Annotated in this window: 43 protein-coding genes, 2 tRNA genes and 1 riboswitch (1 of these 46 running past the window's edge); of the genes, 20 read left to right on the top strand and 25 right to left on the bottom strand. The window is 61.6% G+C overall.

What is annotated here, in order from left to right; translation table 11 throughout:
* The 8 genes from K0U62_00580 to K0U62_00615 form a co-directional block, all read right to left on the bottom strand.
* Nucleotides 1-947 (bottom strand): FtsW/RodA/SpoVE family cell cycle protein (locus tag K0U62_00580; GenBank protein ID MCH9800011.1); only part of this gene is annotated, 947 nt, incomplete at its 3' end.
* The gene (mrdA, locus tag K0U62_00585) at nt 944-2,995 is read right to left on the bottom strand and encodes a penicillin-binding protein 2 (protein ID MCH9800012.1); all 2,052 of its coding nucleotides are present in this window, start codon (nt 2,993-2,995) and stop codon (nt 944-946) included. The genes K0U62_00580 and mrdA, both read right to left, overlap by 4 nt.
* A gap of 3 nt (nt 2,996-2,998) precedes the next feature.
* Nucleotides 2,999-3,529: a hypothetical protein gene (locus K0U62_00590; protein ID MCH9800013.1), complete on the bottom strand. Its 531-nt coding sequence runs from the start codon at nt 3,527-3,529 to the stop codon at nt 2,999-3,001.
* Nucleotides 3,526-4,410, bottom strand: coding sequence for a rod shape-determining protein MreC (locus K0U62_00595; GenBank protein MCH9800014.1), 885 nt, complete (start codon nt 4,408-4,410; stop codon nt 3,526-3,528). The genes K0U62_00590 and K0U62_00595 overlap by 4 nt, the downstream gene beginning before the upstream one ends.
* Nucleotides 4,411-4,413: 3 nt before the next feature.
* The gene (locus K0U62_00600) at nt 4,414-5,445 is read right to left on the bottom strand and encodes a rod shape-determining protein (protein MCH9800015.1); all 1,032 of its coding nucleotides are present in this window, start codon (nt 5,443-5,445) and stop codon (nt 4,414-4,416) included.
* Nucleotides 5,446-5,591: 146 nt separating this feature from the next.
* A complete protein-coding gene (gene ndk, locus K0U62_00605) occupies nt 5,592-5,999 on the bottom strand; it encodes a nucleoside-diphosphate kinase (protein ID MCH9800016.1) in 408 nt (135 codons plus the stop codon).
* Nucleotides 5,992-6,405: a DUF4233 domain-containing protein gene (locus K0U62_00610; GenBank protein MCH9800017.1), complete on the bottom strand. Its 414-nt coding sequence runs from the start codon at nt 6,403-6,405 to the stop codon at nt 5,992-5,994. Before K0U62_00610 ends, ndk begins: the two co-directional genes overlap by 8 nt.
* A complete protein-coding gene (locus tag K0U62_00615; protein MCH9800018.1) occupies nt 6,402-7,739 on the bottom strand; it encodes a dihydrofolate synthase in 1,338 nt (445 codons plus the stop codon). The genes K0U62_00610 and K0U62_00615 overlap by 4 nt, the downstream gene beginning before the upstream one ends.
* Before the next feature lie 119 nt (nt 7,740-7,858).
* Between K0U62_00615 and K0U62_00620 the strand changes: the two genes are divergently transcribed.
* From K0U62_00620 to K0U62_00630, 3 genes are all read left to right on the top strand, one after another.
* Entirely contained in the window at nt 7,859-9,922 is a 2,064-nt protein-coding gene (locus K0U62_00620) for an FUSC family protein (protein ID MCH9800019.1), read from the top strand.
* Between the two features lie 151 nt (nt 9,923-10,073).
* Complete coding sequence (valS, locus tag K0U62_00625) at nt 10,074-12,614, top strand: valine--tRNA ligase (GenBank protein ID MCH9800020.1); 2,541 nt, start codon at nt 10,074-10,076, stop codon at nt 12,612-12,614.
* 198 nt (nt 12,615-12,812) lie between these two features.
* Nucleotides 12,813-13,919 carry a hypothetical protein gene (locus tag K0U62_00630; GenBank protein ID MCH9800021.1) on the top strand — a complete coding sequence of 369 codons (1,107 nt, stop codon included), beginning with the start codon at nt 12,813-12,815 and terminating at the stop codon, nt 13,917-13,919.
* A 169-nt stretch (nt 13,920-14,088) separates the two neighbouring features.
* Here K0U62_00630 and clpX read toward each other — a convergent pair whose 3' ends face one another.
* From clpX to K0U62_00655, 5 genes are all read right to left on the bottom strand, one after another.
* On the bottom strand, nt 14,089-15,390 hold the full coding sequence (clpX, locus tag K0U62_00635) for an ATP-dependent Clp protease ATP-binding subunit ClpX (GenBank protein ID MCH9800022.1): 1,302 nt from the start codon (nt 15,388-15,390) through the stop codon (nt 14,089-14,091).
* Between the two features lie 156 nt (nt 15,391-15,546).
* Nucleotides 15,547-16,176 carry an ATP-dependent Clp protease proteolytic subunit gene (locus tag K0U62_00640; protein MCH9800023.1) on the bottom strand — a complete coding sequence of 210 codons (630 nt, stop codon included), beginning with the start codon at nt 16,174-16,176 and terminating at the stop codon, nt 15,547-15,549.
* Complete coding sequence (locus tag K0U62_00645; protein ID MCH9800024.1) at nt 16,173-16,778, bottom strand: ATP-dependent Clp protease proteolytic subunit; 606 nt, start codon at nt 16,776-16,778, stop codon at nt 16,173-16,175. Before K0U62_00645 ends, K0U62_00640 begins: the two co-directional genes overlap by 4 nt.
* A gap of 352 nt (nt 16,779-17,130) precedes the next feature.
* Nucleotides 17,131-18,489, bottom strand: coding sequence for a trigger factor (gene tig / locus K0U62_00650; GenBank protein MCH9800025.1), 1,359 nt, complete (start codon nt 18,487-18,489; stop codon nt 17,131-17,133).
* 28 nt (nt 18,490-18,517) lie between these two features.
* Nucleotides 18,518-18,590, bottom strand: a tRNA-Pro gene (locus K0U62_00655).
* A 69-nt stretch (nt 18,591-18,659) separates the two neighbouring features.
* On the opposite strand from K0U62_00655, the gene K0U62_00660 reads away from it, so the two are divergent.
* The 4 genes from K0U62_00660 to pepN all read left to right on the top strand — a co-directional run bounded on the left by K0U62_00660 (nt 18,660) and on the right by pepN (nt 24,222).
* A tRNA-Gly gene (locus K0U62_00660) sits at nt 18,660-18,733 on the top strand.
* Nucleotides 18,734-18,982: 249 nt separating this feature from the next.
* On the top strand, nt 18,983-20,236 hold the full coding sequence (locus K0U62_00665; protein MCH9800026.1) for an MFS transporter: 1,254 nt from the start codon (nt 18,983-18,985) through the stop codon (nt 20,234-20,236).
* A gap of 78 nt (nt 20,237-20,314) precedes the next feature.
* A complete protein-coding gene (locus K0U62_00670; GenBank protein ID MCH9800027.1) occupies nt 20,315-21,604 on the top strand; it encodes an FAD-binding oxidoreductase in 1,290 nt (429 codons plus the stop codon).
* Between the two features lie 71 nt (nt 21,605-21,675).
* Nucleotides 21,676-24,222, top strand: a complete 2,547-nt coding sequence (pepN, locus tag K0U62_00675) for an aminopeptidase N (GenBank protein ID MCH9800028.1) — start codon at nt 21,676-21,678, stop codon at nt 24,220-24,222.
* Nucleotides 24,223-24,247: 25 nt separating this feature from the next.
* Here pepN and malQ read toward each other — a convergent pair whose 3' ends face one another.
* Genes malQ through K0U62_00690 form a run of 3 tightly spaced genes read right to left on the bottom strand, consistent with a single transcriptional unit; the run spans nt 24,248 to nt 28,101 of the window.
* Nucleotides 24,248-26,353 carry a 4-alpha-glucanotransferase gene (gene malQ / locus K0U62_00680; protein ID MCH9800029.1) on the bottom strand — a complete coding sequence of 702 codons (2,106 nt, stop codon included), beginning with the start codon at nt 26,351-26,353 and terminating at the stop codon, nt 24,248-24,250.
* Between the two features lies 1 nt (nt 26,354).
* Nucleotides 26,355-27,746, bottom strand: a complete 1,392-nt coding sequence (locus tag K0U62_00685; GenBank protein ID MCH9800030.1) for an amidase — start codon at nt 27,744-27,746, stop codon at nt 26,355-26,357.
* A gap of 34 nt (nt 27,747-27,780) precedes the next feature.
* Nucleotides 27,781-28,101 carry a LapA family protein gene (locus tag K0U62_00690; GenBank protein ID MCH9800031.1) on the bottom strand — a complete coding sequence of 107 codons (321 nt, stop codon included), beginning with the start codon at nt 28,099-28,101 and terminating at the stop codon, nt 27,781-27,783.
* Between the two features lie 93 nt (nt 28,102-28,194).
* Between K0U62_00690 and K0U62_00695 the strand changes: the two genes are divergently transcribed.
* Nucleotides 28,195-30,309 (top strand): prolyl oligopeptidase family serine peptidase, encoded by a 2,115-nt coding sequence (locus tag K0U62_00695; GenBank protein MCH9800032.1) that lies wholly within the window; start codon nt 28,195-28,197, stop codon nt 30,307-30,309.
* A gap of 26 nt (nt 30,310-30,335) precedes the next feature.
* Here K0U62_00695 and K0U62_00700 read toward each other — a convergent pair whose 3' ends face one another.
* Entirely contained in the window at nt 30,336-31,628 is a 1,293-nt protein-coding gene (locus tag K0U62_00700; GenBank protein MCH9800033.1) for a hypothetical protein, read from the bottom strand.
* Nucleotides 31,629-31,843: 215 nt separating this feature from the next.
* Between K0U62_00700 and K0U62_00705 the strand changes: the two genes are divergently transcribed.
* Together K0U62_00705 and K0U62_00710 are read left to right on the top strand one after the other, a co-directional pair.
* A complete protein-coding gene (locus K0U62_00705) occupies nt 31,844-33,337 on the top strand; it encodes an SDR family oxidoreductase (protein ID MCH9800034.1) in 1,494 nt (497 codons plus the stop codon).
* Between the two features lie 74 nt (nt 33,338-33,411).
* Nucleotides 33,412-33,798, top strand: a complete 387-nt coding sequence (locus tag K0U62_00710; protein ID MCH9800035.1) for a globin — start codon at nt 33,412-33,414, stop codon at nt 33,796-33,798.
* A 19-nt stretch (nt 33,799-33,817) separates the two neighbouring features.
* On the opposite strand, the gene ettA is transcribed toward K0U62_00710, so the two are convergent.
* Nucleotides 33,818-35,524 (bottom strand): energy-dependent translational throttle protein EttA, encoded by a 1,707-nt coding sequence (ettA, locus tag K0U62_00715; GenBank protein MCH9800036.1) that lies wholly within the window; start codon nt 35,522-35,524, stop codon nt 33,818-33,820.
* A 131-nt stretch (nt 35,525-35,655) separates the two neighbouring features.
* Nucleotides 35,656-35,723: riboswitch (cobalamin riboswitch) on the top strand.
* Here ettA and K0U62_00720 point away from each other — a divergent pair.
* The 3 genes from K0U62_00720 to K0U62_00730 all read left to right on the top strand — a co-directional run bounded on the left by K0U62_00720 (nt 35,693) and on the right by K0U62_00730 (nt 39,437).
* Nucleotides 35,693-36,952: an energy-coupling factor transporter transmembrane protein EcfT gene (locus K0U62_00720; GenBank protein ID MCH9800037.1), complete on the top strand. Its 1,260-nt coding sequence runs from the start codon at nt 35,693-35,695 to the stop codon at nt 36,950-36,952. (Overlaps the previous riboswitch by 31 nt.)
* Entirely contained in the window at nt 36,949-38,577 is a 1,629-nt protein-coding gene (locus K0U62_00725; protein MCH9800038.1) for an ATP-binding cassette domain-containing protein, read from the top strand. The genes K0U62_00720 and K0U62_00725 overlap by 4 nt, the downstream gene beginning before the upstream one ends.
* Nucleotides 38,578-38,585: 8 nt before the next feature.
* The gene (locus tag K0U62_00730) at nt 38,586-39,437 is read left to right on the top strand and encodes an ECF transporter S component (protein ID MCH9800039.1); all 852 of its coding nucleotides are present in this window, start codon (nt 38,586-38,588) and stop codon (nt 39,435-39,437) included.
* On the opposite strand, the gene K0U62_00735 is transcribed toward K0U62_00730, so the two are convergent.
* The 5 genes from K0U62_00735 to K0U62_00755 all read right to left on the bottom strand — a co-directional run bounded on the left by K0U62_00735 (nt 39,434) and on the right by K0U62_00755 (nt 44,674).
* On the bottom strand, nt 39,434-41,713 hold the full coding sequence (locus K0U62_00735) for an EAL domain-containing protein (protein ID MCH9800040.1): 2,280 nt from the start codon (nt 41,711-41,713) through the stop codon (nt 39,434-39,436). The genes K0U62_00730 and K0U62_00735 overlap by 4 nt on opposite strands.
* A 259-nt stretch (nt 41,714-41,972) precedes the next feature.
* Nucleotides 41,973-43,160 carry an alpha/beta fold hydrolase gene (locus K0U62_00740; GenBank protein MCH9800041.1) on the bottom strand — a complete coding sequence of 396 codons (1,188 nt, stop codon included), beginning with the start codon at nt 43,158-43,160 and terminating at the stop codon, nt 41,973-41,975.
* Nucleotides 43,161-43,306: 146 nt separating this feature from the next.
* Nucleotides 43,307-43,831 (bottom strand): hypothetical protein, encoded by a 525-nt coding sequence (locus tag K0U62_00745; GenBank protein MCH9800042.1) that lies wholly within the window; start codon nt 43,829-43,831, stop codon nt 43,307-43,309.
* A 131-nt stretch (nt 43,832-43,962) separates the two neighbouring features.
* Nucleotides 43,963-44,412: a nitroreductase family deazaflavin-dependent oxidoreductase gene (locus K0U62_00750; protein ID MCH9800043.1), complete on the bottom strand. Its 450-nt coding sequence runs from the start codon at nt 44,410-44,412 to the stop codon at nt 43,963-43,965.
* A gap of 52 nt (nt 44,413-44,464) precedes the next feature.
* Nucleotides 44,465-44,674, bottom strand: coding sequence for a hypothetical protein (locus tag K0U62_00755; GenBank protein MCH9800044.1), 210 nt, complete (start codon nt 44,672-44,674; stop codon nt 44,465-44,467).
* A gap of 841 nt (nt 44,675-45,515) precedes the next feature.
* On the opposite strand from K0U62_00755, the gene K0U62_00760 reads away from it, so the two are divergent.
* Nucleotides 45,516-46,880, top strand: coding sequence for a lipase family protein (locus K0U62_00760; GenBank protein ID MCH9800045.1), 1,365 nt, complete (start codon nt 45,516-45,518; stop codon nt 46,878-46,880).
* Nucleotides 46,881-46,997: 117 nt separating this feature from the next.
* Here K0U62_00760 and K0U62_00765 read toward each other — a convergent pair whose 3' ends face one another.
* Entirely contained in the window at nt 46,998-49,196 is a 2,199-nt protein-coding gene (locus K0U62_00765) for a fibronectin type III domain-containing protein (GenBank protein ID MCH9800046.1), read from the bottom strand.
* 9 nt (nt 49,197-49,205) lie between these two features.
* On the opposite strand from K0U62_00765, the gene K0U62_00770 reads away from it, so the two are divergent.
* The 3 genes from K0U62_00770 (at nt 49,206) to K0U62_00780 (ending at nt 52,863) form a co-directional block, all read left to right on the top strand.
* On the top strand, nt 49,206-50,621 hold the full coding sequence (locus tag K0U62_00770; protein ID MCH9800047.1) for a hypothetical protein: 1,416 nt from the start codon (nt 49,206-49,208) through the stop codon (nt 50,619-50,621).
* A 196-nt stretch (nt 50,622-50,817) separates the two neighbouring features.
* The gene (locus tag K0U62_00775) at nt 50,818-51,654 is read left to right on the top strand and encodes a MoxR family ATPase (protein ID MCH9800048.1); all 837 of its coding nucleotides are present in this window, start codon (nt 50,818-50,820) and stop codon (nt 51,652-51,654) included.
* Nucleotides 51,655-51,684: 30 nt separating this feature from the next.
* Nucleotides 51,685-52,863, top strand: a complete 1,179-nt coding sequence (locus tag K0U62_00780; GenBank protein ID MCH9800049.1) for a VWA domain-containing protein — start codon at nt 51,685-51,687, stop codon at nt 52,861-52,863.
* A gap of 42 nt (nt 52,864-52,905) precedes the next feature.
* On the opposite strand, the gene K0U62_00785 is transcribed toward K0U62_00780, so the two are convergent.
* Entirely contained in the window at nt 52,906-53,745 is an 840-nt protein-coding gene (locus K0U62_00785; GenBank protein ID MCH9800050.1) for a Pr6Pr family membrane protein, read from the bottom strand.
* 275 nt (nt 53,746-54,020) lie between these two features.
* Between K0U62_00785 and K0U62_00790 the strand changes: the two genes are divergently transcribed.
* The 3 genes from K0U62_00790 to K0U62_00800 form a co-directional block, all read left to right on the top strand.
* Nucleotides 54,021-55,286 carry a CapA family protein gene (locus K0U62_00790; protein MCH9800051.1) on the top strand — a complete coding sequence of 422 codons (1,266 nt, stop codon included), beginning with the start codon at nt 54,021-54,023 and terminating at the stop codon, nt 55,284-55,286.
* Between the two features lie 99 nt (nt 55,287-55,385).
* Entirely contained in the window at nt 55,386-56,324 is a 939-nt protein-coding gene (locus K0U62_00795; GenBank protein MCH9800052.1) for an NAD(P)H-binding protein, read from the top strand.
* Nucleotides 56,325-56,451: 127 nt separating this feature from the next.
* Nucleotides 56,452-57,671: the 5' portion of an MFS transporter gene (locus tag K0U62_00800; protein MCH9800053.1), read on the top strand. 184 nt of this gene lie beyond the right edge of the window; 1,220 of the gene's 1,404 nt are visible here — the first part of the coding sequence; it begins with the start codon at nt 56,452-56,454; the stop codon falls past the right edge of the window.

Genomic DNA, 57,671 nt, shown 5'->3' on the forward strand with positions numbered 1-57,671 from the left:
CGGGCCGTCAACGCGATCACCCAGCCCCGCCACAACACCACCGCGAGCAGTCCGATGACCAGCAGGATGCCTAGCAGCCCGGCTTCCTCCCCCACTACGCTCAGGATGAAGTCAGAGTCACTGACCGGGACAAAGTCGCCTTGGGTTTGTGGGCCGGCGAACAGGCCTTGGCCGGTCAGCCCACCAGAGCCAATCGCCACCCGCGATTGCAGCGCGTTCAACCCGAACCCGGTCGGATCCGCTTCCGGGTCCAGGAACGCCAACAGCCGTTGCATCTGGTAGTCGGCCAACAGGCCAGCAGACACCGCCACCACTGCGACCGCTGCGCCAGCGGCAGCCAGTCCGGTCAACCAGCGCCACGACACGCCAGCCACCAGCAACACCGCGGCCACAATGGCGGTGATGACTAACGCTGAACCGGTGTCGTTGCCAATCAACACCAGCGCGATCGGTGCCGCCGCGAGCGCAAGCGCTTGCACCACTGACCGGTTGTCCGGAGCCGCACTGTCCCGCCCACCAGCCAAAGTAACCGCCAACGCCAGCACCAAACCCAACTTGGCGAACTCGGACGGCTGCAACGTGAATCCCAGCGGCAGCGCCACCCAGGCGCGCGCCCCGGCGATCTCGACCCCTAACGGGGAGAACGCCAACAACACGAAACCCAGCGACGCCAGATACAGCGCCGGCGCCCAGGCCCGCAGCGAGCGGGGCTCCACCCGCGACACCAGGTAACACACCACCAATGCCGCCAGCAGCGACAGCACTTGTCGCCGACCCAACCCGGCACCGCCGGCCGAGGCCACGAACAACGAACCGATCAGTGACAACACCAACGAAGCTCCGGTGAGCACTGGGTCCCACCCGGTCAACCTGCCGCGGGAACGCGACCGCCGCCGGCGAGGATCTGCTGCCGAACTAGGGGAGTTGGGGCCATCGAGCAACGTCATTGCCGCACCCCGGAAATCTTGGGAATGTCTTGCTCAGGTCCCCGACGCGGGAACACTGGTTTGCTGCCAACGCCAAACAACGATTCGTAAATGCCACGCGCTGCCGGTGCGGCGTTCTCTCCGCCAGTGCCACCTTCGGTGATCATCACCACCACGACGTACTGGGGGTCTTGGGCGGGAGCGAACGAGGCGAACCAGGAGGTGGACTGTTTCCCTTCGATCTGCGCCGAGCCAGTTTTGCCGGCAACCGGGAACCGTTGCAATGGGAACCCACTGAACGCTTCGGCAGCGGTTCCGGACTGGGGCACGCCAGTCATCGCGGAACGCAGGAACTTCAATGTGCGCTGCGGCACCTTCACCTGACCGTGATCCCGCGGTGAGATGTCGCGCACTACCTCGCCTTGCTGATCCACCACCGCGCGGGCCGCTGCCGGCACCACCAGGGTGCCACCGTTGCCGATGGCGGCGTAGGCAGCCGCCATCTGAATGGGAGTGACGGTAGTCAAGCCCTGACCGATGGCGGCGTTGATCGCATCCCCTTGCCGCCAGCGTTGACCGGACTTACAGTTCTCCCGATCCAACGCGGTGTAGTAGCGGGCCAACGCCGGATCGGTGCGCCGCAGTTTCGGGTACCCCCGCTTAGCGGCTGCACACCAGGCGTCTTTGCGTTCCTGCCACAGGTCGTATTTGGCGGCTGGACTGGCGACGCTGCCGGTCGCTTCCCCGGGCAGGTCAATGCCGGTGAGTTTCCCCAAACCGAAGGTCTTGGCGGCGCGGGCAATCGGATCCACTTCATCGCTGCCGGCTCGTTCGCCGCCGCCCTTACGCCACAACCGATCACCAGCCCGGTAAAACACGGTGTTGCAGGAGACCTCAATGGCACGACGCAACGAGATGTAGCCGTAGGCCTCACTGTTGAAGTTGGTGAACTTGCGACCACCGGCCTGATACGAGGCAGGACAGTCGTAGCTGTCGGTCAGCGAGTAGCCGCTGCGTTGCATCGCGGCAACAGTGATCGGTTTGAAGATCGAGCCCGGCGGCAGTTGCCCCTGCACCGAATAGTCGACCAGCGCTCCGGCTCGTGACAGTTCTCGGTAGTCCTCGGTGGCGATTCCGCCCACCCAGTCACGCGGGTCGTAGTCCGGTTGTGACGAGATCGCCAGGATCCGGCCGGTATCCGCAGCCAACACCACCGCAGCACCGGTGGCTTTGCGGCTGCCGGTGCGAGCCAGCGCGTTAGCGAGTTCGCGTTCCACTCGTTGTTGCAGGTCCACATTGATGCTGGTGACCAAGTTATTGCCGGGGACGGCTAGTTCCACCTGCTCCTCGCCCACCGCCTGACCGCTGGTGTCTACGACCACGCGCCGCTCACCGGGGACGCCGCGCAAGTCAGCGTCGTACTGTTGCTCCAAACCGCTGCGGCCGATCCGGTCTGCTGAGGTCAACGTGTAACCCGCAGCCTCGGCGGCAGTCATATCTTCCGGGCTGGCCTCCCCCAAATGACCGAGCAGGTGACCGGCGGTGACGCCCGTGAACGGGTAGCTGCGGCGAACGGTAGCCACCACCCGCAGCCCGGGGTAGCGCTGCGGGTTCTCAGCGATACCGAGCAGGTGCTGCTCATCACCGCTGCCGCTGGCGATGACCACTGCCGCCGCAGGGCTTCCATCGTCGCAGATGGGTCGCGGCGGAGCATCCGGTTCGACGCAGGAAATCAGCCGCCGCTTCACCTGCGAGCGGGTCATCCCCAACGCGGTTGCTGCCTCCGCCAGCATCGCCGCACCCTCGTCCGGCTGCTCAGCGAGAGCCTGCCGATCCACGGCCAACGCAGCCTGCGGACTGTTCCCCACCAGCGGTTTACCGGACATGTCCACGATCAGGCCGCGGGGGGCGGGGTCCGGCAACTGCCGGGTGCGGGCGGTTTCGGCAGCACCGGCGAGGTCAGGCCCGCGCACCAGGGTCAGTTGCACCGCCCGCAGCGCCAGCGCAGCCAACAGGGCAGCCAGCAGCACACCCAGGATCAGCAGTCGAGTATTTGATCGGGCCAGCACAGGTCACCCCGTCGGCACTGCTGGTCGGCGGCGCGACCGGCGCCCGGGGACGAAACGACGCAGCAGCCACGCCACCGCCGGGGCCAGCGCTAACCCGACGACCGTGACCCCGACGACGAACCAGAGCAACCAACTCGCCGGTGCTACTGGATCACCGAGTAACCAGAACAACGCTTGCACCAGCAGCCAGGTGAGTGCGGCGATCCCGGCCAGTAGCCCGGCGACTTGCGCCGGTGCTAACCCGCGCGGATCGGGAACTCGACCCGCGAGCGTTCCCGCCACCAACAGCGCCAAGGCCGAGACGCCCAAGGTCGTCGCGGCGGGCGGGAAAACGTCGAGCAGTAGACCGGCACTGAAACCGGCCACCGCCCCGGACGTGCTGCCACCGGCGAGGCCGATCGCGATCACCATCGCCAGCGCAATGCCGACCGGTGGGCCGGGCAGCGGCAGCCGGGCCGCCAGCAGAGTTTGCGCCAACACGGCCGCGACCACCAACAGACCCATGGTCAGGTACTGGTATTGCCGGGGAGTCACTGCGCCTCCCCAATCTGTTGGGCGCCGTCACCGTCGGCGAGCAGGATGTTGACTTCGTCCAAGCTGGTCAAGTCAACGGCGGGGGTGACGGTAATGCTGCGGTCCAGCGAACCAGGCTCTCCAGTCACGGTGCCGACCGACCCCGCTGCTAGTCCGGGTGGGAACGGGCGCCCTCCGGGTGACCCGACGGTGACGAGACGTTGGTCGGGTTTGATTTGCACCAGCGGGTCGAACAGTTCCAACTGCAGCTCGGCGCCTTGGGTAGCACCGGAGACCAGTGCGAGTTCGCGGGAGTCGCGCACACGCACCGCCACCTGACTGTCGGCATCGTTGATGAGTTGCACCGTGGCAGTGCTGCGGCTGACGTCGGTCACCCGACCGACCAGGGCACCGCCGGACAGGACCGCGGTGTCGGCAACGACGCCGTCGTTTCGGCCAGCACCAACGGTGATCCGGGTGCGGGAATACGCCGGGCCGGCCGCCACCACCGCTGCCGTCACCGTCGCCAACTGCTCCGGGGCCGGGCTATCGCGTCGCGCCAACTGCTCTTCCTGCTGGTCCAACCGCAGCAGCAGTTCCGCTTCCCGCCGCTGCGCGGCCGCCAGTTCCTGCTGTACCTGTTCTGGATTTTGCCGCTGGGCTGCCAGGTCGGGCACCGCACCCAGTGCGGAATCAGCCCAACTTTGCAGCGGTCCGCCGACCGCCATCCCCGCTTGCCGCAAATAGCCGGTGGCGCTGCCTTGTAAGTCCAACAACATCAGCGACACCGCAACTAGCCCCAAGACCAGCACTGTGACTGCGAGCGGACGTCGGCGTCGCCGGTGCACCGGGGCTGACTCCCGCTGAACTGGCGTGGCCTCGATACCGCCCCGTACCGCCACCGGTTACCGCCTCGGCCGGTTCATGAGTAGCGGTTCCAGGGCAGAAAACTCCTCCACACAACGGCCGGCACCTCGCACCACGCAGTACTGCGGATCGGGGGCGACGCGCACCGGCATCCGAGTTTCGTGGTGCAACCGCTCTGCCAAGCCCGCCAGTTGAGCACCGCCGCCGGTGAGCACGATGCCGCGATCCATCACATCACCAGCGAGTTCCGGTGGGGTGCGATCCAGGGTGGTGCGCACCGAATCGATGATGCCGGTCACCGGACCGTCGAGGGCGTCGCGGATGTCGCGAGCGCTGACCACGACGGTGCGGGGTAGGCCGCTGACGAGGTCTCGACCGCGAATCTCGGCGTCTGGTTCCTCCGGGATCGGGTAGGCCGACCCGACGCTGGTTTTAAGTCGCTCGGCGGTCCGCTCCCCCAGCAGCAACGAGTACTCCTTCTTGAAGTACTGGATGATGGCGTCGTCCATGGCGTCGCCACCGACACGGGCGGACAGGCTGACCACCACGCCACCGAGGGAGATGACGGCGACCTCGGTGGTGCCACCCCCGATATCGACGACCATGCTGCCCGCTGCCTCGTACACCGGCAGACCTGCCCCGATCGCGGCTGCCATCGGCTCTTCGATCAGGAACACTCGACGAGCGCCGGCGGAGTAGCCGGCGTCTTCTACCGCCCGACGTTCCACTCCGGTGATGCCGGAGGGCACACACACCACGATCCGTGGTTTCGCCAGCGCCCGGCGCGGCTGTGCGCGCTGAATGAAATGACGCAGCATGTCTTCGGTGGCTTCAAAGTCAGCGATCACGCCTTGGGACAACGGTCGAGTGACCTGCACTTCGCCGGGGGTCCGGCCCAGCATGTCCTTGGCCCGGGCGCCGACCGCAATCACCGCGCCGGAGGCGTCGTCGAGGGCCACCACGCTGGGCTCGTCGAGGGCGATGCCGCGTCCTTTGACGTAGACGAGCGTGTTGGCGGTGCCGAGATCGACCGCGAGATCGCGGCCCATGACGACATTCTCGAAGCCCATGGCTACCCCAAACATGTCCACCGTGGACATTTCCCAACGTGTGACGCGCCCCAACCCGAAGCGTCAGGCCGCCACTCTACTTCGCGATTCGCCGCAGCGGAAGGAGACTTCCGGACTTCCCGCGAACTTGCTGCCGGACCGTCCCGCTACAGGTTCGGGAAGAAGATCCCGATCTCGCGCGCTGCCGACTCCGGGCTGTCGGAACCGTGCGCCACGTTGAACTGCATTTCGGTGGCAAAATCACCTCGGATGGTGCCAGGGGCAGCGTCGGCGGGGTTCGTCGCACCCATCATGGTGCGCCACGACGAGATGGCCGCTGGCCCCTCGATGACTCCGGCCACCAACGGCCCGCTGGTGATGAACTCCACCAACTCACCGAAGAACGGCTTGTCGCGGTGCTCGGCGTAGTGCTCACCGGCGGTTTCGGCGTCGATGGTGCGCAGATCCAGCGCGACCAGGGTGAACCCTTTGCGCTCCAGCCGGGCCAGAACCTCCCCCACGAGGCCGCGGGTCACGCCATCAGGCTTGATCAGGATCAGGGTGCGCTCAGTCATGGTTCTCCTCAGTCACGGTGCCGGCATCGCTGGCATTGTTCGGCTCAGCCATTGTGCCGGTAGCGTCGGCTTGGGCTGCGGCCGCCTCTCGTTCTGCCTTGATCTGATCGACACGGCCACCTAGTCGTATGCCGGTGAAGTACAGCGCCGCGAAGATCAACGCCATGATCCCCAACATCGGCACCCACAGTCCCGAGATCAACGCCACTGCCTGCACCGACCAGCCCAGCCACAGCCCCGCCGGGGTGCGCATCAACGCCAGAGCCGCCAACGTCAGCACGCTGGCAATGGCGAAGATGGTCCAGGCGGTGTCGGCGGAGACATCGGAGACGTTAATGGCGACCGGGATCGCCAACGCCAACACGATCCATTCGAAGGCAAGAACTGCCGAACACAACACCCTCACGGCTGACCCTCCGCCCACACGGCCGCGTCGGCTGCGGTGACCACCGAGCCGCACGCCAGGACGGCACCAGCCCGCTCACGTGCCAACTGCTCCGCCGACGAGAGGGCTTGCTCCAGCTCCGGGATGATCACCACTCGATCCGAGCCGAAGATTTCGGTTGCCATTTCGCCCACCTGCTCCGCCGATGCCGATCGGGGGGAACTGTTGCGGGTGGCGACCAGCAGCGGGGCCACTGGTTCTAGCGCCTGCAACATTCCGCGGAGGTCCTTGTCGGCCATCGCCGCGAACACCACGGTGAGGTCGGTGAAAGTGTAGGAGTCCTGGAGAGCCGCCGCGAGAACGTGTGCCGCGGCCGGGTTGTGAGCGGAGTCCACCAAGATGGTGGGGTTGCGGTGCACGGCCTCCAGCCGACCTGGGCTGGTGACGCCGCCGAGGCTGGCTGCTACCTCCCCGGACAGTGGCAACCCCTCAACCAGTAACGCTTCGACCGCCGCCAACGCCACCGCCGCGTTCTCGGCCTGATGCTGACCAATCACCGGCAGGAAGATCTCCGGGTAGCGACCTTCGACACCAAACAGGTCCAAAACCTGACCACCGAGAGCGACCGCGCGCGAATCGATGCCGAAATCTTCGCCGAAGACCCGCATCTGGGCGCCTACTTCTTCACAGCGTTCCCGCACGACTGCCAACGCTTCCGGCTGCTGCGGGCCGACGACCGCGATCGCGCCAGGTTTGATGATCGCCGCTTTCTCCGCGGCGATAGCGGTGATGGTGTCCCCCAAGATGCCGACGTGGTCGAGGTCGATGGGGGTGATCACCGCGACTCGCCCGTCGGCCACGTTGGTGGCGTCCCAGCGACCGCCCAGTCCCACCTCCAATACCGCCACGTCCACTGGCGCGTCCGCGAAGGCCGCGAAGGCCACACAGGTCAACGCTTCAAAAAAAGTCAAAGGCGGTTGTCCCGCCTCTTCTTCTCGCTGGTCGATGATGTCCAGCAGCGGCCGGATTTCTTCATACGCAGCGACCAAGGCCGCTGCACTGATGTCTTCGTTGTCCAGACAGATCCGCTCGGTGACGGACCGCAAGTGTGGGCTGGTGAACCGGCCGGTGCGAATCCCGGCTGCGGTTAGTAACTGGTCAACCATGCGACTAGTCGAGGTTTTGCCATTAGTGCCGGCCACGTGCAGAACCTGCATCGTGCGTTGCGGGTCACCCATGAGTTCCAGCACGGCCGCGACTCGGTCCAAGGTGGGAACCGGGTCGGTTTCCGGTTGCCGGTCCAATAACTCGTCGAGGATGTCATCGAGTTCGGGTAACTCTGCTTGTTCCAGCACCTCCGAAGTCTATGCCACCGGCAGGTCAACGGCCGATTTGTACCTCCGCACCCGCCGCGGCATAGCCAGAGTTGGCAATCGGGATGCAATCAAGGGCCCGGTTGCAGCAGGATTCCGGTGTGATGCAGTACGTGGGCGCCATCGCCCACAACGTCTTCCACGTCGACCGGGCCCGGTTCCGCCGATGGTCGGCGCTGCGGCGTGCTGTCATGGTGATGGCCATCCTGATCACGGTCAGTGTGATCGCCAACCCGCAGCTGGGAAGTCTGGCCGCCTCGATGGGGCTGTTTGTGGGTTTACAAGACCGCGCTACTGACCCACCGGCTTTCACGGTGAAGATCATGGTGCTGGAAACGGCTGCCATCACCGTGGTGGTCGCGGCGGCTGCGGTGACGACTGGACCGGCCGTTCCGGCGGTACTGATCGTGTTGGCTGCCTATGCCGCAGGTGCGCTGGCTGGCCGGCAGCCGGCGTTGAGCCGGCTGTTCGCCGACATCGTGACCATGACGGCCTTTCTGGCATTAACCGAAAGTCAGGGGTACTTGGACTTGTGGGCAGTTCCAATCCTGCTGGCGGCTGGCCTTTCCCAGGCGTTGTTTACCTGGCTGGCTTCCCCCTGGCAGGCGGATCTGGTGGAACGTCGCCCGCTCGCTACCGCGATGCGGCGAGTAGCCGATCACTTGGCGGACGCCACCGAGCGCAGCAAATCCGGAACCGGACAGGCGGCGGAGAATGCGCTGGCGGAAGCAGACCGGGCGCTGCGGCGGTCGGACTTGGGCCGGGAACGCAGTTTTGAACTCCATGAATTACTGCTGCAAACGGAAGCGCTACGACAGGAAGCTTCCGCGATCCGGGCGCAAACTCTTTTCGCCACCGACTCTCCGCGGGGCAAGGGCCTTACCGAAGCGATCGACACCTCGGTCGCGCTGCTAGATGCGGTAGCGACGCTGCTGGAACGGACTGGGGCCAGCCCCCGGGTGCGGACCCAGGTGCAGCGGCAGTTGCGCGAGATCGCAGCGGAGCGAGAGCGAGCCGCACGCATGGTCGCCGATGACTCCTACTCACTCCTGGCTCGGTCGGTGGCGATGGAAGCCCGCGACATCGCCATCCATGTCGAGCGACTGACGCAAGCCCGACTGCAACGGACGCGAGAGGTGGAACCGGTCTTTACCGGCATGCGCGAACTGTTCCGACCGCATCGGTGGGACATCAAAAGCGGGATGCGACTCGCTTTTGCCGCTGTTGCTGGTCTGGCCATCGCGCAACTACTCGATCTGACCTACGGGTACTGGGTGGCGGCCACGGCGGTCGCCCTACTGCGTCCCGCACAAAGTGCCGTCAGTGCCGAAACCATTGCGCGAGCACTCGGTACTGCGGCTGCGGTTGCAGTGGTCGTTCCGATGGTGTTAATCGCTAACGACCGAACCACGATCGCTTTGGTCTTCGTCGCCCTGCTCACGATTTCGGTGTTCATCGTGGTGTCAGCCAATGCTGGCCTCTACGCAATGGCCATGGCGTCGTGGGTGGTGTTGACCAAGTCGCTGGCCGCTAGCGGTGGGCTCAGTGCCCAACAAGTCGTGCTGGATCGGTTCCTGGACACCTTGATCGGCTGTGCGCTGGTGATCGTGCTGGTGTTGCTCGTGCCGCTGGGATCCCCGAATAGCCTGCGACGGGAACTGCGCGACTACGCCGACGCAGTATCGGTATGGCTTAGTTCGTTGGCGGATCTCGTGGGCGGGCGATCCGCCGGTGCGGCGGCCGCGGCACGCCGGGCCCATCATCGGCTGCGGGACTACCGGGTTCCAGTGCAACATCACCTCCACGTTCTCGAACTCGATCCGCTGGGACCGGGGTTCGCTAAGACCGACGGGCAACGAATGTTCACACGGATTCACAGCGTTGAACGGGCTGCCGGTGCAGCAGCGACGCTGATGCGGGATGGCACTGACCACTCTCGTCGCGGCCAGCACTTGGCCGAGCAGGCCACCGCCGACATGCACACAACTGCGAAACTCCTGGCTGGTGGTACCGCCACGAATCCCAGCCAACTAGAGCCGTGGCATGAGGACCCCGACTCACCCAGCGGACCGCTAGGTGACCTGCTGTTGGTCGTGGCGCGGGAGTCTCGGGGCGCCGCCCTCACCGCAGCAGAACTGTCCAGCAAATATTCGCTGCCGAACTAGGCAGCGATAACTGACACCGGTTTGAGCCCCACCTCACTCGACACCGGGCACCATACGTTTCGCGGCGCTGCGGGCAGCGTGACATCCGGGCTAGGCCGGCAGCATAGAATCAGGCACTATGACCCACACCCTTTCTGACACTCAGGTCGCCATGCCCGATCGCCCCTCACTTGAAGGGCTAGAGGACAAGTGGGAAGCGAACTGGGAGCAGGAGCAGCTCTACCGGTTTGATCGCAGTCGCGACCGATCGCAGATCTACAGCATCGACACCCCGCCGCCGACGGTCAGCGGGTCGCTGCATGTGGGTCACGTGTTCTCCTACACGCACACCGACTGCATCGCGCGCTATCAGCGGATGCAAGGCAAAGCTGTGTTCTACCCGATGGGGTGGGACGACAACGGCCTGCCCACGGAGCGTCGAGTGCAGAACTACTTCGGTGTCCGCTGCGACCCGAGCCTGCCCTACGACCCGGACTTCAGTCCGCCGGAAAAGCCCGACCCGAAACGGCAACTTCCAATCAGTCGCCGCAACTTCGTGCACCTGTGTGAGCAACTCACCGAAGAGGACGAGAAGGAGTTCGAGGCACTGTGGCGTCATCTGGGCATCAGCGTGGACTGGACCCAGACCTACCAAACGATCGACCGCAACGCTCGACTCACCTCGCAGTTGGCCTTCCTGCGCAACCTGGAACGAGGCGAGGCTTACCAGAGTGAAGCACCCACGCTGTGGGATATCACCTTCCGCACCGCTGTCGCCCAGGCAGAGTTAGAGGATCGCGAACGACCCGGCGCCTACCATCGAGTTTCCTTCCACCGCCCCGACGGTGAGCCGGTGTTCATCGAAACCACTCGCCCCGAACTGTTAGCAGCATGCGTTGCGCTGGTCGCGCATCCCGACGATGAGCGTTACCAAGGGTTGTTCGGCAGCACTGTCACCACTCCAGTGTTCGGTGTGGAGGTGCCGGTGGTGGCGCATCCTTTGGCAGACCCGGAAAAGGGCTCCGGCATCGCCATGATCTGTACCTTCGGCGACACCACCGACGTGACCTGGTGGCGGGAACTCGACTTGGACACCCGGCCGATCATTGGCTGGGACGGTCGGGTCTCACGCGAAGTGCCAAGTTGGATCACTGGTGAGGCCGCACAAACCGCCTACGAGAAGTTGGCGGGGGCCACTGTGTTCACCGCCCAAAAGAACATGGTGGAGTTGCTGCAAGAAAGCGGCGACCTACATGGTGAACCGCGACCGATCACCCACCCGGTGAAGTTCTTCGAAAAGGGCGAACGGCCGCTGGAGATCGTGACCACCCGGCAGTGGTACCTGCGCAACGGCGGCCGCGACGACGAGCTGCGCGAGCAGTTGATCCAGCGTGGTCGCGACCTGAACTGGCATCCAAACAACATGCGGGTCCGCTACGAGAACTGGGTGTCCGGACTCAACGGTGACTGGCTGATTTCCCGGCAACGTTTCTTCGGTGTGCCGATCCCGGTGTGGTACCGCCTCGATGACAGTGGCAACCCCGACTACGACCATCCGATCGCCCCCACCCGAGCTGAACTCCCGGTTGATCCGTCATCGGATTGTCCGGCCGGTTTCACCGAAGAACAACGCGGTGAGCCGGGCGGCTTCATCGGCGACCCCGACGTGATGGACACCTGGGCAACCTCCTCGCTCACCCCGCAGATCGCCGGTGGCTGGGCCACCGACGAGGACCTGTGGCAGCGGGTGGCGCCGATGGATTTGCGGCCACAGGCCCACGAGATCATCCGCACTTGGCTGTTCTCCACGGTGGTGCGCTCCCACTTGGAGGACGACCGGCTGCCCTGGTCGGATGCCGCCATCTCCGGATGGATTCTGGATCCAGACCGTAAGAAGATGTCGAAGTCCAAAGGCAATGTAGTCACCCCGATGGGGTTGTTGGAGAAACATGGTTCTGACGCGGTGCGCTACTGGGCGGCCAGCGGCCGACCGGGCACCGACACCGCCTTCGATGAAGGCCAGATGAAGATTGGTCGCCGACTGGCGATCAAGCTTCTGAACGCGTCGCGGTTCGTGCTGTTGTCGGCACCCGAGCTGGTGGCGGCCGCTCCGACGCAGCCGCTGGATTTGGCGATGCTGGCTGGGCTGCGTGACGTCGTGGAACGCGCGACCGCTGAGTTGGACGGCTACAACTACACCAAGGCGCTAGAGGCCACTGAGACCTTCTTTTGGACATTCTGTGACGACTATCTGGAGTTGGTGAAGCAGCGGGCCGGTGACGATCAGGATCCCGCTGCCCGCGACTCCGCTCGCGCAGCGCTACGAGAAGCGCTGGCGGTGCTGCTGCGTCTGTTCGCCCCGTTCCTGCCGTTTGTGACCGAAGAGGTATGGAGTTGGTGGCAAACAGGTTCGATTCACGCCCAGTCGTGGCCGACACCGGCGGAATTGCCGGGTGCTGAGGCTGGCGACGCGCAAACCCTGACCGACGTCGGCGTCGTGCTGAGCGGGATTCGGAAAGCCAAGAGCGAAGCGAAGGTGGGGATGCGCACGCCAGTGCTGCTGGCCAGTGTCACCGGCCGGGAAGCGACCTTGGACCGAGTGCGTTCCGCCAGCGACGATCTAGCCGCTGCTGGCCGGGTGGCGGAACTGAAGTTAACCGCCAGCGAGGCAGAGTTGTCGGTGGAGCAGGTGGATCTAGATCTTGAGCCCTGAGCTGTTCCGGGACACCCCTTGATGAGCCGCTAACCCGGCGCAGAACCACTCGAACTGGGGTTTGTGGGCTGTCACGGGCTTTTCTGGCCTGCTGAATCAGGCGGCGGCGTGCGCCAAAGACCAAATTTGTTCAAGAATGTCGTAGCAGGCGCCGATCACTAGTGACACTATTTCAGTAGGCAGTGGATAGGAGTCGCCATGACTGAGTGGCAGCAAGGGACGCAGCAGCCCATGACCCCCGGAGCACAACCAGTTCCCGGTGCGCCCGTGGCCCAGCCGCAACCGGCCGCCTACCCGCAGCAGCCCGCCGCACAACCAGCCGCCTACCCGCAGCAACCTGCCACACAACCAGCCGCCTACCCGCAGCAACCCGCCGCCTACCCGCAGCAACCCGCCGCCTACCCGCAGCAGCCCGCCGCACAACCAGCCGCTGCCCAGCCCGAGCCTACGGTGGCTTACCCGGAACCCCCGGCCGGCTACTCACTGACTCTGCCCGCCGAGCAGGCGGCACCCGCGGACCTGCCCGAGCCACCCCCCGGCTACACATTGACCCCACCGGATGCACAGCCCAAGCCTGGCGCCGCTTCAGCCATTCCACTGGCACGCGACATCAACAGCGTGAGCGTAGCGATCATGCCGGGAGTTCCGCTGCCGGATTGGATTGATCGCGGCCAACTGGCCGAGATCCTGGCGCCAGCCCTCGACAACGCTCAGCAGTACCCGGTGGTTCATCCCGTTCCTGGCTTCCAGACCGCCGACGGTGGCGTCACTGCCGGCACTGGTCTGCCGCTGCCCAACCCGGCGCAGCGCAACGAGCACCCGATGGGTCCAGTGACCTGGGGCGCCCCTGCACCTGCTACACAGCCACAGCCGATGTCGGCCGCGGCCCCAGCAGCAGCCGTTGCTGCACCAGTTGGCCCACCCGCTGTGGAGCAGTTCGATTGGCTGTTGCAGCCAGAGAGTCCCAGCTACCAGCGGATCCCCGACTACGCGCCACCCCCCGGGATGCCCGCCGTACCGGTGCCTCCTGCGGGCTACTACCTGCCGGCCGCGACACCTGGCGCAGCCGTGGACTCACAGACCCCCATTACTGCACCTCCTGCGGGCTATTACCTGCCAACAGCAGCCGCTGCGGGCATGGGTGATTCCGAGGTCCCGGTACCGCCGCCGCCGGAAGGCTTCTACATCGCGGCTGAGGTGAATCCGAGTGTACCGATGGGTACTCCGATTCCGCCGCCACCGGAGGGCTACTACGTTCCCGACACCTACCCCGCTGGCGAGTTCGTCGGCGCTGGCTCTCGCTGATCCGATCTCGGATTCGTAACCACCCCCAGTAGGGCGATGTAGCCGAAAATACTGCGCCTACCGTGAGCGTTACTGGGTGCGGCCACGTGGCCATGGGGATTGGGTCCTGGGATTTCTACACCCCAGGGCTGGTTGCTTTCGGACTCGCCTGATCAGGCTGACAGCCGACTCACGCGGTAGCGCTCTCCCCCGAATCGGCATCGCGCTTGCGCCGCGGCGTAATCTCCCGCGGCTGAATCACCGGAGTCTCCCGCTCCAACACCGTCTTCTCGGTAATCACGACTTTGGCGATGTCCTTACGGCTGGGAACGTCGTACATGACGTGCAGCAGGATGTCTTCCAGGATGGAACGCAAACCGCGAGCACCCGTTCCTCGCTCGATTGCTAGGTCAGCAATGGCCTGCAGAGCATTGGTATCGAAGTCCAGTTCCACGCCGTCGAGTTCAAACAGTCGCTGGTACTGCTTGGTGAGTGCGTTGCGGGGCTCGGTGAGCACCTGAACCAACGCTTCTTGGTCCAGCGCGCTGACCGAGGTGGTAACCGGTATCCGTCCGATGAACTCGGGGATGAGCCCGAATCGCAACAGATCTTCTGGCATCACCTGACTGAAGACATCAGCCTCATTTGCCTCTTCTTCTTGCTCAGCCAACTGATGGTGGGTGAAACCGATCGGCTTGGAACCGATGCGGGACTCAATCACCTGATCCAGACCAGCAAAGGCGCCACCGACAATGAACAGAACATTGGTGGTGTCGATCTGAATGAACTCTTGGTGGGGGTGTTTGCGACCACCTTGCGGCGGAACCGATGCCTGGGTGCCTTCCATGATCTTCAGCAACGCCTGCTGCACACCTTCGCCCGACACATCCCGGGTGATCGAGGGATTCTCGCTCTTGCGAGCGATCTTGTCGATCTCGTCGATGTAGATGATGCCTGACTCGGCCTTCTTGACGTCGTAGTCAGCAGCCTGGATGAGCTTCAGCAGAATGTTCTCAACATCCTCGCCGACATAGCCCGCCTCGGTCAGCGCGGTCGCGTCCGCAATGGCAAACGGAACGTTGAGTCGCCGAGCCAGCGTTTGCGCCAACAGCGTCTTGCCGGAACCCGTCGGCCCCAGCAGGAGGACGTTGGACTTCGCCAACTCCACTGACTCATCCCGGGGTCGCTCCCGGTCACTGTTCTGCAGCCGCTTGTAGTGGTTGTAGACCGCCACCGACAACGTCTTCTTGGCGTTGTCTTGCCCAATCACGTATTGATCGAGGAAATCGAACAGATCGCGAGGCTTGGGCAAGTCCTCCATCGAGGCACCAGCGGTCTCGGTGAGCTCCTCTTCGATGATCTCGTTGCACAGATCAATGCACTCATCGCAGATGTAGACGCCAGGGCCAGCGATCAGTTTCTTAACCTGCTTTTGGCTCTTGCCACAGAAGGAGCACTTCAGCAGATCACCGCCATCGCCTACACGAGCCACTGCCGCCTCCCTCCTGCGTCGGACCCACTGTCGGGACCGACATCCCTAATGACATCCAGAAATCCTCTGGAAGTCCCAACGGGAATAGTCTGCCACGCATTCCCGAACTACGACGTTTAGAGTCGGCGCGGTTTGCCTTCGTGATGGGAACGCAACCTAGCTAGGAGCGCCCGTCGGCTCCGCCTTACGGGAACTGATCACCTGGTCCACGAGGCCGTACTCCTTGGCATCGGCCGCGGTCAGAATCTTGTCCCGCTCGATGTCGCCACGGACCTGTTCCGCAGTGCGCCCGGTGTGGTGGGCCAAAATGCCCTCCATCTCGGAACGCATCCGCAGAATCTCGTTCGCCTGAATCTCGATATCGGAGCCCTGCCCCTGACCCTCGGAATAGGGCTGGTGGATCAGGATCCGGGCGTGGGGCAAGGCAAACCGCTTTCCGGGCGTTCCGGCCGCTAAGAGGACGGCAGCCGCGGAAGCCGCTTGGCCCAGACACACGGTCTGGATCTGTGGCTTGACGAACTGCATGGTGTCGTAGATCGCCGTCATCGCGGTGTAGGAGCCACCGGGTGAGTTGATGTAGATGGAGATATCACGGTCGCTGTCCATTTGCTCTAGGCAGAGCAACTGCGCCATCACGTCGTCGGCGGAGGCATCATCAATCTGTACCCCGAGGAAGATGATTCGTTCCTCGAACAGTTTGGTGTAGGGATTGTGCTGCCGCTCGATGCCGCCAGAGCCGCGCTCACGGAACTCCGGCAGGATGTAGCGTCCGGTTATGGTGCTCATGCGGTGCCGCCCTCTCCGGTGACGTCACTGGCGCTGGCCACTACTTGGTCAACGAATCCGTAATCTTTGGCCTCGTCGGCGGTGAACCACCGGTCCCGGTCAGAGTCGGCCTCGATAGCGTCGAGATTTTGACCGGTGTGCTCAGCGATGAGTTCAGCCATCTTTTTCTTGGTGTAGAGCATCTGCTCCGCCTGAATCTTGATGTCCGACGCAGTACCGCCGATGCCACCCGAGGGCTGGTGCATCATGATCCGCGCATGGGGCAAGGCGTAGCGCTTGCCAGGCGCCCCGGCGCACAGCAGGAACTGACCCATGGAGGCAGCGAGCCCCATGCCGACAGTTGCCACGTCGTTGCGGACGTACTGCATAGTGTCGTAGATCGCCATGCCGGCAGACACTGAGCCACCAGGCGAGTTGATATACAAGAAAATGTCCCGCTCGGAATCCTCCGCCGCCAACAGCAGAATCTGTGCGGCGATGGTGTTGGCCATCTGATCCTCAACAACCGAGCCGAGGAAAATGATCCGCTCCTTGAGCAGTCGCTGATAGATGCCTTCGTCAAGCCCCAAACCACCTGGTTCCCGACCGCGGGAATCAGGCAACTCCGGCCCGAATGCGCCATGCCCGTTCAAGCTGGCCTCCGATCAATAGCGTCGTGGTCTGTAGAACAGTAACGCTATTGCCGCGAGTTCATTGCCGACGCTCCCCCCGTTTCGCGCTGGGCACAATCTGATCCGCAAAATCGGTCCGAGTTGGCGTGGGGACACACTGGGACCGCCTGGGTGGTTCTGTCGGGCAGCGGATTGACCGTAGCGATTTCGCTCGGGTCGAAGTTGTCAAAGTGGCGGGCAGCAGCGACCCACGAGATGGGGTCGTGTCCGATCACTGCGGTTGGCGCTCGTCATCGCTGATAGCGAGCACCAGCGCTACCCAACGGCGCTAGCCGGATGCGGGTTATTTGTCCTCGTCCTCGGCGTCTGCATCAACTTCGTCGTCAGCGTCAACAGCCACGTCATCGTCGGTCTCCTCGTCGGCCGACCTAGGATCCAACTGGCTGATATCGATCTTTTCGCCGTTGGTGTCAACGATGTTGGCCTCTTGCAGTACGAATGCCATAGCTTTGCTGCGGCGAACCTCCGCCACCGCCATGGGCACCTGCCCTGCCTCAACCAACGCCTGCGCCAACTGATCCGGATTCATGCCATACCGGGGAGCCTGCATGACCAGCCATTGGCTCAGTTCAGCCTCGCCAACAGCCAGATCTTCCTCGTCAGCGATGCCGTCCATCAGGAACTGCATCTTTAATGCCTCACGGGCGTTGGCCTCAACTTCAGCGCGGTGATTGTCATCGTCGCCACCAGGGTGGTCTTCATGATCCTCGAAGTGCGAGTCCACTTCGGCCTGCACGATTCCCTCCGGCACCGACACCTCGAAGGCTGCTAGCAAGTCCTCCTGCAGCTTGGCTCGCGCCGCGGCACCGCGGTCGGCCAGCAACGAACGCTGCAGTTGCTCCTGCAAGCCGCCACGCAGTTCATCGAGGGTGTCGAACTCACTGGCCATCATGGCTAGTTCATCGTCCAGCGGCGGAAGCACCTTCTCACGTACTGCCTTGACCGCCACCTTGACCGTAAGCGGCTTACCCTCGTACTCCCCGAACTCGGGGGTGAAGGTGAACTCGGAGTCGTCACCAGCAGACTTGCCAGTGACTGCATCGTCGAGGCCGGGGAGGACGCCGTCTTTGCCGATTTCGTAGGACATGGCTTGCGCGGACAGATCGTCGATCTGCTCACCCTCGAACTCGCCAGCGATGTCGATGAGGAGCACGTCGCCTTCTGCGGCGGCCCGATCCACCTCGTTGAAGGATCCGAACCGCGAGCGCAGGTTGTCCAACTCCTCGGCGATGTTCTCGTCGGTGACCTCCAGCGGATCGACCTCGACCTGCAGCCCCTTGTACTCGGGGAGTTCGAATTCCGGCCGGATATCGACCTCAGCGACGAACGCGATCTTTTCGCCATCTTCGATCTCGGTGACCTCGACCTGTGGCTGACCCAACGGCACGATTTCCGCCTCGCGGATCGCCTCCTCATAGGCCTCGGGGACTGCGCTGTTGACGACGTCTTCCAACACGGCCCCGCGGCCGATGCGCTGATCAATGATTTGCTGCGGCACCTTGCCCTGACGGAAGCCCGGAATCTGCACCTGCTGGGAAATGCGCTGGTAGGCGTCGTCCAAAGCGTCGGTGAGATCCTCGAACGGAATCTCGACGGACAATTTGACGCGGGTATCGGACAACTTCTCGACGTCGCTTTTCACGGGTCTCCTCACTCAGGTGCCGGTGTAGTCGGGGCGGGGAGATTCGAACTCCCGATCTCCTGCTCCCAAAGCAGGCGCGCTAGCCACTACGCTACGCCCCGGCGGTGTTCTAGTGTACGGGCGGCCAACGCGGCCCATGTTCGGCGTATGGCTACACTGCTAGAGGTTCCGCGGGTGTAGCTCAATGGTAGAGCCTCAGCCTTCCAAGCTGATAGTGCGGGTTCGATCCCCGTCACCCGCTCCAAACAAAAACGCCCCCGCTGTGCTCGGGGGCGTTTTTTTTGGGCTGAATTGGCTGCCGGGGATCGGGAGGAGCAACGCCGTCAGGCGTTTCGACGGCCCCCGTCACCCGCTCCGGAGTTGGGCAGCGAGACGTCCACTTACTGGGTACAGCTGTCGAGGCGGCACCCGCAGGAGACAGTGAATCCCACAGGCAGCACAATCTGGCTATGCGCCTGGTAGCCGCCCCACGCCACCTGTCCAGGAGAAGCCCGTGAAACAGGAGCTGCTCCGCATCGGGGCGTTTCGTCGTATCGTCATCGCCCGCGGCTTCTCTGCCCTGGCGTCTTGGGCTGTAATCCTCGCTAGCAGCTACCTCGTACTACGACTCACCGAAGACCCGGTCGCGGTGGGTGTGTTGGCGCTGGCGAAGGGGCTACCGTCGCTGCTGCTGACCTCCTACGGCGGTTCACTAGCTGATCGCTTCGACCCCACTCGAGTCATCGCGATCTCCTACGCAGTTCGGGCCATCGCGATTGGCGCCTTGGCCGTGGGTTTCTGGCTGGGGGCGGCTGGTCTGGTAGCTATCTACCTAGCTACCGCGGTAGCTGGCTGCGGTGCTGCCCTGGCGAAAGCCAGTGTGGCCGCGCTGGTGGTGGCACCAGTCCCGGAGCATCTCCATGAACGGGCCATCGTGGTGACCAGCCTGATCTACAGTGTGGGCGCCATCATTGGTCCACTGTTCGCGGGAAGCCTGCTGGCTGTCGGCGGGATCGGCACAAGTTTTCTGGTGAGCGCGCTGGCCTTGCTTGTTGTCGCGGGACTGGTACTGGTCGGTATCCAGCTCGACCCGGCCAACCAGCCAACACCCTGCGGCCCAATCAGTGAGGCGCCAGCCCAGCCGAAACTGGCCGACTCCGCAGACACGCTGCAGAGCAACTGGTGGCAGAACCTTCGAGCAGCACTTGCCGATCCGAGATTGCGCCCGGCTTTCGTCGGCGTCGGAATCTTGGCGGCTGGCGCGCTTCCAGTGCTGTCCCTAGCCGCAGTCATCGCCAACCAGTACGGCAAATCCCCGATCCTGTTGGAAATCATCCTCGCTGCCGCTGGCATCGGTGCGCTGCTGTGCAACCTGGTCTTGATGCGAGTCACGATCAACCACGTCCACCGGATTCCGCTGGCTGCTGCCAGTTTCGTGGTTACTGCTATCGCTATCGCGCTAGCTGCCACAGCGCCCACCATTGCCGTCGAAGCGGTGGCGTTTGCGATACTCGCGGCCAGCGCCAACCTGCTGTGGGTGATGATGTCGTCAGTAATCCAAACGGAATCCCCCGCTGCGGCTCGCGGCAGGATGAACGGCATTTTCTACACCCTCGCGTCCGCGGGTACCTCGATCGGTGCCTTGCTGATGGCGGAGTTGATGAATCTGATCGGGGTTCCCAGCGCACTGTTGGCCTACGCGGCGGTGCTGCTGTTGATCGGAGTGATGGCAGCCCTGCGTCGCAACCATCTTGCCCAACCGCAGTAGCTCAGCCGGAACCGGTGGCACCCTTCGGCGTGGTACCGCCGAACTCCCATCTGGGTTGTCGCGCGATACCGTGCGATTGTGTCTGCGCTACTCGCCCCCGATTACACCGAATCGTGTCTGTGGCAACAGCAAGTCACCCCGCCCGCGACCCCCACCGGTGAGGTGCCTGCCGAGGTGGATGTGGTCGTTGTCGGAGCGGGGTATTGCGGCCTGTCCGCCGCAGACACGCTGGCCCAGTTCGGTAAATCCGTTCTGGTGCTGGACCGGGAACCGTTGGGCTGGGGGGCTTCCAGCCGCAACTGCGGCATGGTGTTGCCGGAACTCAAAGCAGGACCAGCCGAGTTGGCGCGTCAGTACGGCAATGTCGGCCCACTGCTCCTTCAGGAGGTCGAACAGGGCTTCGACCACATCGAGGCCCTCGTTAGCGGCGCAGATGGCCGGGGCGGTATCGATTGCGACTACCGCCGTTCCGGCTCGCTGTATCTGGCGCATAGCCCGCGGCACGTCGCCGGCCTGCGCGCGGAAGCGACCAACCGGGCAGCCGCGGGGGAAAATGTCCGGTTCCTCACCGCCGCCGAACTCGGCCAAGAAGTGGGATCAGAGTTATTTCATGGTGGCTTACTGCGGGAGCGTGGCGGCGCGGTGCACCCAGCGAAACTACACGCGGGGCTCGCCGCTCGGGCGCTCGCGAGTGGCGCCGTCATCCAAGATCGCACGGCGGCGGAGTCAATCGGCCGGCGACTGGGTCGATTTACGGTTCGCACTACCCGCGGGATGGTGACCGCGACCGACGTCATTCTGGCCACCAACGGCTACGCGGACCGGGCGACACCAGAGTTGGCTCGTCGAGTGCTGCCCATCGGCTCCTACATCATCGCAACCGAGGTCTTGCCTGACGACGTACAGCGGTCACTAGCCCCGGGCAATCGGATGATGTTCGACACCAAGAACTTTCTGTACTACTGGCGACTGACGCCAGACGGACGGTTAGCTTTCGGTGGCCGCCGCAGTCTCGATCCGGTGGAGGTCGTCGTTGCCCGGGACTTTCTCTACGACGCGATGCTGCAGGTCCACCCGCAACTGACAGGTACCCCGATTGAATACGCCTGGGGTGGCAACATCGCCGCCACCGTGGACCGGATGCCGCACGTCGGGCGCATCGACGGCGCTTGGTACGCCACCGGCTGCAATGGCTCTGGGGTAGCAACGAACACCTGGCTTGGCCACCAGCTCGGCATGACGGTAGCTGGGGCTGCCAGCCCACCCGCTTTTGCCCAGTTACAGCATCGAGCACTACCGCTTAAATCGCTGAGTCCGGCCTACCTGCCGCTGGTCGGTCGCTGGTTTGCTCGGCAAGATCATCGGTAACTTTCCTGTTCCCGGTGTCCTCGCCAGCCTTCGGCAGTCGAACGTGGCACTATGCCTAGCGGGAGGCACAGATGAATACAGCCAACATCACCCGGGCTGAAGCGGCGGAAAGGTCCCGGGAGATTGCGGTCGAGTCCTACCAGGTCGAACTAGACCTGACTACCGGCGACGAGACATTCCGCAGCACGACGATCGTGCGGTTTTCCGCAACGACTGACAGCACCTGGCTCGATCTGATCGCGCCCAACCTGATCGAAGTGACGCTGAACGACCAACAGGTGCCGGTGACGGATTTTGATGGCCATCGTATTCAACTGTCTGGATTGACCCAGACCAACATAGTTCGGGTCGTCGCGGACTGCGCCTACATGAACACCGGCGAGGGGCTGCATCGCTTCGTCGATCCAGTAGACGACGAGGTGTATCTATACACCCAGTTCGAAACCGCAGACGCCCGCCGAATGTATGCCTGCTTCGAACAGCCCGATCTGAAAGCAACGTTCGCACTCACCGTCAGCGCACCCGACCATTGGCAGGTCATTTCCAACTCGGTCACGCCAGCGCCAGCCGCGATCAGCGATAACACCGCACGGTGGCAGTTTGAGCCCACACCGGTGATGTCCACCTACATCACCGCCCTAGTCGCCGGGCCTTACCACGTGGTTCGTGACAACTATCAGGGCAAGGGCGGGGACTACCCGTTGGGAATCTTCTGCCGCAACAGCCTGGCCGAACATCTGGACAGCGACGAGATCCTCGATATCACCAAAAAGGGGTTCGCGTTGTTCGAGGAGGTCTTCGAGTTGCCCTACCCGTTCGGCAAATACGACCAACTCTTCGTTCCAGAGTTCAACGCTGGTGCCATGGAGAACGCGGGCTGCGTCACGTTCCGGGAGGACTACATTTTCCGCGGACGAGTCACCTACAGCGCCTACGAGCAGCGGGCCAACACCATCCTGCATGAGATGGCGCATATGTGGTTCGGCGATCTGGTCACGATGAAGTGGTGGGACGACCTGTGGTTGAACGAGTCATTCGCCGAGTGGGCGGCGACGTTCGCCTCAGTTCGAGCGACTCGGTTCACCGATGCTTGGAACAGTTTCGCCGTGCTGCGCAAAGCCTGGGCCTACCGGCAAGATCAGTTGCCGTCCACTCATCCGATCGCCGCAGACATGACCGACCTCGACGCGGTCAGAGTGAACTTCGACGGCATCACCTACGCCAAGGGCGCTAGCGCGCTCAAACAACTGGTGGCATGGGTCGGTGAAGAGGAATTCCTTGCTGGCGTGCGTGCCTATTTCGCCGAGTTCGCCTGGCGCAATACTGAACTGCACGACCTGCTGGGCCATCTGGAATCCACGAGTGGCCGGGACCTGAGCAAGTGGACGCAGGAATGGCTGCAAACCAGCGGCGTCAACCTGTTGCGACCGCAAGTGACTGTGGGACCTGATGGCTGCTTTACCGAAGTAGCGATCACCCAGGAGCCGCCGAGCACTCCGGCAGGCCTGCCTGCCACGCTGCGGCAACACCGGATCGGTATTGGGCTGTACTCGCTGGTAGACGGACAGCTGCGCCGCAGCAGATTCCTCGAGGTGGACGTTATTGGCGAACGTACTGAGATCTCCAAGCTGGTCGGGGAAACTCAACCGGACCTGCTGTTGATCAATGACGGCGACTACACCTTCGCCAAGATCCGCCTGGACGAGCGCTCACTGGTCACGGCTCGGCAGTGGATCGGCAAGATCGACAAGGCGCTGGCGCGCACCTTGATCTGGGGAGCGTCGTGGGATATGACCCGCGATGCTGAGATTCCCACCAGCCAATTCTTAGATCTACTGCATTCCGGCATCGTCAGTGAACCGGATGTCGTAGTGATCGAAACGCTGCTGCGGCAGGCCACGTCCGCCATCGAACAGTTTGCCGATCCCGAACAACGCGCCAACTACCGCAGCGATCTCGCGGAGTTGCTCTGGCAGGCGGCCCGCAACGCAGAGTACGGCAGCGATCATCAGCTGGCGTTCGTTCGCGGGTTCAGCGCACTCGCACGCACCGAGTCGCAACTGAAGCGCATCGCGGAGTTATTGCACGGCGAATACACACTGTCGGGACTCGCCATGGACGACGAGTTGCGCTGGCGGCTCATCATCACATTGGCGGCTGGCGGAGTTGCGGCTGACGAGTTGATCGCAGCGGAACTACAACGCGATGACACCGCGACCGGTCGCCGCCGGGCTGCCACCGCGAGTGCAGCGCGTCCCACCGCCGAAGCCAAAGCGACCGCCTGGCACCAGATGGTGTCGGACGACACTGTGCCTAATGCCATCCAAGAAGCGTTGATCGCTGGGTTCGTACAATCGGAACAGGAGCACCTCCTCGAGGAGTACGCGCAACGCTACTTCGCTGAAGCGGCGCAGGTCTGGCAGCAGCGCACCCCCGAAACTGCAGCAACGATCACTGCGATGCTGTATCCGCACTGGCAGGTCTCGGAAAAAACGGTCGCGGCAGCAGATTCGCTGCTCGCCCAAGACGATGTACATCCGGCGGCGCGGCGGCTCATCTCCGAGGGCCGCGACGGCACCCTACGAGCATTGCGCGCCCAAGCGCGGGATCGCGAATAGCCACACTGACCACCCACCGCACCCGCTAGGAGCGATGCCGAACTGCCGCTGCAATTCGCGTGGCCAGCGGATGATCGACAAGGTCTGCCAGCAGCACTGGCCCCCCGTTAGCGTCCCCTAGCGGGATGCTCCAGTTGGGATATTCCCGTTCCGTACCGGGCTGGTTTTGGATCCGACTGTCGCCAGTCAGATCGGGCAGGTTCACGCCCAGCAAGCGAGCGGGGCTAGCAGCCGCCAACTGATATAGCGCTACCACTTCGTCTGCCAAGGTGTCACCGTCGTGATACCAGCCGCGTTCCGCCAACATTCGACGCCAGGCCGCCAGTTCCTGCTCTTGATCCCGCCACTCGTCGTTGACGGACCTGGCCAGCAGGTTGAGTTCCGATCGCACTCTGATGTGTTCTCCGGCGATGTAGCCAGCGGTCGGGGGCAGGTCATGCACGGTCACGCTGAGCAGTTCGTCTTGCCGCCACTGTTCCGGCTGCTCAATGTGGTCACCGTCGCGTTCGAACCACAGCACCCCGACGCCCAGAATCCCGCGGTCCTGCATGTCATCACGAATCCAGTCGGCGACGGTGCCCAGATCCTCACCGATGAGCATGGCCCCCACGCGGCTGGCCTCCAGCATCAAGATGCCGACCATAGCTTCGTGGTCCATAGCCACGTAAGTGCCCTGGTAGGGCTTCATCCCTTCCGGGATCCACCACTGCCGGTATAGACCCAAGATGTGGTCGACGCGCAGACCACCTGCGTGCCGCAGCACCTCGCGGAGCATGTTGCGGTACGGGATGTATGCGGCTTCGGCGAGGGCATCTGGATTCCATGGTGGCTGCGCCCAGGTCTGCCCCAGTTGGTTGTACATGTCCGGGGGCGCCCCCACGGCCACGTCTCCAACGAGTCGGTCACGCAGCGACCAGGAATCCGCGCCTTCACTGTGCACCCCGACCGCCAGATCGTGCATGATGCCGATGGACATCCCCGCGGACCTGGCAGCAGCCTGGGTGCTGGCGAACTGTTGATCCAGTTGCCACTGCAGCCAGGAGTAGAAGATCACCCGGTCTTCCAACTCGGCGAACTGGGCGGTGACATCAGCTGAACGCACCCGCTGCAACGACTCTGGCCACTCGTGCCAGTCCGGCCCGTGTACTTCACTCAACGCGCACCACAGCGCGAAGTCCTGCAGCCCGACACCGCCGCGTCGGATGTATGCCTGGAACTCAGCGTTCCGCTCCACGGATGTCTTCGCCTGCCAGACAATTTCGAGGGCGGCCTTTTTGACTTCCCAGAGTTGATCTCGATCGAGTAGATCCGCAGAGTCATTCAACGGCCGTACTTTTTCGAACAGGGCATCGACTCGTCGCTGATCGGCGGGTGCGAGCCCCTGATATTCCGGAATCTGTTGCACTCGTAGATAGAGCGGACTGGCGAATCTGCGGGTGGCGGGTAGGTAGGGCGACGGCTCCACTGGGTCGACTACGCCAGGAGCGTGCATTGGGTTAACCAAGACGAACCCAGCCCCCCATTCCCTGCCGGTCACCTCGGCGAGCTCTTTGAGATCGGCCAGATCACCCATGCCCCAGGAGTCGCTGGATCGCAACGAGTACAGCTGGGCCATCGCGCCCCACTCGCGGTCGACTTCCGGCATGCGATCAGGGACCACAACTAGCGGGGACTCAGTCGTGCCGCTGGCAACGATTGCTCGCAACTCATGCCAGCCGGTAGGCAGACCAGCGGGCAATTCGAAGATCATCTCGGTTATCTGCTGCCCGTCAACCTCCCGCATCGCGGCGTCCACTTCCAACTGCGCAAGCGGGAATTCTTGCTCCGTTTCGGAGACCACCACTAGTTGCACCGACTCACCTTGCGGGATATGCACCCACACCCGTCCGGTCCGCGACTGCCGATGCACGAACACCGGCGGCAACGCACGGCGCCAATCTCGCAACTCTCGTTCGTGGATCGCGTGACTGATGTCGGCCGGGGTATCCACCGGGACACCTAGTGCCGCTAGCACCGCAACGACGGTTTCGGAGTCAATGATTTTGCGCTCACCTGCCTGATCGATGTACTCCAAGGAGATGCCGTACATCTCGGCCAACGTGGCGAGGTCACCTTCGACGATGTCAGTCATGTCAATCCCACAGGTCATGCGTCGGTGGACGCGGAGCGGCTTCTTCTAGTTGCGCAGCTAGGGAAATGATTGTGGATTCATCGCCGGGACGCCCGACGAGTTGCACACCGATAGGTAATCCTGCCGGCGACCACCATTGCGGCAGGCTGATTGCTGGCTGGCCGGTGACGTTGTAGGGGGCAGTGAATGGCGTGAATTCTTTTTGGGCCTGGAAGTCGGCGGCTGGATCGCTATCGTCGCGCAAACCACCCACCGGAGCTGGCACATGAGCCAGCGTGGGTGTCAACACCGCATCCCACGGTTCGGTGGCCTCGATCGCAGCTCTCGCGGTTTCTCGCATCCGTTGGACCGCGTGAAAGACCTCGGCAGCGAAGCGACGTTGCCCTCGCTCGCGCAACCACCGACTCAGCGGGACCATGTGCTGATTAGCGTCAGCGGGCAACGGCAGCGCAGCCACACCACCATCCCAGACCGCTTCGAAGGCCGGCACCGCGTCGGGGCCGAACGGGCGCTCGATATCGACAAGTTCGTGACCTAGTTCAAGCAACAGTTGGGAGGTGTTCTCGTAGGCGGCTATACATTCCGGGTCGAGTTCGGTGTCTGCGATCACCGGCTCGCGGTAGCGGCCAATCCGCAGTCGAGTCGGGTGGCGCTGGCTAGCGGCCAAGAAATGACCGGGTGTCAGTGGTGGATGCATGAACGGATCGCCAGCCGACCCACCGGCCAAGACATCCAGAAACGCTGCTGCGTCCGCGACCGTCCGGGCCAACGGGCCGACAACCGCCAACTCGCCCAACTGATCGACCAGCGGAGCCATTCCCACGCGGCCGCGGCTCGGTTTGATCCCCACCAGCCCAGTCACGCTGGCGGGAATCCTGATGGAGCCACCACCATCAGAGCCTTGCGCGATCGACGCCAATCCGGTCGCTACCGCAGCCGCTGCTCCGCCACTGGAACCGCCTGCCGATCGGGACAAATCCCAGGGGGTACGTGCCGGTGGTGCGACCCGGTTCTCGGTGTAGCAGGGCAAACCAAATTCCGGGGTATTGGTCTTCCCGGTGATGATCAGGCCGGCAGCTCGCATCCGGCTGACAAACTCCGCATCCGTTGGCGCCACGAAGTCGGCAAACAGTGTTGAACCAAACGTGCAACGCACTCCGGCCATCAGATCCAAGTCTTTGACTGGAGCGATGACGCCTAGCAATGGACTGTCCGGTTCCTCACCTCGTTGCAGCAATCCATCCACTCGGCGAGCTTGCTCGATAGCGTCGTCGGCGATGACGGTGATGAACGCTCCCACCTTGTCGTTGAGTTCTTCCGTCCGTCGCAGGTACTGCTCAGTAAGTTCCACCGCCGTGAACTCACCGGCTCGGAGGGCAGCACCTTGCTCCAGCGCCGTCAACTGGTGCAGGCTCACAGCACTTCGCCTACTTCTTCTTGCCTCGCTGCGCGGCCGCGCGGCGGGCTTTGCTGCGTTGCCGGAAGTACAGCAGTGAACCACCCAAGACAGCGCCCAACACCATGGCCAATCCGAGGGCCAAGAACAGTGGGATGCTCATTTTCGTGAACACAAGATTGACCGTGACCGACTCGCCGTTGAGCAGGAGCAACAGCAGCGCGAAAACTGCGAGCACTCCCCACACACCGATTCGCAAGTAACGACGCCAATCTGCAGGTGGGGCGCCACCGTTGAACTCGCTTTTACCGCCCTGTTCCTGGCCTGGAGTAGGTTGTTTCGCGTCCGCCATGATCACAGCCTAGGGACTTCGGCGTCCGTTTGCGTACGGCAACACTCACTCCCCGGCCGCGCCCACGATCTCGTTCTGGTCGCTAGGGTCAACATCGTGGACCCTAGCTACCCCAGCGCACCTCGACTCAATCTCACCGACGATTACCACGGAGCTGCTGTTCCCGACCCCTACCGCTGGTTGGAAAACTCCGATCAGCACCCGGCCGACAAGGCGGAGCAGTGGCAGCAGTGGCGCAACGACTGGGACGACGCTCAGCATCAGCTTTTCGCCGAAGAAAGCGCCCAGTGGTCCACTCGTGATCACTTCCAGCACCGCCTACAGCGGTTGCTCGCCGGCGGTTACAACGGACTGCCAATGTGGCGAGGCGACCGGTGTTTCTTCACCCGGCGCGACCCTGACGCACAGTTTCCGGTTCTGCTGACTCGAGACCCCGACGGTAGCGAGCGAACTTTGATCGATCCGATCGAACTCGATCCCAGTGGGCTCACCACCTTGGACGGCTACCAGCCCACGTGGGAGGGCGACAAACTCGCCTATCTCACCAGTCACGGTGGTACCGAGGAATCAGTGCTGCGAGTGATGGACGTGGCTACTGGTGAAGACATCGACGGCCCCATCGACCGCACCCGGTTCTGTTCCATCGCGTGGCTACCTGGTGGTGAAGCCTTCTACTACGTTCGGCGGGAGGACCCAGACCTGCTACCGGCTGACGAACAGCAGTTTCACCGCCGGGTGCGTTTCCATCGACTCGGCCGTGACCCGCAACACGATGAAGAAATCTTTGGCGGTGGACTCAGCATTCACAACTACTACTCGGTGGGCACGACCCGCGATGGCCGCTGGCTGACGGTCTACGCCACCCAGGGAACCGCACCGCGCAACGACGTGTACTTAGCGGACCTGTCCCGCACCGGACCCGAGCATCCCGAGTTGGGCACCGTGGTGGAACGTCGTGATGCCACGACCAGTCTGAACATTCGCCCAGATGGTCGGATGTTCGTGTGGACCGATCACGAAGCACCGCGCGGACAACTGCTGCTGGGCGATCCGGAACGACCAGAACCTGAACACTGGCAGTCGCTGCTATCGGAGGACCCGGCGGCGGTGTTGGATTCCTACCGGGTGTCCGCGGGACCCGAAGGCCCCGAGCAGTACTTGCTGGTGCAGCGCACCCTGCACACGGTCGGCGGGCTGGCGGTGTATGACTCCCACACCGGTGAGTTGGTGAACGAAATATCAGTCCCCGGCCTGGGCACGGTAGCGGGACCCACTGGTCGCCCGGAGGGTGGCAGCGAGAACTGGTACATCTATACCGATCACACCACCCCACCAATGGTGTACCGCTACGACACCATCAGCCAGGAGACGGACTTGTGGGCACGGCCGCCGGGTCAAGCGGAAATCCCGGAGGTGGTGTCGCGACAGGTCAACTACACCTCAGCCGACGGCACTACGGTGCATATGTACGTCATTTCACCAGACGGCGAGCCCACTCACCCGCGGCCCACGATCCTGTACGGCTACGGCGGATTCGGGGTGCCACTGCCACCTGCCTACAGCCCCGTGATTCTGGCGTGGGTGGCTGCTGGCGGGGTGTACGCGATCGCGAATCTTCGTGGCGGCTCTGAGGAGGGCGAGGAGTGGCATCGCGCGGGCATGCTGGGGAACAAGCAAAATGTCTACGACGACTTTCACGCAGCCGCCGAATGGCTCACGCACGAAGGCTGGACTACCCGCGAACAGTTGTGCATCAGTGGCGGTTCGAACGGTGGCCTGTTGGTCGGTGCCGCGTTGACCCAACGGCCCGAGTTGTATGGCAGCGTCATCTGCACTGCTCCGCTGTTGGACATGATCCGGTACGTCACCTCGCAACTGGGTTCGACCTGGACAGTGGAGTATGGCGATCCGGCCGTCCCCGAGCAGTTCGCGTGGCTGTACGACTACAGCCCCTATCACCGAGTTGAAGCAGGTGGCGACTATCCCGCGGTGCTGATGGTGGTCTTTGACAACGACACCCGAACCGACCCCATGCACGGCCGCAAGATGGTGGCGCAACTGCAGCACCACAGCGCTGGTGGTCCGATCGTGCTGCGCACCGAGGCGGATGTCGGCCACGGCGCTCGATCCTTGGAACGCTCCGTGACCGAAAGCGCCGACGTCCTCGCCTTTGCAGCCCGCCACACCGGGCTGCAGCCCGACAACTAGACCGGCTAGTCGCTCAACCTGGTTCGCTACTCAGCGGGCGCCGGCGACGCGACTGGCGTCGGTGCGGCACTGCCGCTGTTATCAGCGCGCGGCCATTTCTGCTGATAGCGAGTGAAGAGTTGGTCCTGGGCGGAAGCCAAGTTCCAAGCAAACACGCCACCGATCTTCATCTTGCGCGCGAGTTTAGCTCGCTTGATCGCCGTGCGGTGATTGCCGAACCACACCGTCCGCGAGACCTGACATTCGCTGGTGCGAGTTACGGTTCGCCGGTCTTTGCCGGTGCCAACCTTCTTGGGGTAGGTGCCCTTGGTGGTCTCGGAGTAGCGGAAGGTTGCTTCGCCTGCTTTGCGCGCAAACTTGATCCGCACCCCGTTTTCGTTGGCCAGTTCGGTGGCCGATATGGCACCGAGCGAGAAGGTTGGGGTGATCGAGCGCGGTCGCCAACCATCGGGACAGTCCCCTACAGTCGCTTGGCCACCGTAGCCGGGTGTGGGCCACGACTTTCCGTACAGCGGCACGCCCACCACAATCTTGCGCCGATCGGCCGCAGCGACTGAACGGGTGGCGGCGGTCACCGCTTGCTTGACCCAACTGTGTGGCCCAATCGGCCCCGGGGAGCTAAAGGAATAGTCGTAGGTCATCAGGTTCAACCGATCAGCGGCGGCGGCCAATCGTTTCCAGTCGAAGACCGAATAGCCACCCCCGAGCCGGGGGCTGCCCGAGGCGGTGAGCGGGGCAGCACCGACCGGTACCGTGACCGACAGCAGTTTGCCGCGTGCATGCAGTTTCTTGGCGAGCCGGCGCACGGTCGGGTTCAACACTCGGCGAGTGGACGACCACGAACTCGCACCGTCATTGAAGGCGAAGTTCTCCCAATCCAGATCTAGTCCATCCGCGCCCACGGCCTCAGTGCGCTGCACCAAGAGTTTGATGAGCGCCTTCCGCTGACTCTTGTTCCGCAGCATGGCGGCTAGTTCGCCGGCGCGCTGGTAGTTCAAGTCGGTGTGCGAGGCCCACACTCGGCTACCCGCCATTGCGGCCAGCGACTCGCGCAGGTTGCGAGTGCTCACGACATCAGGTGCTGAGCAGGCGGACTTAGCGCTGTGAACGCAGACCGGGTTGTCGGCACCGCCAAAACCCCAGGCAAAGATGGCTGCATCGGTTAGCACGCCAGACCCAGCCGCCATTCGCTCGGTCACCGTCGCGGGTGGATGCCAGTTGCCGAACCAACCACCGAGAATCTGTTCATCATTGGCAAGGGCAGAACTGGGCACCAGCATGGCTGCCGTTACTGCTCCCGTTAGCAGGATTTTCCGCATCTGACGAAAATACGTCGCCGATCCGGTTCCTGGGCGAATTGTCGGAATCAGCTAGCCAGTGTTGTCGAAATCACCGCTATCAGGACACAGCTGCGTGGTATCACTGCCACCCGCCCACGCGTCAATCTGCCGGCCGGGATGCGGCGAAGCAGCGCAGCCAACAAGATGAAGGGGTGGCAGATAACAGTACGACAGCGAAGCGTCCGGTCTACTTGGTGACTGGGGCCTCTGGATACATCGGGGGGCGGCTAATTCCACGACTCTTGGAGCGCGGTGTCGCCGTGCGGATTTTGGCCCGACAGCCCGAATCCCTGCGGCAGCGGGAGTGGTTCGATCGAGTCGAGGTCGTTGAGGGCGACGCGCTCGATCCCGTGGCCGTCAGCGAGGCTGTCAGCGACGTCGAGGTCGTCTACTACCTGATGCACTCACTGACCACCGGCAAAAACTTCGAAGACACCGAGCGTCGGATGGCGGCCATCGTGGCGCAAGCCTGTTCCGACGCGGGAGTCCGTCGAATCGTGTACTTGGGCGGAATGGTGCCGCCACCGCCAGCCAAGTTGTCGGCTCACCTGCGTAGTCGTGCGGAGGTCGGTCAAATTTTGCGCGATAGCGGGGTGCCCACGGCCGAACTGCGCGCGGCCATCATCATCGGTTCTGGCTCGGCCTCCTTCGAAATGCTGCGCTACCTCACTGAACGACTGCCTGCGATGGTGACACCACTGTGGGTTCGCACGAAGACCCAACCCATCGCAGTTCGAGATGTGTTGTACTACCTAGTCCGATGCGCCGATCTGCCACCAGAAGTAAATCGAGCCTTCGACATCGGTGGGCCAGACGTCATGAACTACCAGGGCATGATGCAAGACTTTGCCGAAGTCGCGGGGCTACGTCGGCGCATCATTCTGCCGGTAAACCTGCTCAGCCCGAAACTTTCCTCCCATTGGGTTGGCCTGGTCACCCCGGTTCCCCGCGGCATCGCCAGGCCACTCGTTGATTCACTCAAAGTCGAGGTCATCTGCCAAGAGCACGACATCGCAGAGTTGATACCCGATCCGCCCGAAGGTCTGCTGCCGTACAAGACGGCCGTCGACTACGCACTGCGGCGGATTCGCGGTGCCCAAGTGACCACCCGTTGGTCCAACGCGTCAGTGACCGGCGCCATTGCGGAACCACTTCCCACCGATCCCGCGTGGGCCGGTGGATCGCTGTACACCGACGTGCAAGATATGGAGATAGCGGCGGCTCCCGAACAAGTGTGGCGAGTACTCGAAGGTATCGGCGGAGACCGCGGCTACTACACCGGCGATTGGATGTGGCGAATTCGTGGCGCGATGGATAGGGCTGCCGGCGGGGTTGGCCTGCGGCGTGGTCGTCGCGATCCCAACACCACCCGCGTCGGCGATGCGCTGGATTTTTGGCGAGTGGAGGAGCGTATTCGACCCCGGCTGCTGCGCTTACGAGCCGAAATGAAGCTACCCGGACGGGCCTGGCTGGAATGGAGCATCGAGCCCACCGGTTCGGGCCATTCCCAACTCCGGCAGCGAGCCATCTTCTACCCCCGCGGTCTTGCCGGCCACAGCTACTGGTGGTCGGTGTACCCCTTCCACACGCTGGTCTTTCCACCCATGATCCGCGCGATCGCTGGCCACGCGGAAGAATTGCAACGACGCCGTGGCATGGACCTTCGCACCCCCGTCGCCGCCAGTTAGTCGACTGCCACGTCTCGGCTCCGCTCGGTCCTTGCAACAATGACATCGTGACTGGCGAAGCGAACGACCCGGCAATGTGGTTTGAGCGGCTGGGTGGCGAACAGTTCTTCCATGACTTGGTGGCCGGCTTCTACCAACGGGTGACTGACGACGAGTTGTTGCGTCCGCTCTATCCCGAGCAGGATTTGGGACCGGCGGAACGTCGACTCCGACTATTCCTCCAGCAGTACTGGGGCGGACCGAAGACCTACAGCGAAGAACGTGGCCACCCGCGGTTGCGAATGCGGCATGCGCCGTTTCGGGTCGACGTGGCCGCGCGCGATCGTTGGCTGGAACTGATGGCCGCCTCGCTTGCCGACTGTGGCACCGACCTCGACCCGCTCGACCGCAATCAGCTGTGGACCTACTTGGTCTCCGCGGCTGACGCGATGATCAACGTTAACCCCGCACTGGATGGCTAGCGGCTGACCGGCGGGCTCACTAGTCTCTGGTGAGTTTCCGGTAGGTGGTCCGATGTGGCCGAGCCGCTTCCTCCCCGAGCCGCTCGATCTTGTTCTTCTCGTAAGAGTCGAAGTTGCCCTCAAACCAGAACCAGTTGGAATCGCCCTCATAGGCCAGGATGTGCGTGGCAACCCGATCCAAGAACCAGCGGTCATGGGAAGTGATCACGGCACAGCCCGGGAACTCCAACAGCGCGTTTTCCAAACTGCCCAATGTCTCTACATCGAGGTCGTTGGTTGGCTCATCGAGAAGCAGTACATTCCCGCCCTGCTTCAACGTCAGCGCGAGATTGAGCCGGTTGCGTTCACCGCCGGACAGTACTCGCGTCGGCTTCTGCTGATCCGGGCCCTTGAATCCAAAGGCCCCCACGTAGGCGCGTGACGGCATTTCCACATTGCCCACCTTGATCCAGTCCAGTTCATCAGACACGACCTGCCACACGGTTTTCTCAGCGTCCAACCCTGCCCGGGACTGATCAACATAGGACAGCAACACCGTCTCTCCCACCTTCAGATCACCCGAGGTAGGCAACTCAGCCTTATCCGGTTCTTCGTTATCAGTACCGCCGGCTGCGGCAACAATCATGCGAAATAGCGTGGTCTTGCCAACACCGTTCGGGCCGATCACCCCGACAATGCCGTTGCGGGGAAGCGAGAACGACAAATCGTCCATCAACAATCGATCATCGAAAGCTTTGGTGAGATGGTCAGTTTCCACAACCGTGGCACCTAGTCGGGGCCCCGGTGGGATTTGGATCTCTTCGAAGTCCAACTTCCGGGTCTTCTCCGCCTCGACCGCCATCTCCTCGTAACGCTGCAGTCGGGCTCGGGACTTGGTCTGGCGCGCTTTCGCATTCGACCGAACCCAGTCCAGCTCGTCACCCAGCCGCTTTTGCATCTTGGCGTCCTTTTGCCCCTCCACCTTGAGCCGGGCGGACTTCTTTTCCAAGTAAGTGGAGTAATTGCCTTCATAGGGAAAGGCGCGACCACGATCAAGCTCCAGGATCCACTGCGCCACATTGTCGAGAAAGTACCGATCGTGTGTGATCGCGACCACGGTTCCGGGATACTTCTCAAGGTGCTGTTCCAGCCACAACACTGACTCCGCATCGAGATGGTTGGTCGGCTCGTCCAAAAGCAAGAGGTCTGGCTGTTCCAGCAGTAACTTGCACAACGCAACTCGTCGTCGCTCACCACCCGATAGCACCGTGACATCAGCATCCGCTGGCGGACACCGCAGCGCGTCCATGGCCTGCTCTAACTGCGAATCGAGATCCCAGGCATTCTTGTGGTCGATCTCTTCCTGCAACTTGCCCATTTCAGTCATCAACGCATCAAAATCCGCCTCCGGGTCAGCCATTTGGGCGGAGATTTCGTTGTAGCGGTCGAGCAGACTCTTGGTGCGCTTGACCCCTTCTTCCACGTTCTCCAGCACAGTCTTGTCGGGGTCGAGCTGCGGCTCCTGTTCCAAGATTCCCACTGCATAGCCAGGACTCAGCCGGGCCTCACCGTTAGACGGCTGATCCATCCCGGCCATGATCTTCAGCAGACTGGACTTACCAGCACCGTTGGGCCCCACCACCCCGATCTTGGCGCCGGGTAGAAAGGCTAGCGTCACGTCGTCCAGGATCACTTTGTCGCCGTGAGCCTTGCGCGCCTTACTAAGGGTGTAGATGAATTCAGCCATGCACACCAGCCTACGGCCACAGACTAGAACCAAGGCAGGCGGCTGCGGCGGGCAGACAACACGCAACCGGCTTCGCATCAGGGATTGGGTTGTGGGCCGCTGCGGTCGTACACTGAGGCGACGCCCGGGCGGGGGAAGCCGGTGAAAATCCGGCGCTGACCCGCAACCGTGAACCCTTCGAGGGTAAGCCGGAATGCCCGACCGAGCGCCGCTTGCACCTATCCGTCGCGGACTGCGGATCGAGTCGCCCTTCCGGCCACCCTTCCCCGCACCGCCGAACGAAGGGCCGTCGTGTTGACCGCGTTCACGCTTCCCCGATTGCTGCATCCGGGCGCGTGGTGGATCTGGGCGCTGGGACTCGCAGTTGCGGCAGCCCGCACGACCAATCCCTTGCTCTTGCTCTTGATTGCCGCCGTGGCTGGAGTAGTGGTGGCCGAACGCCGGGTAGCGGGTCCATGGGGACGGTCATATCTAGCTTTCGCAAAATTTGGTTTGGTCGTGATCGCGATTCGGGTCGTGCTGGAAATCCTGATTGGCGCCAGTGACCTCGGCCCGACGCTGTTCATCTTGCCGGAGGTGCCGTTGCCGGACTGGATGGCTGGCGTGAAGTTGGGTGGCATCGTGACGCTGTCTGGGCTGCTACTAGCAGTATTCGAAGGCTTGCGGATCGCCGTCATGCTGATCTGTATCGGAGCAGTGAATTCGCTGGTCAACCCCAGCCGGCTGCTGCGCATCGTTCCCGCCGCACTCTACGAAGTCGGTGTCGCTGTCGTGGTGTGTATGACCACCGCCCCGATCCTGGTCAGTGACGCTGGTCGGATTCGCGAAGCCCGCCGACTGCGTGGACAGCCCACCGCCGGACCGCGGGCTTGGGCGCAGATGGCGCTACCACTATTCAGTGGCGCCTTGGAACGATCGGTGGCGTTAGCTGCCTCGATGGACTCCCGCGGCTACGGCCGTACCGCTGGCCTGTCCCGCACCACTCGTCGCATCACTGCTGGCTTACTGCTCCTGGGAATATTGGGCGTACTGCTGGGCTTGTACGGACTACTGGACGGCAGCACTCCCGGGGTCGCGGGGGTCGCGGTGCTGGGCTGGCCACTGCTATTGGTCGGCGCCGGGCTAGCCGCAGCCGGCTCACTGCTGGCTGGCCGACGCGTCAGCAGGACTCGCTACCGCCCGGATGCGTGGAAACTGCCGGAATGGCTGGTCGCGTTGTGCGGTGTCGTACCAGCAGCAGTGTTCATCATGCTGGGCTCCGATCAAGCACTGACCGGGCCAACGACACCACCCACCTGGCCGGAGATCCCCTTCGTCGCTCTCGTCAGTCTGCTGGTGGCGATGCTGCCTGCGGCCATCGCACCACCGCCACCGGTGACCGATAGCGCGGTAACCCCCAGCCGGGATCGATCGGCGGTGGCCGCATGATCGAGTTTCAGCAGGTGACCTTCCAGTACCAAGACGAGACGAAGCCCCAGTTGCGCGACGTGCACTTGACCATCCCTGAAGGCGAACTCGCCGTGGTCGTCGGGGCCACCGGAACCGGCAAGTCAACCCTGCTCGGTCTGATCAACGGCCTCGTCCCGCACTTCACCGGCGGACGACTACAAGGGCAGGTCGTCGTGGCCGGTCGTAGTACTGCTGAGTTTCCCCCCCGCGAGATGGCCGACCTCGTGGGACTGGTGCGTCAAGATCCGGCGGCGGGATTTGTCACTGATCTGGTCGAAGATGAACTCGCCTACACCATGGAATCGCTAGGCGTGCCCGCTGACGTGATGCGCCGTCGAGTGGAAGAGACTCTAGATCTGCTAGGCCTGGATCAACTACGAAATCGCGCGCTGCGGACTTTGTCCGGTGGCGAACGGCAGCGAGTGGCGATCGGCTCAGTCCTCACTGCTCATCCTCGGGTCTTAGTTCTCGATGAGCCGACCTCGGCCCTGGATCCGCAGGCCGCAGAAGAGGTACTAGCTGCGATACAACGACTGGTTCACGATCTGGGACTGACCGTGGTGGTATCCGAGCATCGGCTAGAGCGAGTGGTGCAGTATGCCGACACCGTAGTCATCGTCCACGGCGACGGTACGGTCACCCGGCACAACGATCCCAGCGAGGCGATGGCGATCTCGCCAGTGGAACCACCGTTGGCAACACTGGGCAAGCGCGTCGGATGGGATCCGCTGCCGTTGTCCATTCGCGACGCGCGGCGGGCTGCCTCTGACTTGCGGCAAAGTTTGCCACCGATGCCGCCACTACCCATCGGGACCGAGCATGGCCCCACTGTGGCGCAAGTAGCCAAACTGTCCGCGATCCGAGGCAACAATCCTGTGCTGCGCTCGATTGATCTGCAGGTCAATGCTGGGGAGATCGTTGCGGTCATCGGCCGCAACGGTGCCGGAAAGACCACTTTGTTGCGTTCCTTCGCAGGCAGCCAACCGCCAGACTCCGGCACCGTGCAAGTGCGGGGTATGGATCCGGTGAAACTGTCGGGGAAGGAGTTGGTCGCAAAGGTAGGTTTCGTCCCACAGGAACCTGCCACCATGCTTTGGGCCGAATCAGTCGCGGCAGAGTGCGAAGCCGCGGATTCCACCAGCGACCTCGCACCAGGCACGACGCTGGTGTTGTTCCAGACCCTACGCAACGACATCGATCCGCTAACTCACCCGATGGACCTATCCGAAGGCACTCGACTTGCATTGGTTGTGGCATTGGTTGCGGCTGGCGCTCCCGATCTACTGCTGCTTGATGAGCCCACCAGAGGTTTGGACTACTGCGCGAAGACCGAACTAGCAGATGTGCTGCGGGAGCAGGCACTGCGAGGCGCTGCCATTGTGCTCGCCACCCACGACGTTGAACTTGTTGCCGAGGCGTGCACTCGAGTGATCATGTTGGGAGACGGAGATGTAGTCCTCGATACCGACGCTCGCAGCGCAGCCACTGCGTCTCCGGCGTTTGCCCCGCAGGTTGCCAAGGTCTTTGCACCACTGCAGTACCTGACGGTTGCTGAAGTCACTGCTGGTGTGTTGGCACAACGAGACTCTGGAGCCAAGCAGTGACCCCCGCGATGCGATGCGATCGCCGCACCGGCCTCGTCTTAGCAGCAGTGTCACTGTTGGGTCTGGCCATGTTCGGCTGGCCGTTGTGGATCAATCCCGATGCCGAACTTGCTCACAGTCAAGACGCTTCGCTGATGTTCGCCGGAGTACTGGCGATGTTAGTGGTGGTTTTGGGAGCCGAGATTTCGCGAGGTGGAATCGATGCCAAGGCACTAGCGCTGTTGGGGCTACTAGCAGCCTTGGCTGCGGCGTTACGACCCCTCGGTTCGGGTATCTCGGGTTTCCAACCAATGTTTGTGGTGATCATCCTGGGTGGTCGGGCGTTGGGACCCAGTTTTGGTTTCTCCTTAGGTCTAGTGGCCACCTTTGGCTCGGCGCTACTCACAGGTGGAGTGGGCCCGTGGCTGCCCTTCCAAATGCTTGGTGCGGCCTGGCTAGGTATGGGCGCTGGACTGCTACCGCGGGCATCGGGTCGCAAGGAGATCGCACTCCTTGCCGGCTACAGCGCCGTCGCCGGAATCGCCTATGGCTTCCTGCTTAACATGTGGTTTTGGCCATTCCTCACCGCTGGCCAGGAGGGCATCACTTTTGAACCGGGTGCCCCAGTCGGCGAGAACCTGGCGAGATTCCTGGCGTTCTGTCTGATCACGTCGTTGGGCTTCGATATCCCGCGCGCCATCGGTTTGGTTGCGCTGATCGCGCTCGCCGGTGGGCCGCTGCTGCGCAGCCTCCGGCGCGTTGCCCGACGAGCCCAGTTCGACGCACAGCCACAGTTCGACGCAGAGCCGCAGCTCGATGCGACCACCACGCCGCCACCGGAGACAGAACCAGCGTCAGCCACCGGACAGCGGATCGACTAGCTCGTCTGCATCCATTTGCGAACTCCAGCCGCATCAGTGGGACGCGCGAAGTAGTAACCCTGGCATAGCGGGATTTCAGCCTGCTTAAGAGCGGCCAGTTGCTGCTGAGTTTCGACGCCTTCCACCACGAGTGTTTGATGGAGTGACTTGGCAAGAGCGACGACACCGCCGAGAAAATCTCCGTCGTCCAGATTCTGCGGCAGTAGGCTCGCATCTACCTTCAGATACTTTGCTGGTAAGTCTCGCAGTCGTCGTAGTGACGAGTACCCGGAACCGAAATCATCGACTGCGATGCGGAACCCCAGCTTGGCTAACTCTTCCACTTCCCCCAAAGCAGACTGGTTGGACTCGATCAGGATCGATTCAGTTACCTCGATAATCAGTCGTCCCGGGGAAATATTTGCCTTACGCGCCTGTTGCTTCACCTCCACGGCAAAACCAGGCAGCAGTTCGTTAATAGAGACGTTCACCGAAACGCAGCTACCCGCGAGCTCACCACCCTCGGAATCCCACTGCTGCATTTGTTCCAGACTCTGCTGGCGAACAAATCGGTCAAGGGACTGGATAAGCCCGGTCTGTTCAGCTAACGGGACAAAGACGCCGGGCGACACTGGACCGTCTGACCGAGGCCAGCGGCACAATGATTCAAGGAACTCCACGTCGTTGTTCTCGAGAGCGACGATCGGTTGGAAGGCGACCTCGATCTCGTGATTGTGAATCGCCGCACTCAAGTCTGCTTTCAGACTGAGCGTCTCTCGGGCCTCGGTGACCGAAGATTGCTTGCTGAACTGGAGTTTGTGTCCGCTAGTTTTGGCTCGATACCTCGCGGAATCCGCGGCAGACAGCAACTCCTGTGAACTTTGGTGTTTGCCGCCGAGAGCTACCCCAGCTGAGGCGCTGACGTAAATGTCCTGATCCTCAATCCGAAATGGCTCAGCTAACGAGTTCAAAATTGCGCGCGTCACTTCGATGGGCACCGGCGAATCCGCAGCCCCGCGACACAGCAGCACGAAATCGTCGCCACCGAAGCGGGCAAGCGTATCCCCGTCCGGCACTGCAGCAGTCATCCGCTCGGCCACTAGTTGCAGTAACCGGTCACCCGCAGCGTGCCCCAGCGAATCATTGACTAACTTGAACTGGTCGAGATCGATGAATGCAACGGCAAGGTCGTTGGCCACTCCGTCGGCAAAGAGCGCTGCAAGTTCCCGCTCCAGACCCGATCTGTTCGCCAGCCCAGTCAATGCATCGACCTTCGCATCACGCTGTTCACGGACGCTCTCGACTTCTCGCGTTAGCACCCGACCCAGATGGATCCCGATTTGGTTGAAGGCAGTAAGAACTCGTTGTCGCAGCAGGTCCATTTTCTTGCCGAGATGTAACGAGACGACACCGCTAACCTGACCATTGGTACGAATCGGCAGGGCAAATACGTCCATTCCCCGTTCATCCTTGGCCTCAGTTGATCGGGCGGAAATGAGGCAACGTCGTACCACTTCCGGAGGCTCCACTCGACCTCGCAACGACTCTTGGTGGATCGCGGCCAAATGAGAATCGCCAGACCATAACGGTGAAATCGTGGGGACGTTACCTCGAACCAGCCAGTACTCCGCACTCTCCGCCTGCATCACATTCACAAACTGATCTAACAGGATGCTGATGGCTGAATCGCTATTGGTGGATGTCTCGGATAACTCCGCTGCCTGTTCCACAACAGCGGACAGCGCTCGCTCCTGGTCTCCCAACATCTCTTCCAAATCAAGGCGATACCGCCGGGCCTCAATGAGTTTGATCGCTGAAGTGGCCAAGGCGTCCATGATCTTGACTTGGCCAGAGCTCAGTTCCTTCGACTCCGGTCCCACGACACATAAAGTGCCCACCGCCGCACCATGTTCGGACACGAGTGGCCAGCCAGCGTAGAACCGAGCACCACCGAGGACGAAGGTGTTGTGCTTGATGTTGTCGTGTTCCAATGTGTTGGGCACGATGAATGGCTTGTCATTGTCGAGCAGGGTGTAGGCACAAATAACGTCGTCACGATTCGCCTCGGACTCATCGAAACCTATCGCTGCTTTGTACCACTGCCGGGTCTCGTCGATAAGAGTGAGCAGCGCGGTGGGTGCGCCACACACCTCAGCAGCAGCCGCCACGATTTGATCGAACTCCGGCTCTCTGCCAGTGTCCATGATTCTGAGGTGCTCGAGTTCCGCGAGTCGCTCTGCTTCATTAGCGGGTTTGCCCGCAGGGATATACCGCCGCCGCACCGCTTCGCCTGCCATGGCACCGCCTTTACCCAACAAGTCGTGCCCTTATCGTAGGACCAATACCCCCTTAGGTCTACGGAATCCGCGCGTTCGGACTAGTAACGCTCAGTGACTGCCCACACGACCTCTTCGAATCCGGATGTCGATGGACGAATCTATTAGTGGGTAACGACGGGAATCCAACAACGGAGGAAAAGCATCCTCATCACCAAAAGTAGCGTTCGTCGGTCGAATAAATGGACAACCGAGTCTGGGCAAACCTCTTCCGCACAGGCTAATTCCGCGAGTCGCCGAGCACCTTGGCGATGAGATCTGCAACGTCTGGGTGCCCAATCAGACTGAGATGGCTAGACGATTCCAGCACGGTGATCTTCGGCTGGAATTCCGGGTGGCTCTCGCTGTGCTCTTGGGCTTCCGCACTAGCCCGCCGCACCGCACCATCGCCGATCAAGGAGCCCTTCCAATCATCCGCCGGTTCGGGCCAAATAGCTACGACCGCGTGATGGGTGATGTGAGGAGGTAACGGACGCAGCAACGACCGATCCCGCAATGCGGTGTCCGGGTCTCGGCCAGCCCAATCTTCAACGCGAATTGCACCATGACGAAGATCTTTTATCCCCGCGCTTCTCCGATGGCCCAACGATGCAAGTGGCTTGGTCGCACTAAAAGCGTTCAGGACCATTAGTGCCGCTTGTGCCCCCTTCTCGATCGGGGAACCGCCGTGGGGCGTACCGAGCGTGATCAGATCGGATACTCGCTCTGAAAGTGCGGCGCTGACCTCCATCGCACGCCAGGCAACTAAACCTCCCATTGAATGCCCGACAAACACGATGCGCTGGCACTGCGGCAGACCTGAAAGTAGCTGATCCATCATGGCGGCAAGCGCCTCACCGTTGTCGGTGACAGCAGAGCCGGTGGGATAGCGCACAAGAACGGGGACTGCCGATCCGACCGCAGCCAATACTTCATTGCTCCAGTTGAGTTCGGTGCATCCCAATCCATGCAAGAACACCACCAGAGTTTCAGCAGAATCCTGATGCGACTCAACAAAATCAGCAGGAGCAATAACGCGGCCGTCCTGACGCAGACTGAGCTCCGGCACAAGCGCCCGAGTATGGGCCTCCTCCGCGAGCGAGTCACCGACCGCAGCTCCGATCGCGGCCAGCACAGCACCACCCCGTACTGAAGTGTCCATGGGTGCGGCATCAGTGGGGGTTCCCCATCGGACTATCGGGGCCACGATCTCAGCAACTGCCGCGACGGTAGCCGCCACAGATTGTTCAGCGATCGTCATACTTTGATCGACAACATCTGTCACTTGCGATGCACCCGGAACTAACCGCAGTGGCGAACTGCTGATCCGGTCCGACTGGGCTTTGCGCATGCCAGCGACAGTGCCATGAACAATCTTGACGAGCTCGGCGCCTGCGAATACCGCGGCGGAACGCTGTTCAGCAGTCATTCCCCCATCATCCCCCACTCTGGTTTTTTCTGGAAGAGGCGATCGCAGGACCTTCCTCTGTGATCAGAGGTTCCCGGTCTCTTGACCTGGCAGACAATCTGTCCAGCAGCCTGGCCAGCCTTGCGGGATCATCCCGATTGAGCGACCTAATCGCGGAAATTCCCTTCACGTTTACGGCGAGTGCCAGATGATGTTGAGTCATCAGTCGCTGCTGCTACCTCGTGTTCGGAGTCGAGCGCATCGGCGTAGCGGCCCCGACCAGCCGGATGAACTGCCATCGCGGCTCTTCGCCGCTGCTCTGCTAGCGCTCTGTCGCTATGAGATTCCTTCCGAAGGTCCTGCAGTTCTCCAGCCAAGTCCAGTCCGAGAGCCAGTGCGTCGACGACCAACGTGTCAGTATGAGGATCGCCTGCAGAGGCTAGCCACCGATAACCGCTGACCCGGCTGTAAACGAGTAGACGCTCGTCAGGACGTAGCGCTAGCGCTGCCGTAGCAACCTCACCCCAGCATGCAACAGAAATCAATCTCATCGCCCTATCCGCAATGTCGGAGTCAAACCAGTCGAGGACGGATTCCCCGACCAGCCGGAAGAAACACATCAGTTGCCCGTTCCGAGTGGCACGACTCAGTGGGGGTTTCAGCACTCGCCCTTGTATCGCCACAAACTTCATCTCCCGAGCCTCCCGCGTCGTTAGTACGACATCCACCGTGTGGGTACTGCGCCTTGCGCAGTACCTCGGTAGCCGGAGGAGAGGAAAACTCAAGCTCTTCGATTGCTGTGAATTTCGAAGCAAGCACCGACCTATACCGAGGGATCCGCCACCGGAGTCAGGAGGAATACCGGGATCTCACGATCGGTGTTCGCCTGATAGTTCTCGTAATCCGGCCAGGTGGCGACCGCTCGTTCCCACCAGTTGCGCTTTTCATCGCCGGTGATCTCACGTACTCGATAGTCACGTTTGATAGCCCCGTCTTGCAGTTCCACCAGCGGGTTGGCCACCAAGTTGTAATACCAGATCGGGTGCTCTGGAGCGCCACCCTTGGATGCCACCACGGCGTAGTCGCCATCGTGCTCGACCCGCATCAGTGGGGTTTTGCGAATCTTTCCGGACTTCGCCCCCAGCGAGGTCAAAATAATGACCGGCCTGTCCTTCATGGTGTTACCGGCCGTTCCGCCAGAACTTTCAAATTCCTCGACTTGGTTGCGAACCCACTCGACCGGACTAGGTACGTACTCTCCCTGCAGTGGCATGCACCTAGTGAAGCCGAACTAGCGGCACACCGCTACCCAACCGCAGCACCTACTACAGCCGGGCCAGGCTGATGCCATCCAACAGGAAGAGGAATCCACCCTGGATCACCACCGCGGCGCCGTCGCCGCGAAGTTCGCTGGCACTGCGACGCCCTCGCAATCGCCGCGATCTGGCAATGGACTCCGACCGGCGAAGAAGGGCAACCCCTGCAGCTACATAGCCAACGTCCAGCGCAGTATTGATCGCGAGCGTTCGCCGCAGCCGACGCCGACGGGTCTCGTCATCTGGCTGATCAGCCCGCCGAGATCGGAAATGCGCGATAGCGGAGATGGCTGCATCAATCGCACCCCAACCCGCCGTCTGACCACCGAACGCGCGCATGGCCGGAGTTGCGCCACGTCGATAGATCGCAAGACCAACGATCATGCTGCCCAGACCCCAGACGCCTAGCGAAATACCTAGATCTTGTTCAACGCGCGCTACTTCAACTGACATAACAGCTAGTTCAACAGATTCATCACCTGGTTGCTAGTGAACGTCAGTGGGAATAGATGCCGGCAGATCGACAGCCTCAGGCCATGGGGGCAAAGGACGTCACGATTCACAGTGTGATGGCCCGCGCCGCTGCCGACACAATAATCATCTTGATCTTAAGCGACTGTGATGCCGTTGGCATACCCATAGAATCTGCCGACTCACCAGATCTATCTGACATGTCAGATTGGCTCGCATCGTGATTCATGCTGGACATTGATCCATCTTGCATAGCGCCCTGCCGACTCTTACTTGGGTTTCCCGCCACACCGTTGCCGTGCCCTCCGGCGTCGCACGAAAAATATCGATGAGAACAAATGGGAAGGTCGGCACTGTCACTACCCACCGCCACAGCAGTGCACCTTCGATCACTGTGCCTTGCCTCTCCGGACCAGTTGCCGACTAACGCAACTAAATCCTGGCAGATTGCGGGCCTCATCTCGCGCACCTACTCTGCTGATTTCTCCGGTCAAGAATCCGGATGCGCAGGCATTGCGGAGTGGATACGTGCAAGGCTTACGCCACAGACATCGGCACCAGATGAACCGTGCTCGGTTCGGGAGGTAACGTGACACCCTCACGCGTACTGAGCCTCGCCGCGACTATCGCGGCTATGGCCATTTCTCCGGCCGTACTTCCAAGCGCAGCGGCAGACCCACCGCCCACCAACCCGCCCTTGCTTATCGAGAAGCCGACAGAAGACGAAGCTGCTGGGCTCCTCGGCCAAACGCCACGACAGTGTCGCTACAGCGGTAACAGCTTTTACGAGGCCCCTGCCACCGAAGATTTGCCTGCCAAACTTGGGTCGTTGATTCGGTGCAAGAAGCACAAGATCAAGGGACTCAAGGATGCCTCGGCTTATCGAGTCATGTACACCACTGAGACACCTGACGGTTCTCCCCGGGCCAGCACTGGTCTCATTTTTGTCCCCAACCAGAAGGCTCCGAAACGTGGCCGGAAGGTGGTGGCTTGGTCTCACGGCACAGTTGGACTTGGCGCCAAATGCGCGCCATCGCGTTCACTGAAAAAGATCAGCCCCACGGGGACCGGAAGTTTCGAGTGGATCAACTCCATGCTCGCCCGGAATTGGGTGGTCGCTGCCACGGACTACATCGGACTAGGCACCAAGGGCCCGAATGCTGGGTCAGCTCTGTATCTGGTTGGTAATAGCGGTGCCATCGACACCATTAACTCTGTCCGGGCAGCCCGAAACCTCAACACCGCCAAGGCGCGCAAGACCTACGCGGTCTACGGTCATTCACAAGGTGGACAGTCCTCATTATTCGTTGGCAGCGTTGCCAAGTCATATGCTCCCAGCCTCAAACTCAAGGGTGTCGCGGCAGCTGATCCTGCTGCGGAGGTGGTCGCGGAAGTGAACCAGGTGTGGGACCAAGGAATCGGGTGGGTCATTGGACCGCCGGTGGTACTGTCTTGGCCCGCCGCCAACCCCTCACTCGATCCAACCGAAATCGTGAGCGAGGCGGGCCTGAAGCGCTATCGCAGTCTGGCCAAGGAGTGCATTGGTCCAGCATCGCTCGCCGGCCTCGCAGATCGCCTCTTGTTTGGTTCATTTTTTGTAGCGAACCCCATGAACAACCCGGACTGGGCGAGGTTTGCCGCCGAGCAAGTCACTCCACGAATCACAGCCGTTCCGGTCTTTATCGGGCAGAACACCGCGGATGGGGTTGTGCTCGCGAACACCATTGCAAAACTCCAAGTTGATTGGTGTTCAGCACCAGGCAAGCAGACGAAACTGAAGATGAACTGGGTCAAAGAACCGGAGCAGAGTTTCCTCAAGTCGCTGAGTATCCATGCTGACGCCGCTGCCTACCAGGCTCCGGCAGTGATCAAGTGGATCAACAAGCGCTTTAAGAATAAGTCGGCGCCTAGTTCTTGCGGTAGTAAGCCGCCGGTGGCTCCGGCTGGAGGCTAACCCATCATTCGCTGCGCGGCCTTGCCTGCATAGCTCACGATCGCGCCATGGCTCGACAGCACGGCAAGGACAACAGCCAGGCTCTGGTTAGCCGTCACCCGATTGATCAACGAGCGGCTATTTGGGAACTTTTAACTTGGCTGTCGCTTTCTTGCCCGCGCCAAGCTCATTGATTGCGCGCATTTGCACCTTGATCCGAGTCTTCGGATCGGCCTTGCGCAGTTTCTTTATCTTCTTGATCTTGCTCTTCAGTTTGGACTTCTTCTGCGTCATGGAGTCGGCGTCGATGGTGTACCACTTGCTGAATTTGCCCCACTTCGTTTTGCCGCCGGCCTTCTTCTGCTTGTTCTTGGCTTTCATTCGCCACTCGTATTCAGTGATCGCAGCCCCAACAGACTGATCAGGGACGCGGAACTTGACCTGGTAGCTGACCTTGCCCGACTTCTTCTGCTTCGCCTTGACCTTGAACTTCTGCAGCTTGTCCGGCTTGGCTAGCGCGTCACCGGTATCCCCGGCCTTACCGGAGCCACCACTGCCCGAACCGCCGTCACCGGAGCCGCCATTGCCCGAACCGCCGTCGCCGGACCCGCCACTGCCCGAACCGCCGTCACCGGAGCCACCTCCGCCACTAGCGGGTGCGGTGGGAGTCACCGCTATTGAGGAGCTGGAGTTATCCCCGGTGCCGACCGGGTTGATCGCAGCAACTCGGAATACGTAGCCGGTTCCAGCGGCCAAACCGGTGACGGTGCGGCTGGTGTCGGTATCGCCGGTGTCGGTATCGCCGGTGTCGGCTACTACTTCGTCCCAACCCGAACCGTCGTGAGCCTGAATCCGGTAGCCGGTGATAGCGGCACCGCCATCGGAACTCGGCGCAGCCCAAGACAGCGTTGCCTGTTCCACGCCCGCGGTGGCAGTCACCCCGGTAGGAGCACCAGGAGCGTCGGCGTAGGTGCCGATAGCGGTTTGGATCACGTTCTTGCTGCCGTTGGAGCGCCCCCAGACAGCCTGCAACGAATCACCTGAACCGGTGGACCATACCTGGGGCTCGTAGGCGTTTTGCCCAGACTCGGACACATCGTTGACGCTGCTCCACGTCGAAGCGCTGTCCTCGGTGGTCGCAGCCTGAATGACGTCGTGGCTGCCATCGAATCGCGGCCACACCACCACCGCCGTGCTCCCATCGACCGACGTCGCGATACGCGGCTGCTTGGCATTCTGACCGGTAGCGGAGATAGTTTGCGTCGCCGACCAAGAAGCACCCTTATCGGTACTGGTTCGTACGCGAATCACATAGTTCGATCCGTCGTAGGCCTTCCACACCGCGTGCACAACTGAGGCATCGTCTGCCGATCCCAGTTGACCGTCCAACGCCTCGGTGACGCCATCGGACAAGTCCGTCGGAGTCGACCACGTCGCTCCGGCGTCATCAGACATGCTGGCTTGCACCACATAGGTGCCACTGCTCTCGCGAGACCACGTTGCCACCACGTCCTGACCGTCTGCAGACGCCGACAACTGGGTCTGCACTGCATCCTCAGCGTTGTCGGACAAGTCCACCGCGGTTGTGCTCCAGGAACCGCCACCATCGGAACTGGTCTTGGTCTGAATCACCGTTTTGTTGGTACTGCCGTCATTGCGATGCCAACCAGCGACCAACGAGCCGCCATCCTCCGAGACCGTGATTGACGGCTGTACTGCCTGCTCGGAACCGTCAGACAAATCCGTAACCGCGGACCAACTGACTCCCTTATCCCCTGAGGTACTGGTCTGCACCAGATCAGTTGAACCGTCATCCCAACGCCACACCAACGAGACTCGGGAACCGTCTAACGACATCGCGCCCGACAACTCATAGCTGGTCTGGCTCGAATCCGACAACGTCGCAACCGATCCCCAGCTCTGGCCACCATCAGCACTCACGCGGGCCTGCACCACCCACTTGTTGGTGCCACCGCCGCCGCCGTTGTACCAGCGCCAAGCCGCCGCCACCGTCTTGCCATCGGCTGAACTCAGCAGTATCGGATCGATCGCGTTTCGAGTGGTGTCTGACAAATCAACGGCACTGCTCCACGAGGAACCACTGTCAGTGCTGCTGCTGTAGCGAATCTTGAACTGACTACCGGTGTACTCCTTAAACAGCAGATGCCGAAACGAGTCATCAGCCGACCCCGCCAACATCGCTTCTTCTGAGTTGTACGACGCATCCGACAACTCCAACACCACTCCCCAAGCCGAGCCGGCCTGAGCAGGCCCAGCCAGGGCAATAACCCCGGACAGACCCAAGGCAGCAGCAGTGGACAGTGCGATAGCCCGCAACAATTGATCGTGAACCTACTACTGGGAGAATTCGATCCGTGGCGACTCGTCAGCGGGATCGTTTTCGGACTGGTCCTACTTCTCGTCACCACACTGCTGGTGGGTGTTGTTCGCGCCTACCGCCGGGATAGACAGCAGTTGGAAGTCGAGAACGCTCGTCTTGAAGCCGTCGCAGCAGAGATTGATGTCGAAATCGCTGCCAGCGACACCGCAACTGCTCGCCGAGTGGAACGTACGCTAATCGATGCACTGTCAACGGAATCGGAACGGATCAACGCGGACCAACTAGACGCACTGGCCCACGGCGTAGTGCGGCCGTTGAGTCATGAACTCGCTCAGCAACTTCCTACCTGGTCGCCGCCACCGCTACCGGACTCACCTACGCAAGTACGATTCCGGCAGATTCTGGATCAATCCAGCCGGCGCTCACCGTTTCTGCCGGTAGCGACAGCCCTCGTCTTGCTCTTACTCGCTGCCTTTCCGGTCATCGTTGCCGTGGGACTCCGGCTGACGGCCGTGTATGGCGTCATCGGATTTGTGAGTTTGGCTGGCCTGCTCTGGCTGGCGAACGTGCTGGTGAACCGGCTAATCCCTGGCCGATCCATCACCGCGCGGACAGCAACTGTCGTGATATCCGCGGTTGTGGTCGGATTGATCTTTGCCGTGCTAGCTGCGACAGTATCGAACCTCACCGGCGCCGTAGTGGTGACGGAATCGGGAATTCGATTTGGCCTCTCAGTGCTTATTGCGGTCCTGGCATGGATTCTTTCCGTCACACGGGGATTACTCCGCCAACTCGCAGAGATTCGCACCCGACTAGCCCAGGTCAGTAGCCAACTGAATTGGCAGGTTGCTCGGCTGCGGCAGACGCAATGGGCCAGGCAACGCTACCTCGCCCGACTCTTCCACGGCCCGCTGCAAACGTTGCTGATGAAGAGCGCCCATGAACTGCGCACCGTTGACGTTGATGACACCGCTGGACTCCGCGACCGGCTGAAGCTGGAGATCCAGAAACTACTCACCAATGTGGAAGGTGGTGATGAAGAGGTTTCCTGGCCAGATGGCCTGTCCCGGATGATTTCCACCTGGGACGGCATCGTCGAGATCACTGTCGCGCAAGATCAAGCAGTTCTCGACGTACTCGCGGTAGATACCGTTGGCCGGAGTCTGGCTATCGAAATCTTCAGCCAGGCAGTAGCCAACGCGGTCCGGCACGGCAACGCCACTTCGATCACGCTGATCTCCCGCATCAGTGAACGCGAACTGTGGCTAGACATTCGTGACAACGGCGAGTCGGAGCCGTCGGATTCCGTGGGGATGGGCACCCAAGTCCTCATAGACTGCACCACCTTTTGGTCCCGCGATATCGGCCGCGACGGAGCCCGAGTAGAAGCCCATATCCCGGTGCTTGCTCCGGCAACCTGATCCTAGATCGCAGCCGTACTTTCCAACGCGGCGTCATCTGAGTCCCCTTGGCTCGATTGTCTTGCTCTCGGTCGGCCGACTTCTGCAACGCGTCCCCAGCAGGTAGCGAAATGACCGCTGGCGCCCTAGCGGCAAGCAGCCAGGTGCGCTCAAGCGTCCAAGGTGGGGCACCATAGTGGAAACACGTGGAGGCACTATGACCGAACTCGCGTTCGCTGGAACCGACTCCTACCTAACCAATCCCGCACTTGAAGCAGCCGTCCGTACCGCGCTGGTCTTAGAAAAGCCGTTGCTGGTGCGGGGTGAGCCTGGGACTGGCAAGACGCTGCTCGCCGAAGCCATCGCCGAGGCCCTCGACATGGAACTGATCACCTGGCACGTTAAGAGCACCACCCGGGCACAAGAAGGCTTGTATCACTACGACACGGTGCAGCGGCTATACGACAGCAGGTTCGGTGATCACGATGTGCGTGACATCGCTGACTACATTCACATGGGGCCGATGGGTCGGGCGTTCCGCTCCGATCAGCGCGTCGTACTCCTGATTGACGAAATCGACAAAGCCGACCTGGAGTTCCCCAACGATCTGCTGCATGAACTCGATCGAATGCGATTCCGGGTCATGGAGACCGGCGAAGATGTCGCTGCACAGCATCGCCCGGTGGTCATCATCACCAGCAACGCGGAGAAGGAACTTCCCGACGCTTTTCTGCGGCGCTGCGTGTTTCATTTCATTGATTTCCCCGATCAGGAGTTGATGGCAAGGATCGTGGGCGTGCACCATCCGAACCTGAACGAAGATCTGCTGCAACAGTCGCTGGCTGCCTTCTATCGGATTCGGGACATGGATCGGATCCGCAAGAAGCCGTCCACCAGTGAACTAGTGGACTGGATTGCCATGTTGCTGGCCAGTGGAATCACGGATGTGGATCTCGAAGCCCAGACGCCGTACTTGGGCACGCTTTTGAAGAAAGAGCAGGACCTCGCTGCCTTCGGTCAGCACCTCACCGGAATCACCCGCGGTCGCTACTGAGAACCGGCCATGACCACCACGAGCGCTCCTATGTTCTTGGGACTGCTGTACCGACTGCGGGAACTCGACGTCCCAGTGGGGGCGCAAGAGGCAGTGGCGCTGGCGCAGGCACTAGCCGCGGGGTTGCATGACAGCACCCCCACCGGCTTTTACCACACAGCTCGCTCACTGCTGATTCATCACGAATCCCATCTCGATGCCTTTGATCGCGCCTTCCTCGCGGAGTTCGCTGGGCTGGAAGGTGACTTGCCGATCAAGCAGGAGTTGCTGGACTGGCTGACACAGGCAGCTGAAGGAGAAGCCCCGAACCTGGACTTTCCGGAGTTGACGCCGGAGGAAATCGAAGAACTGAAGCGGGAGTTTCAGCGTCGGCTAGCCGAACAGCAGGATCGCCATGATGGCGGCAACTATTGGACCGGCACTCGCGGCTCCTCACCCTTTGGTAACTCCGGCACACCGCGACCCGGAATCCGCGTGGGCGGCTCCGGCGGCAACCGGAGTGCAGTGCAGGTAGCGCAGGATCGGCAATACACCGGCTATCGCGGCGACATCACCTTGGACACCCGCCAACTCGAAATCGCGATGCGACGACTGCGAGCGTTCGTGCGGGAAGGTTCGGAAGAGGAACTGGACCTAGAACGCACGATTGAAGAAACCGCCCGTAACGCCGGTGAGATCGAAATAGTGACTCGACCCCCCAGCCGGCCAGACACTCACGTCATCTTGATGATGGATGTGGGCGGTTCGATGTATCCGTACGCCAACGTTATATCCCGGCTGTTTAGCGCCGCGCAACGCGCAACTCATTTCAAGGAGCTGCGCACCCTGTTCTTCCACAACGTGGTCTACGGCCGGGTCTACACCGATGAACGCTTCAGCGAGTGGGTCTCTGTCCAAGACCTCATCGCACAGTGCGGGCCGCACTACAAACTCATCATGGTCGGCGATGCACTGATGGCACCGTATGAATTATTGGCACCGGCAGCCGCCCGCACCGGTGATCCCGATCCCCGCAGCGGGTTGGAGTGGCTGCGATTACTGGCGGACCATTTCACCGACGCAGTGTGGCTCAACCCGGAGGCGAGTTCATGGTGGCAGAGCACCACCATCGCCGAAATCGCCGAGGTCTTCCCGATGTTCCCCATGACCGTGGATGGGCTGTCGGAAGCCATGGCGAAACTCAACCGGGGGGCCAGCCACCGGCGGTAGCGGAAATTTTCCGGAAGCAGTTCGACCAGAACTGCCCACCTACTAGTCCAGTTCGCTGGGCTTCTCGCCCTTGCTCAGCCAGCGGTCCAGGCCGTAGAAAATCGACGCGAACAGTAGTCCCAAGATCACCACGATCACGATATTGATCGCGATGCCGGTGTACCCGTCCGCGGTCACTCCGGGGATGATCTCTCCTGGCGCGCCGGTGTCGTTGTAGTTGGGGTTGATGAACGGGTACGGATACCAACTGCCAGCTTCACCAATCGACTCCGATGGTCCCCATTGGTCGGACTTATCGCTTGGCGCGCACTTGTCGCCGGGGCGCTGAATCATCGCCAAACCGTGCAGCAGGGTGTAGGTAAGCCAGATCACTGGAATGAGCATCATCTTCCAGATCAGGTCGCCAGTAAACCGCGGCCGAGGACCAAATACCAAGAAGCCCAACAGGGTTGCCCACGGCACGATGTAGTGGAAGACCGTATTGGTGTAGATACCGGAGCCACAGGGGTTGGCTGACGGAGCCAGCAGGATCGCGTAAATCAGGCCGGTGATCACGATCATGACCAGGCTGGTCATGCGCAACCAGCGGAAGATCTTGTCATCGCGCCGCGGGTTGGCGAATATCGACCAAGCAACGATGAACGCGAAGATGTTGGACCAGATCGTGAAGTAACTGAGGCTGAATGAGATGCCATCCAGCGGTGATGCCACCTGCTCGTTTGTGGCCGAGTTGAACAAACTGATGGCCAGGGCAGATGTGCCGAGTACCGCTAGGATCAAGTTGTAGATCCGGGAGGCCACGATCATGCCGGGGCTGCCGGGCGTAACGGTCGTAGTGGCCGGCCGCTGCGGGTCGGCTTCGGGCGTAGCTGCAGTGCTCATAACGTCATTGTTGCGATCTTGCCGCCGCTTTGCCGGTTTTCCGGCACAGTTCCGCTACCCAGTGCGTGCGAGTGGGTGACCCGAGCACTTCCCACAGCATTGGAAAGCTTCTTCAACCGTGCAGCGGGCAGCCTTTGGCCTAACTGATAAGGACCGCGAGCACATTGATCGGTCCTACAGCGGCAGGCCGTAACTCCCGCTATGGCATCCAATACGGCTGCGCATGCACGAATTGGGTGCTTTGTCCTCAACTCGGTCTATGTGATACTCGCCTGATGCGTAGTGGGGTCTCAGCTGTAGCAGTCGTGCTAACGAGCGGGCCGTTGCTGCTCAGTTGTGCCAGCCAGGGTTCCACGAATCAAGTGGAAAGTGTCGAGACTCGAGTTGCGCAACTCCCCGTCGAAGCGGGGATCCCCACCGAATCGCCAACAAGCTCCGCTCTAGACCCCACTTCCACCGCTACTCCCACATCCAGCCCCACGATTTCGCCTTCGCCTACGTCCAGCCCCACACCTTCTCCTACGCCTTCTCCACCGAAACGAAAGGTAGTCAACGTTGCTGCCACCGGGGATTTCCTGATTCACGGTGCAGTGTTTCGGCGGGCTTTGAGGAATGGTGGCGGCAACCGCTACGACTTCGACCCTATGTTTCGGTCGATCCGCAAGTACATCAAGAAGGCTGATGTCGCTATCTGCCACTTCGAAGTTCCCATGACTGGCGGGAGCCCTGCGGGTTACCCCAGTTTCAACTCGCCGCGGAGTCTGGCTAACTCGGCCAAACGAACCGGCTGGGATATCTGCAGCACCGCCTCGAACCATACTCTCGACAAAGGGCAATCAGGTGTCGATGCCACGCTCAAAACAATTCGGAAAGCCGGCCTAGTTCCGAGTGGCTCTGCCGAAAGCAAACGAAGAGCAAGAAAGACTCCGATGGTCAAAGTCAACGGAACTCGGGTCGCGCTGCTGTCCTACACCGACTCCACCAACGGCATACCTCGGCCCTATCCGTACAGCGTCAACTTGATTGACCCCACCCGGATAACGAAGGACGCGGCACGCGCCCGTCGCGCGGGTGCTGAGCTAGTGATCGTGAACATGCACTGGGGAGCCGAATACCAAAGCGCCGTTACCGCCCGGCAGGCCGAGTTGGCTGATCAACTGACGGCTTCTCGTCATATCGATGCCGTGATCGGTCAACACGTGCATGTCGTTCAACCCATTCGCTTTGTCAACGGGAAGCCGGTTGTCTTCGGCGAGGGAAATCTGGTGTCCAATCAGTCCGCAGCCTGCTGTGCCGTCGGCTCGAATGACGGAATGATCGCCACACTCAAGTTCGTCATTAAGGGTGATCGGGTCAAGTCCAAGAAAGTCTCGTATGTACCCGTCACCGTCCGTCGGCCCGACTATCTGGTCGTACCCATCGGTCTCGGGGCAAAGTCCGGGCTCATGTCTTTGGAGAGTTTGCGAGCCTCGTATACCCGCACCGTTTCAGTAGTCGGCCGCACAAAAAAGATCAAACCGGTTCCTCAAACATCCCCGTAACTTATGACGTGCCACAAGTGGCGCTGGTCGATCGAAAACTTCCTGTCCGTTCTAAACTGACCAAAACCTTCAGATCCTTCTTGCGATAGGGGCCTCACATTGACACGTCGCATTTTGATCAATACCGGCAATGGCATGTTCGGCCACGCTTTGATCGGGAAGCTGCTTGACCGAGACGATATTCAGATCCGCGCGATGGTGCGTGACCGCAGCAAGTTCGATCTCACCGGAACCAACCTGGAAGTCGTGGTCGGCGACATGGACGACCCGGCGTCTCTGGTCGAACCGACCCGGGATATTTCCCATGTCTTCATCACCTCACCCATGGGCGAAAAGGTCACCCAACGAGAAGAAGCCGTCGTGGACGCGGCAAAGGCAAATGGCAATCCGCACGTAATCAACATCTACGGCGCGGTCCGCCACGAGGGCGACCACCTGGACTCCATGCATGTGGCAGCCATTGCACACCTCAAATCAAGCGGTCTGCCCTGGACTTTGGTCTCCCCAAATTCTGTGATGGAGACGTCCCTGAAAGAGTTTGAGGAGCAACTGCCTATGGGGGTGATGCTGGGCATGTCTGGCCACGGCAAAGTTGGGCTCGTTGCGGTGGATGACGTGGCCCGAGTGATGGCAACTGTGGCGACAACGTCGGGGCACGAAGGCAAGAACTACGAATGTACTGGGCCGGCCGCGGTCGATATGAGCGAATTGGCTGCTGCGTACTCACAGACGCTCGGACGAGAAATTGCATACATCGACCTTTCAGAGGACGAGTTCGCGCAGATGCTGCTTGATCATGCCGGCTTCCATTCACGGGAGGAACTGGAGACGGCAGTGTTATGCCACCTGCGCGCCTGGCGAGAAAACCGGGCCGACCTCGTCACTGACACCGTCGAGCAGGTGACCGGGCAGCCAGCCATGCCGATCCAACAATGGGTGCAGTCGCGTGCCGATCAACTCCGCCGCAAACCCACCCTCGGTGAACGACTAGGGGGATTCGGGCTCCGAGAAAAATACCGAAAGAGCATCTTGAAGTAGCGGCGATCGGCGATCCATATCAGGTTGCCGGAGTATCCGTGCGCATCACTAGTCGAGATGGTTGCGTTCCTCGATCTTCTTGTGCCTGTATTCGACATCCGCCCGGTCATTCCATAGCCTCGAAGAGATGTCTCAACGCCTGACCACCGACAGTCGTCTGTGGCGAATAATCATCGCGTCTGCGCTGGCTATGTTCTTGGTGAATCTGGACTTCTTTGCGGTGCAGGTCGCCCTACCGGACATGTCAGCGGACCTCAACACCACTGAGGCCAACCTGCAGTGGGTGATCAGTGGCTATATGCTGTCGCTAGCCGCATTCCTGATCGTTGCGGGGCGTCTTGCCGATCTCTTGGGTCGCAAAACCTGGATGATTGCCGGTATCAGCATTTTCGGGCTCACCTCCCTCCTCGGCGGTTTCGCCACAACCGCGGGAATGATCATCATCATGCGGATCCTGCAGGGAGTCGGTGCCGCGATCTTAATGCCGGTTTGTCTTGCGGTCGTTACCAACGCCTTCCCCGCTGCCAAGGTGCAGCGCGCGATCGGAATGGTCTTTGGAATCGCGGCCATCGGTCAAGCCGGTGGGCCGCTGTTGGGAGGCTTGCTGACGGAGTTAGCGTCGTGGCGCTGGGTTCTGTGGGTTAACGTTCCGATTTCTGTATTGGTGATCTACCTAACCGTCACATCAGTTCGACAAAGTGTGGCAGAAGGCGAAGAAAAGCGAATCGATTGGTTGGGCCTCGTACTGGTCGTCACAGCCATTGGCGTATTCACCTTTGGTATTGACGAAGCTGCCAATTGGGGTTGGGATTCACCCCTCACCTGGAGTTTCATCCTGGGCGGTCTGATCGTGGGCGCTTTCTTCTTGCTCTGGGAGAGCCGTTTTCGACCACCGCTCATGGATCTCGCCCTGTTCCGTATTCGTGAGTTCAGCGTGATGATCGGAGCCGGCATGGCGGGCAATATGACTGCTGTAGTGGCCATCTTCTTGTCGATGATCTACCTGCAATCCGTCGAAGGATTCACACCGTTTCAAGCCGGTCTGGCATTCATGATTTACTCCGGCGGCATCACGATTTCAGCCCAAGTCGCGGGCCGGCTGGAAAGGTTTACCTCGTGGAAGGTGATGGTGATCGCCTTGGCGACGGGAGGGCTAGGTGTGATCGCCATGGGTTTGCTCACCGAGTTGATCTTCTGGTTCCTGTTCACCTCACTCTTTGCCGGCCTTGGCCTGGGTATGGCATGGACCTACACCAACGTGGTGACCCAATCAGTCGTTCCCAAGGCAAAGGCGGGAGCAGCATCCGGGATTGTCTTGACTGTATTGATTGGCATGGGTGGTGTGGC

The organism is Actinomycetes bacterium (assembly GCA_022599915.1).
GTDB lineage: Bacteria > Actinomycetota > Actinomycetes > S36-B12.

What these genes read in the sequence shown, in the direction of transcription:
- K0U62_00600 (MCH9800015.1), bottom strand. Translation starts at nt 5,445, where the DNA reads ATGGGCTTCGAGAATGTCGTCATGGGCCGCGATCTCGCGGTCGATCTC.
- ndk (MCH9800016.1), bottom strand. Translation starts at nt 5,999, where the DNA reads ATGACTGAGCGCACCCTGATCCTGATCAAGCCTGATGGCGTGACCCGC.
- valS (MCH9800020.1), top strand. Translation starts at nt 10,074, where the DNA reads ATGCCCGATCGCCCCTCACTTGAAGGGCTAGAGGACAAGTGGGAAGCG.
- K0U62_00630 (MCH9800021.1), top strand. Translation starts at nt 12,813, where the DNA reads ATGACTGAGTGGCAGCAAGGGACGCAGCAGCCCATGACCCCCGGAGCA.
- K0U62_00640 (MCH9800023.1), bottom strand. Translation starts at nt 16,176, where the DNA reads ATGAGCACCATAACCGGACGCTACATCCTGCCGGAGTTCCGTGAGCGC.
- pepN (MCH9800028.1), top strand. Translation starts at nt 21,676, where the DNA reads ATGAATACAGCCAACATCACCCGGGCTGAAGCGGCGGAAAGGTCCCGG.
- malQ (MCH9800029.1), bottom strand. Translation starts at nt 26,353, where the DNA reads ATGACTGACATCGTCGAAGGTGACCTCGCCACGTTGGCCGAGATGTAC.
- K0U62_00690 (MCH9800031.1), bottom strand. Translation starts at nt 28,101, where the DNA reads ATGGCGGACGCGAAACAACCTACTCCAGGCCAGGAACAGGGCGGTAAA.
- K0U62_00700 (MCH9800033.1), bottom strand. Translation starts at nt 31,628, where the DNA reads ATGCGGAAAATCCTGCTAACGGGAGCAGTAACGGCAGCCATGCTGGTG.
- K0U62_00710 (MCH9800035.1), top strand. Translation starts at nt 33,412, where the DNA reads ATGTGGTTTGAGCGGCTGGGTGGCGAACAGTTCTTCCATGACTTGGTG.
- ettA (MCH9800036.1), bottom strand. Translation starts at nt 35,524, where the DNA reads ATGGCTGAATTCATCTACACCCTTAGTAAGGCGCGCAAGGCTCACGGC.
- K0U62_00725 (MCH9800038.1), top strand. Translation starts at nt 36,949, where the DNA reads ATGATCGAGTTTCAGCAGGTGACCTTCCAGTACCAAGACGAGACGAAG.
- K0U62_00730 (MCH9800039.1), top strand. Translation starts at nt 38,586, where the DNA reads ATGCGATGCGATCGCCGCACCGGCCTCGTCTTAGCAGCAGTGTCACTG.
- K0U62_00735 (MCH9800040.1), bottom strand. Translation starts at nt 41,713, where the DNA reads ATGGCAGGCGAAGCGGTGCGGCGGCGGTATATCCCTGCGGGCAAACCC.
- K0U62_00740 (MCH9800041.1), bottom strand. Translation starts at nt 43,160, where the DNA reads ATGACTGCTGAACAGCGTTCCGCCGCGGTATTCGCAGGCGCCGAGCTC.
- K0U62_00745 (MCH9800042.1), bottom strand. Translation starts at nt 43,831, where the DNA reads ATGAAGTTTGTGGCGATACAAGGGCGAGTGCTGAAACCCCCACTGAGT.
- K0U62_00750 (MCH9800043.1), bottom strand. Translation starts at nt 44,412, where the DNA reads ATGCCACTGCAGGGAGAGTACGTACCTAGTCCGGTCGAGTGGGTTCGC.
- K0U62_00775 (MCH9800048.1), top strand. Translation starts at nt 50,818, where the DNA reads ATGACCGAACTCGCGTTCGCTGGAACCGACTCCTACCTAACCAATCCC.
- K0U62_00780 (MCH9800049.1), top strand. Translation starts at nt 51,685, where the DNA reads ATGTTCTTGGGACTGCTGTACCGACTGCGGGAACTCGACGTCCCAGTG.
- K0U62_00785 (MCH9800050.1), bottom strand. Translation starts at nt 53,745, where the DNA reads ATGAGCACTGCAGCTACGCCCGAAGCCGACCCGCAGCGGCCGGCCACT.
- K0U62_00790 (MCH9800051.1), top strand. Translation starts at nt 54,021, where the DNA reads ATGCGTAGTGGGGTCTCAGCTGTAGCAGTCGTGCTAACGAGCGGGCCG.